The organism is Candidatus Palauibacter polyketidifaciens (assembly GCF_947581785.1).
In the GTDB taxonomy this organism is placed as follows: domain Bacteria; phylum Gemmatimonadota; class Gemmatimonadetes; order Palauibacterales; family Palauibacteraceae; genus Palauibacter; species Palauibacter polyketidifaciens.
This window is the reverse complement of the sequence record NZ_CANPVO010000040.1, coordinates 57672-114737: the sequence shown is the minus strand read 5'-3', so window position 1 is coordinate 114737 and position 57066 is coordinate 57672. Positions and strand designations below refer to the sequence as shown.

General features: G+C 68.8%; 48 protein-coding genes and 1 pseudogene (1 of these 49 cut by a window edge). 23 read left to right on the top strand and 26 right to left on the bottom strand.

Annotated elements, in window-relative coordinates:
* Both RN729_RS11525 and RN729_RS11520 read right to left on the bottom strand, forming a co-directional pair.
* Positions 1-645: pseudogene (locus RN729_RS11525) on the bottom strand (hypothetical protein); the annotation flags it as partial.
* Positions 642-1652 (bottom strand): MBL fold metallo-hydrolase, encoded by a 1011-nt coding sequence (locus RN729_RS11520; protein WP_310784921.1) that lies wholly within the window; start codon positions 1650-1652, stop codon positions 642-644. The pseudogene RN729_RS11525 and the gene RN729_RS11520, both read right to left, overlap by 4 nt.
* A gap of 173 nt (positions 1653-1825) precedes the next feature.
* Between RN729_RS11520 and RN729_RS11515 the strand changes: the two genes are divergently transcribed.
* From RN729_RS11515 to RN729_RS11500, 4 genes are read left to right on the top strand one after another with little or no spacing between them, the layout of a single operon-like run.
* Entirely contained in the window at positions 1826-2740 is a 915-nt protein-coding gene (locus tag RN729_RS11515; protein WP_310784919.1) for a creatininase family protein, read from the top strand.
* Positions 2737-3624 carry a hypothetical protein gene (locus tag RN729_RS11510; RefSeq protein ID WP_310784917.1) on the top strand — a complete coding sequence of 296 codons (888 nt, stop codon included), beginning with the start codon at positions 2737-2739 and terminating at the stop codon, positions 3622-3624. Before RN729_RS11515 ends, RN729_RS11510 begins: the two co-directional genes overlap by 4 nt.
* Before the next feature lie 35 nt (positions 3625-3659).
* A complete protein-coding gene (locus tag RN729_RS11505; protein WP_310784915.1) occupies positions 3660-5054 on the top strand; it encodes a cytochrome c in 1395 nt (464 codons plus the stop codon).
* Positions 5055-5097: 43 nt separating this feature from the next.
* A complete protein-coding gene (locus RN729_RS11500; protein WP_310784914.1) occupies positions 5098-5502 on the top strand; it encodes a VOC family protein in 405 nt (134 codons plus the stop codon).
* A gap of 16 nt (positions 5503-5518) precedes the next feature.
* Here the strand turns inward: RN729_RS11500 and RN729_RS11495 are convergent, their stop codons facing one another.
* The 5 genes from RN729_RS11495 to RN729_RS11475 form a co-directional block, all read right to left on the bottom strand.
* Positions 5519-7501: an ankyrin repeat domain-containing protein gene (locus tag RN729_RS11495; RefSeq protein ID WP_310784912.1), complete on the bottom strand. Its 1983-nt coding sequence runs from the start codon at positions 7499-7501 to the stop codon at positions 5519-5521.
* 35 nt (positions 7502-7536) lie between these two features.
* Positions 7537-8937: a DUF1552 domain-containing protein gene (locus RN729_RS11490; protein ID WP_310784910.1), complete on the bottom strand. Its 1401-nt coding sequence runs from the start codon at positions 8935-8937 to the stop codon at positions 7537-7539.
* A 36-nt stretch (positions 8938-8973) separates the two neighbouring features.
* Positions 8974-11406, bottom strand: a complete 2433-nt coding sequence (locus RN729_RS11485; protein WP_310784908.1) for a DUF1592 domain-containing protein — start codon at positions 11404-11406, stop codon at positions 8974-8976.
* 157 nt (positions 11407-11563) lie between these two features.
* Positions 11564-12649, bottom strand: coding sequence for a prephenate dehydrogenase/arogenate dehydrogenase family protein (locus RN729_RS11480; protein ID WP_310784906.1), 1086 nt, complete (start codon positions 12647-12649; stop codon positions 11564-11566).
* Between the two features lie 179 nt (positions 12650-12828).
* Positions 12829-14175 carry a sodium-dependent transporter gene (locus RN729_RS11475; RefSeq protein WP_310784904.1) on the bottom strand — a complete coding sequence of 449 codons (1347 nt, stop codon included), beginning with the start codon at positions 14173-14175 and terminating at the stop codon, positions 12829-12831.
* Positions 14176-14380: 205 nt separating this feature from the next.
* Between RN729_RS11475 and RN729_RS11470 the strand changes: the two genes are divergently transcribed.
* From RN729_RS11470 to RN729_RS11455, 4 genes are all read left to right on the top strand, one after another.
* On the top strand, positions 14381-15367 hold the full coding sequence (locus RN729_RS11470; RefSeq protein ID WP_310784902.1) for a threonine/serine dehydratase: 987 nt from the start codon (positions 14381-14383) through the stop codon (positions 15365-15367).
* Positions 15358-17613 (top strand): DUF5916 domain-containing protein, encoded by a 2256-nt coding sequence (locus RN729_RS11465; protein ID WP_310784900.1) that lies wholly within the window; start codon positions 15358-15360, stop codon positions 17611-17613. Before RN729_RS11470 ends, RN729_RS11465 begins: the two co-directional genes overlap by 10 nt.
* 77 nt (positions 17614-17690) lie before the next feature.
* The gene (locus RN729_RS11460; protein ID WP_310784898.1) at positions 17691-17933 is read left to right on the top strand and encodes a type II toxin-antitoxin system prevent-host-death family antitoxin; all 243 of its coding nucleotides are present in this window, start codon (positions 17691-17693) and stop codon (positions 17931-17933) included.
* Positions 17934-17938: 5 nt separating this feature from the next.
* On the top strand, positions 17939-18346 hold the full coding sequence (locus RN729_RS11455; RefSeq protein WP_310784927.1) for a type II toxin-antitoxin system VapC family toxin: 408 nt from the start codon (positions 17939-17941) through the stop codon (positions 18344-18346).
* A gap of 54 nt (positions 18347-18400) precedes the next feature.
* Here RN729_RS11455 and RN729_RS11450 read toward each other — a convergent pair whose 3' ends face one another.
* The 10 genes from RN729_RS11450 to RN729_RS11405 form a co-directional block, all read right to left on the bottom strand.
* The gene (locus RN729_RS11450) at positions 18401-19408 is read right to left on the bottom strand and encodes an SDR family oxidoreductase (protein ID WP_310784896.1); all 1008 of its coding nucleotides are present in this window, start codon (positions 19406-19408) and stop codon (positions 18401-18403) included.
* A gap of 10 nt (positions 19409-19418) precedes the next feature.
* Entirely contained in the window at positions 19419-20636 is a 1218-nt protein-coding gene (locus RN729_RS11445) for a hypothetical protein (protein ID WP_310784894.1), read from the bottom strand.
* A gap of 13 nt (positions 20637-20649) precedes the next feature.
* Positions 20650-22089, bottom strand: a complete 1440-nt coding sequence (locus RN729_RS11440; protein WP_310784892.1) for an amidohydrolase family protein — start codon at positions 22087-22089, stop codon at positions 20650-20652.
* A gap of 28 nt (positions 22090-22117) precedes the next feature.
* Positions 22118-22462 carry a type II toxin-antitoxin system PemK/MazF family toxin gene (locus RN729_RS11435; RefSeq protein WP_310784890.1) on the bottom strand — a complete coding sequence of 115 codons (345 nt, stop codon included), beginning with the start codon at positions 22460-22462 and terminating at the stop codon, positions 22118-22120.
* The gene (locus RN729_RS11430) at positions 22456-22689 is read right to left on the bottom strand and encodes a hypothetical protein (protein ID WP_310784888.1); all 234 of its coding nucleotides are present in this window, start codon (positions 22687-22689) and stop codon (positions 22456-22458) included. The genes RN729_RS11435 and RN729_RS11430 overlap by 7 nt, the downstream gene beginning before the upstream one ends.
* Before the next feature lie 64 nt (positions 22690-22753).
* The gene (locus RN729_RS11425) at positions 22754-25021 is read right to left on the bottom strand and encodes a multicopper oxidase domain-containing protein (protein ID WP_310784886.1); all 2268 of its coding nucleotides are present in this window, start codon (positions 25019-25021) and stop codon (positions 22754-22756) included.
* Between the two features lie 11 nt (positions 25022-25032).
* Entirely contained in the window at positions 25033-25452 is a 420-nt protein-coding gene (gene msrB / locus RN729_RS11420) for a peptide-methionine (R)-S-oxide reductase MsrB (RefSeq protein WP_343218926.1), read from the bottom strand.
* 18 nt (positions 25453-25470) lie between these two features.
* On the bottom strand, positions 25471-27006 hold the full coding sequence (locus RN729_RS11415; protein WP_310784881.1) for a VCBS repeat-containing protein: 1536 nt from the start codon (positions 27004-27006) through the stop codon (positions 25471-25473).
* Between the two features lie 60 nt (positions 27007-27066).
* A complete protein-coding gene (locus RN729_RS11410) occupies positions 27067-27981 on the bottom strand; it encodes a sulfurtransferase (RefSeq protein WP_310784880.1) in 915 nt (304 codons plus the stop codon).
* 137 nt (positions 27982-28118) lie between these two features.
* Positions 28119-28646 (bottom strand): hypothetical protein, encoded by a 528-nt coding sequence (locus RN729_RS11405; protein ID WP_310784878.1) that lies wholly within the window; start codon positions 28644-28646, stop codon positions 28119-28121.
* Positions 28647-28842: 196 nt separating this feature from the next.
* On the opposite strand from RN729_RS11405, the gene RN729_RS11400 reads away from it, so the two are divergent.
* Genes RN729_RS11400 through RN729_RS11390 form a run of 3 tightly spaced genes read left to right on the top strand, consistent with a single transcriptional unit; the run spans position 28843 to position 32311 of the window.
* Positions 28843-30564 (top strand): sulfotransferase domain-containing protein, encoded by a 1722-nt coding sequence (locus RN729_RS11400; RefSeq protein WP_310784876.1) that lies wholly within the window; start codon positions 28843-28845, stop codon positions 30562-30564.
* Complete coding sequence (locus RN729_RS11395; RefSeq protein WP_310784874.1) at positions 30552-31496, top strand: sulfotransferase domain-containing protein; 945 nt, start codon at positions 30552-30554, stop codon at positions 31494-31496. The genes RN729_RS11400 and RN729_RS11395 overlap by 13 nt, the downstream gene beginning before the upstream one ends.
* Positions 31493-32311: a glycosyltransferase gene (locus tag RN729_RS11390; protein WP_310784872.1), complete on the top strand. Its 819-nt coding sequence runs from the start codon at positions 31493-31495 to the stop codon at positions 32309-32311. The genes RN729_RS11395 and RN729_RS11390 overlap by 4 nt, the downstream gene beginning before the upstream one ends.
* Here RN729_RS11390 and RN729_RS11385 read toward each other — a convergent pair.
* From RN729_RS11385 to RN729_RS11370, 4 genes are all read right to left on the bottom strand, one after another.
* Positions 32308-33171 (bottom strand): glycosyltransferase, encoded by an 864-nt coding sequence (locus RN729_RS11385; protein ID WP_310784926.1) that lies wholly within the window; start codon positions 33169-33171, stop codon positions 32308-32310. The genes RN729_RS11390 and RN729_RS11385 overlap by 4 nt on opposite strands.
* A gap of 30 nt (positions 33172-33201) precedes the next feature.
* Positions 33202-33498 carry a hypothetical protein gene (locus tag RN729_RS11380; protein WP_310784871.1) on the bottom strand — a complete coding sequence of 99 codons (297 nt, stop codon included), beginning with the start codon at positions 33496-33498 and terminating at the stop codon, positions 33202-33204.
* Positions 33499-33630: 132 nt separating this feature from the next.
* The gene (locus RN729_RS11375; protein ID WP_310784869.1) at positions 33631-36432 is read right to left on the bottom strand and encodes a M14 family metallopeptidase; all 2802 of its coding nucleotides are present in this window, start codon (positions 36430-36432) and stop codon (positions 33631-33633) included.
* Between the two features lie 154 nt (positions 36433-36586).
* On the bottom strand, positions 36587-39835 hold the full coding sequence (locus RN729_RS11370) for a hypothetical protein (RefSeq protein ID WP_310784867.1): 3249 nt from the start codon (positions 39833-39835) through the stop codon (positions 36587-36589).
* Positions 39836-40148: 313 nt separating this feature from the next.
* On the opposite strand from RN729_RS11370, the gene RN729_RS11365 reads away from it, so the two are divergent.
* The 6 genes from RN729_RS11365 (at position 40149) to RN729_RS11340 (ending at position 46141) form a co-directional block, all read left to right on the top strand.
* On the top strand, positions 40149-41714 hold the full coding sequence (locus tag RN729_RS11365) for a M56 family metallopeptidase (protein ID WP_310784865.1): 1566 nt from the start codon (positions 40149-40151) through the stop codon (positions 41712-41714).
* A gap of 58 nt (positions 41715-41772) precedes the next feature.
* A complete protein-coding gene (locus RN729_RS11360; protein ID WP_310784864.1) occupies positions 41773-42141 on the top strand; it encodes a BlaI/MecI/CopY family transcriptional regulator in 369 nt (122 codons plus the stop codon).
* A complete protein-coding gene (locus RN729_RS11355) occupies positions 42138-43622 on the top strand; it encodes a M56 family metallopeptidase (protein ID WP_310784862.1) in 1485 nt (494 codons plus the stop codon). The genes RN729_RS11360 and RN729_RS11355 overlap by 4 nt, the downstream gene beginning before the upstream one ends.
* Positions 43623-43787: 165 nt before the next feature.
* Complete coding sequence (locus RN729_RS11350; RefSeq protein ID WP_310784860.1) at positions 43788-44519, top strand: creatininase family protein; 732 nt, start codon at positions 43788-43790, stop codon at positions 44517-44519.
* A 45-nt stretch (positions 44520-44564) separates the two neighbouring features.
* Positions 44565-45692, top strand: coding sequence for an amidohydrolase family protein (locus RN729_RS11345; protein WP_310784858.1), 1128 nt, complete (start codon positions 44565-44567; stop codon positions 45690-45692).
* A 92-nt stretch (positions 45693-45784) separates the two neighbouring features.
* Entirely contained in the window at positions 45785-46141 is a 357-nt protein-coding gene (locus RN729_RS11340) for a hypothetical protein (RefSeq protein ID WP_310784857.1), read from the top strand.
* A gap of 21 nt (positions 46142-46162) precedes the next feature.
* Here RN729_RS11340 and RN729_RS11335 read toward each other — a convergent pair whose 3' ends face one another.
* Positions 46163-46669 (bottom strand): DinB family protein, encoded by a 507-nt coding sequence (locus tag RN729_RS11335; protein WP_310784855.1) that lies wholly within the window; start codon positions 46667-46669, stop codon positions 46163-46165.
* Between the two features lie 208 nt (positions 46670-46877).
* On the opposite strand from RN729_RS11335, the gene RN729_RS11330 reads away from it, so the two are divergent.
* Together RN729_RS11330 and RN729_RS11325 are read left to right on the top strand one after the other, a co-directional pair.
* Positions 46878-47114, top strand: a complete 237-nt coding sequence (locus tag RN729_RS11330) for a type II toxin-antitoxin system prevent-host-death family antitoxin (protein ID WP_310784853.1) — start codon at positions 46878-46880, stop codon at positions 47112-47114.
* 2 nt (positions 47115-47116) lie between these two features.
* A complete protein-coding gene (locus tag RN729_RS11325; RefSeq protein WP_310784851.1) occupies positions 47117-47503 on the top strand; it encodes a type II toxin-antitoxin system VapC family toxin in 387 nt (128 codons plus the stop codon).
* On the opposite strand, the gene RN729_RS11320 is transcribed toward RN729_RS11325, so the two are convergent.
* Genes RN729_RS11320 through RN729_RS11305 form a run of 4 tightly spaced genes read right to left on the bottom strand, consistent with a single transcriptional unit; the run spans position 47504 to position 50218 of the window.
* On the bottom strand, positions 47504-49000 hold the full coding sequence (locus tag RN729_RS11320) for an SDR family oxidoreductase (protein ID WP_310784849.1): 1497 nt from the start codon (positions 48998-49000) through the stop codon (positions 47504-47506).
* 19 nt (positions 49001-49019) lie between these two features.
* The gene (locus RN729_RS11315; RefSeq protein ID WP_310784848.1) at positions 49020-49373 is read right to left on the bottom strand and encodes a hypothetical protein; all 354 of its coding nucleotides are present in this window, start codon (positions 49371-49373) and stop codon (positions 49020-49022) included.
* Positions 49370-49843: a hypothetical protein gene (locus RN729_RS11310; RefSeq protein ID WP_310784847.1), complete on the bottom strand. Its 474-nt coding sequence runs from the start codon at positions 49841-49843 to the stop codon at positions 49370-49372. The genes RN729_RS11315 and RN729_RS11310 overlap by 4 nt, the downstream gene beginning before the upstream one ends.
* A gap of 3 nt (positions 49844-49846) precedes the next feature.
* Entirely contained in the window at positions 49847-50218 is a 372-nt protein-coding gene (locus tag RN729_RS11305) for a hypothetical protein (RefSeq protein ID WP_310784845.1), read from the bottom strand.
* Between the two features lie 136 nt (positions 50219-50354).
* Here RN729_RS11305 and RN729_RS11300 point away from each other — a divergent pair, with 136 nt between their 5' ends.
* From RN729_RS11300 to RN729_RS11285, 4 genes are all read left to right on the top strand, one after another.
* A complete protein-coding gene (locus tag RN729_RS11300; protein WP_310784843.1) occupies positions 50355-54092 on the top strand; it encodes an FG-GAP-like repeat-containing protein in 3738 nt (1245 codons plus the stop codon).
* Between the two features lie 162 nt (positions 54093-54254).
* On the top strand, positions 54255-55400 hold the full coding sequence (locus RN729_RS11295; protein WP_310784841.1) for an ABC transporter substrate-binding protein: 1146 nt from the start codon (positions 54255-54257) through the stop codon (positions 55398-55400).
* Positions 55400-56425 (top strand): iron chelate uptake ABC transporter family permease subunit, encoded by a 1026-nt coding sequence (locus RN729_RS11290; RefSeq protein WP_310784839.1) that lies wholly within the window; start codon positions 55400-55402, stop codon positions 56423-56425. Before RN729_RS11295 ends, RN729_RS11290 begins: the two co-directional genes overlap by 1 nt.
* Positions 56425-57066 carry the 5' portion of an ABC transporter ATP-binding protein gene (locus tag RN729_RS11285; RefSeq protein WP_310784837.1) on the top strand. Its footprint extends 138 nt past the window's final position, so 642 of the gene's 780 nt are visible here — the first part of the coding sequence; its start codon is at positions 56425-56427; its stop codon lies off the right edge, out of view. The genes RN729_RS11290 and RN729_RS11285 overlap by 1 nt, the downstream gene beginning before the upstream one ends.

Sequence of the window (57066 nt, the reverse complement as noted above, 5' to 3'; positions counted from 1 at the left end):
CGACATCTCCTCCAGGTCGAGTTCGTACACGTCCGTGCCGTCGAAGCGCCCCGTCTCGAGGAGGATCCGGCTCCCGTCCGGCGAGAGGGCGAACGACCACTCGTGCCAGTTCCGGGTGTGCGTGATCTGTTCCGCCTCGCCGCCCGCGAGCGGGATCCGCCACACGTGCGCCTCGTACTGCGAGCGATCGTCGACGAAGAAGAGCTGGCTTCCGTCCGGATGGAACTGCATGTGCCCGACGGACCCCGGAACGTGGTGCAGGAAGCGGACGCCCCCCGTCGCCAGGTTTCGCACGAGGATGTCCGCTCCCTGACGGGTTCTCGCGGCGTAGGCGAGGAAGCGGCCATCGGGCGACCAGGCGGGGCGCGTGTCCCACGAGGCGCTGTCCGTGAGCTGGCGTGCTGCGCCGCCCTCGGCGGGAAGCGTCCAGATCTTCCCGAGGATGGAGACGGCGATCGTCGACCCGTCCGGCGAGAACGCGGGATCCCGGGCCCCGATGTCCACGGTCACGTGCGACTGCGCCTGAAGCGCTCCGACGCCGAACGCGAAGCCGGCCACGACCGCGGCGAGTCCGGCCACCCGACCCCGCCGTCCCCCGGCGCCCGGGACTGCCAGGCCCGTGCTATTGCTGTTCCGCGTGCTCATCCCCGCAACTCTCCGTTCCGTTCCATGTATCCGCTCAGTTCCAGGTAGACGCGCTGAATCGCACGCGGCTTCTGGCTGTCCCGAAGCGACCATTCCTCGATGGCGCCGAACGCTGCCGCCTCCGCCGCTTCCTCCGCGCTCAATCCATCGCCGTGGAATCGCGTCGCCTCCTCCACGACCCGTTGCACCGCTTCGCGGAACGACACGAGCCCCGCCTCGAGGACCTCCGGCGCCTCCATCACCCCGTGTCCGGGGATGTAGATATCCACGTCCATCTCGAGCGCGCGGTCCAGCATCGCCACCCACTCCGAGGGATACGCGGAACGCATCGCCGGGAAGATGTGCTTCAGGTACGTCTCGCTCATGAACAGCACCTTCCCCTCCGGCACGTATACGACGAGGTCCCCGCCCGTGTGCGCGCGGCCGAGGTGCAGGAGATGGATCTCGCGGCCGCCGAGTTCGAGCACCGTATTCTCGCCCACGATCTCCGTCGGGACGATCACCGGCGGCGCGCCCTCGGGCCGGTTCGGGTTGACCGCGCTCTCCTCCAGAATCGCCGCGGAGGTGGGGTGCGCGAGGAAGCGTGCCCCGGCCGGGAAGGCGGAGTTGCCGCCCGTGTGGTCCCCGTGGTCCGAGGCGACGACGACGTGCGTGATCGGTCGGTCCGTCATGCCCGCGATCGTGTCGACGAGCCGCTGCGTCTCCTCGGGATTTTCCTGCCCGTCCGCGACGAGGACGCCCTCCGACGTGATGACGATGAGGCTCACCGTCGTGATGATCTCGCCCCCCGTCGGGTGGATCTGCTCGTACGCGTAGACGTCCTCCGCCACCTCGATCACGCGCGGATAGTCCGCGTCCGTGAACCCGTGCTCGTAGGGATCGGACGTCTCCGGCCCCGCCGCTGCCGCGTCGGTCGCCGCGTCCTGCGAGGTATCGCCGGGCGCCCCGCAGGAGGCGAGGAACGGAATCGCCAGCCAGGAAACCCGAGGAGAAGTCCGCGGAACCATGCATGCCTCCCGGAAGGAGAGAAACCTGACCCGAATCTTCTCCCATCGGGGGTGCCACCCGCCAGACCCGGCCGGGCTGGTCCGAGTGGGAGCCGGGCTGGTCCGAGTGGGAAGGGATATGCTAGCGTTGGGAGTTGTCGTCGATCTTCCATGCTGCGTAAACGAGGTGTGCCATGAGACAGTCCCGATTGATCCTTCCCCTGATCGCGCTGTTCGCGGTCTCCGCTACGGCGCTGGCGGGGCAGCAGCGGAACATGACGCCCGAGGAGCGCGCCCGGATGGCTGCCGAGCGTGAGCGCCAGGTGCAGGAGGAACTCGTCTCCGAGCGGCCGATCGAGGCGTTCGACACGGTGTGGATCGAGGAGATGACGTGGATGGAGGTCCGGGACGCGATGGCGGCCGGGAAGACCACCGCGATCATCACGACGGGCGGGATCGAGCAGAACGGACCGTACCTCGCCACCGGCAAGCACAACTACGTCCTGCAGGGCGCCTGCGAGGGCGTGGCCCGCGAACTCGGCAACGCGCTCTGCGCCCCGATCATCAAGCTCGTCCCCGAAGGCGATATCGACGAACCCTCCGGGCACATGCGGTATCCGGGGACGATCAGCCTCCGCCAGGAAACCTTCGAGGCGGTGCTCGATGACGTCGCGTCGAGCCTCAAGGCGCACGGGTTCGAGCACGTCATCCTCTTCGGCGACAGCGGCGGGAACCAGTCGGGCATGGAGGCGGTGGCCGCCCGCCTGAACGAGCGCTGGTACGACGCTCAGGCGCACTTCATCCCCGAGTTCTATCGCTACCGCGACGTCCACGACTGGATGAACACCGAACTCGGCATCTTCGAAACGGACCCCGAGGGGATCCACGACGACTTCGTCATCACCGCGATCATGATGGTCGAGGACCCGACGATGGTGCGCTACGACGAGCGCGTGGCGGCGGGCCGGGCGAGCATCAACGGCGTCCCGATCGCCCCGAAGGAGGAGGCGATCGCCACCGGCAAGAAGCTGCTCGGCTTCCGGGTGAATGAGACGGTGAAGGCGATCCGGGCCTCGATCGAGGCGAGCATGGCGGAAGCGGGCCGGTGAGACCTGCCCGGATCCTGGCAACCCGTGGCAAGAGCGACGCGGGGGTTCGCCACGGGCTGCCGGCGCTCGCCGCGCTCGCGGCGGCGCTGTGCCTCGATACGGCACCGCTTGCCGGCCAGGTCCCGCTCGGCAATCCCAGCGGCCGGGGGCAGACGGTGACGCCCGCCTACGAGGGCTGGTATCCGAACGCGGACGGCACGCTGTCGCTCTCGTTCGGCTACTTCAACCGAAACTTCGATGAGACGATCGAGGTGCCCCTGGGGCCGGACAACGCGATCGAGCCGGCGGAGTTCCACGGGACGCAGCCCACCTCGTTCGCCCCGCGGCGCCACTATGGCGTGTTCGTCGTCCGGGTCCCGGCGGATCTCGGCGAGGGGAAGATCTACTGGACGCTGAAGATGCGCGGCCAGACGCTCCGCGTCCCGGGCCATGTGCACCGGGACTGGCAGATCGACGCGCTCAAGGGCGAAGCCGGAGACGGGAACACGCCCCCGGTCCTCCGCTTTGGAGCGGGAGATGAAGGCGCGGGACCGGCCGGCGCCTGGGGACCCCCCCTCACGGCCCGGGTCGGAGAACCGCTCGAGGTGAGCGTCCACGTTCGGGACGACGGCGTGGGACGCAGTCACTTTGTGGCGGGGAGCCGCGACGGCTCGCCGGTCAATCTCACGTGGTTCAAGCACCAGGGTCCGGGCGACGTGACGTTCGGCGAGCCCACCGCCCGTGTCCCGGCCAGCGGAGCCGAAGCCGCAACCCCGGTCACTTTCAGTGAGCCGGGCGACTACATCCTGCGCGTGCGCGCCAACGACGGTTCCGGTGTATCCGCCGCCGGCCACGCGCAATGCTGCTGGACGAACGGATTCCTCCGGGTCGTGGTCAACCCGTAACCGGGCGGATTCGACGAGGTGTGAGGAGAACGATGATGAGACAGTTCGATCCGACTTCCCTGAAGCGAGCCGCCGTCGCGTTCGGCGCGGCACTCGGCGCCCTGGGCGTCGCGGGGCCGGCGGGGGCGCAGGAGAACGGGTCCGGGGACGTGACCTTCAACCGGGACGTGGCGCCGATCCTCCAGGCGAACTGCCAGGAGTGTCACCAGGAGGGCTCCATCGCCCCGATGTCGCTCCTCACGTACCGGGACGCCTACCGCTGGGCATCGGGCATCCGCGAGAAGGTCTCGAACCGCGTCATGCCGCCTTGGCACCTCGACCCCACGGTCGGGATCCAGGAGTTCAGGAACGACCGCAGCCTGTCGAGCGCGGAGATCGAGACGATCGTCGCGTGGATCGATGGCGGCCGGGTAGAGGGCGACCCCGCGGACCTGCCGCCGCCCGCCGAGTTCCCCGATCCGAACGAATGGCGCCTCAGGGCCGACTTCGGGGAGCCGGATCTGATCATCGCCTCGGAGCCGTACACGCTGGAAGCCGAGACGATGGACAAGTGGTGGCGGCCGGTCACGCCGACCGGCATCACGGAGCCCCGCTGGGTGAAAGCCATCGAAATCAGGCCTGCGGGCAACGATGGGCGCACGATCACGCACCACGTCCTCGCCTTCCTCCAGCAGAACGAGGAGGAGAGCCCCATGAGCGCCCGCATCGTCGAGGCGAGCACGCGCGGGGGCGCGATGGGCGGCCCGGACCTCTTCATGGAGTGGGCCGTGGGCAAGGAGGGCGAGATCTTCCCCGAGGGCGCGGGCAAGATCATGCTCCCCGGCTCGCAGATCCGCTGGGAGGTCCACCTCCACGCGATGGGCGAGCGTGTCGAAGACAGCTACGTCGAACTCGGCGTCTGGTTCTATCCCAAGGGCGAGGAGCCCCGGAACCGCACGCGGCTCATGATCTACAACGCCACGGGCCGGACGGGCCTCGACATCCCGCCGGGCGAGATCGCGGTCACGCAGGACTTCCACACCCTGCGCTGGCCCGCTCGCCTGGAGAACTTCCAGCCGCACATGCACATGCGCGGCAAGGCCATGTCCCTCGAGGCGATCTACCCGGACGGCCGCAAGGAGTTGATCAACCAGGTCGACAACTTCCAGTGGAACTGGCACATCAACTACATCTACGAGGAAGACGCCGCCCCGCTCCTTCCGGCGGGGACGACACTCGTCATCACCGCCTGGCACGACAACACGGCCGAGAATCCGAACAACCCCGACCATGAGCAGTGGGTCGGCTACGGGGATCGGACGGTGGACGAGATGGCGCACCTGTGGGTCGATGTGACCTACCTCGATCCCCCGGAGTTCGAGGCGCTCGTCGCCGCCCGAGAGGAGGCGAGGCGCGCCGCGGCGGCTCAGACAAACAACTCGAACCGCTAAGCGTCAGACGGAAGCCGGAACCGGGCGCCGAGGGTCGAAGCCGATGGCCGCGACGGGTGGAGGCCTCACTCCCATGCTCGTCGTGCGGGACGTGGCGGCGAGTTCAGCCTGGTACGTCGAACTCTTCGGCTTCGTGAGCGGCCGGGGGGGACATCACTTCGAGCGGCTCCTGGCGCCGGATGGCAGCGTCGAACTGATGCTGCACCACCGCGAGTTCAAGGCTCACCCGGGCATGACGGACCCGCGCGAGGGGACGCCCGGCCGAGGCCTCCTGCTCTACTTCTACACGGAGGACGCGCAGGCCGTCTTCGAGCGCGCCCGCGCCATGGGGGCCGACTGCCTCGACGAACCGCACATGAACCCGAACGCCCGCTCCATCGAGTTCACACTCCGAGACCCCGACGGCTACCCCATCTCCGTCTCCCAGCGCCTCCCGCGAGACGACTAGTCCGAGAGTCGGTCGGTCAGCAGCTGAGGCAGTTGTGGTTGTTCTTCGCGCCCATGCCCTCGAGGAGGGCGATCGTCTCGAAGAACGGCTGCACGCGCTGGATCGGTCCGTTCGCCATGTCGACCGTCGTCTGGCCGCTGCGGGCCACGATCAGCGGGTCGGCGCCCTTGCCGACGAGGTACTCGATCAGCTCGTTGTCGCCGCGCGCGGCGGCGTAGTGGAGCGCGCCGAAGCCATCCGAGTCGCGGCCATTGACGTCCGCGCCCAGCTCGTCAACGAGGTATCGAGCCGTCGCCATCCATTCATCGGGCCGATGCCGGTGCTGGTTGCCCGTGCGTGAGCGCCCGTAGCCGTATCCCGCGGCAGCGACGAGCGGCGGGATGCCCGGACCCCCGACCTCGACCGGCGGCAGTCCACTCGGATCTTCTTCCTCGTCGTCATCATCGGAGGACCGGCGTCGGCGCTCGGGAGCCTTCTTCGTCGGCATGTGCGGATCGGCCCCGGCCGCCACGAGCATTCTCATCGCCGGGATGTCGAGCGCCTTCGCGGCGCGCCAGAAGGGCGACGCGCCGCTGAAGTTCACGCCCAGCAGGTCGAAGTTATACGCGGAGTACCAGATGTGCGTGTTCACACGCGCGTTCGGATCCGCCCCGGCGGCGAGGAGCATCTCCATCAGCTCCATGTAGTCGAGTTCCTGCTGCCGGAACGCGGTGGGCTGCGGGTACAGCGCCTTGGGCGCCCAGCGGTTGGCGATCGTCGCGTACAGCGGGGCCACGCCGTCCTCGCTGGCCAGGTTCGGGTCCGCGCCCTGCTCGAGCAGCCAGCCGGCGAGGTCGTAGTGTCCGTTCACGGTGGCGACGACGAGCGGCGTGCTCTCATCGCCCCCCGTCCGTCCGTCGATGTCCGCGCCCGCTGCGAGGAGAGCCTTGACGGTCTCGAAGTGGCCTTCGCGAACCGCGTAGTGAAGTGCGGTCATGCCGCCCTGCTTGCCGACGATGTCGGAGTAGCTCAGCGGCCGCGGCGCAGGCGTCGTCTCTTCGGGAGCCTCCTCTGCTTCGGGGGACTCTTCTTCGGCCGCGGCCTCCTCAGCTTCCTCAGCCTCCTCGGGTTCTTCCGCGGGCTCGGGGGGATCCTCGCCCTGCGCGGCCTCGGACTCCGGCGGCGGCGTCTCCTGGCCGGGATTGGCACCCGCACCCTGACCCGTCGCGGGGGCCGTGCCCGTCTGGTCCCGATCCGCTCGGTCGGCGGCTTCGCGCCGGGTCGGCTCCTGCCCGGACGGTGTGTCCGTACGGGTGATGCCGGCCACCACGGTCTCGCCGCGCGCCTCCGCTTCGGCCTTTCGAATCGCCGTGAGAACCTCCCGGCGACGGCCCCGGGCCTCGCTGTCGGTGCGCGCCTTCTCGACGAAGTCCAGGACGCGGGACGCAACCGACACGTCCGCGCCGTGCGCGATCAGGGTTTGCACAGCCTCGAGACGGCCGGCGGCAGCCGCGAAGATGAGTGGCGTCTGCCCGTTCGAGTTCTCTCGCGCGTCGACCTCGGCTCCGGCCCCGAGCAGGCTCGTGAGGGTCGGCACGTCCCCGCCGGCAGCCGCCAGGTGGAGCGGCGTAGCGCCCGTCGTCGTCAGCGCGTTGGCATCGCTTCCGGCTTCGAGCAGGAGGGTGACCGCGTCGGCCCGACCGTCCCGGCTCGCGAGGTGGAGCGGCGTGTAGGCGCCGAGGCGCGTGGTCGACGCGGCGTTGGCCCCCGCGTAGACGAGCACGGACACCATCTCCGCGTCGCCGTGCAGGGCCGCCCAGTGCAGCGCGGTCATTCCGTCGCCCTGGGCCGCGTTCACATCCGCTCCGTCGCGGAGGAGCGTCCGCACGGACTCGAGGTCTCCCCGCGCCGCCGCCTCCGCGACGGGGGCGTCCATCGCGGCGGCCGCCCACAAAGTGGTCGCGCAGAGCGCGACGAGGGCCCCGGCCCGAAGACCGGCCTTGCCGATTCTCTTCAACATCGATCTGCCTCCGACCCCCTGACCGACCCTGCGGCTCAGTCCTGCGCGACCGCCGAGAACGAGAAGTCGCCGGTGCTGTCGCCGAAACTCTCCATGTCCTCCAGGCCGAGCTTGTGCATCAGACTCAGCATCACGTTGGCCATCGGCGTCCCGTCCGGCGCCTTGATGTGCATGTTGCCTTCAAGTTCGCCGCCGGCCTTCCCGACCACGAACAGCGGGCAACGCTTGTGGTTGTGCAGGTTCGAGTCGCCCATCGGCGAGCCGTACAGGATCATGCTCTTGTCGAGCAGGTTCCCGTCGGGCTCCTCGATGCTGGCCAGCTTCTCGAGCAGGTACGGGACCATGCTCACGTGGTAGCGGTTGATCTTCTCGTAGTCGATCACCCGCTCCTCCCGGCCGCCGTGGTGCGAGGCCGGGTGGAAGCCGGCGTCCACGCCGCTGCCCGGATACACGCGGCCCGACCCGTCGCGGCCCAGCTTGAACGAGAACACCCGCGTGAGGTCCGACTGGAAAGCCAGTGCCTGCAGGTCGAACATGAGGCGAACGTGCTCGGCGAAGTCATCCGGCACGCCCGGCGGCGCCTCGGGAATCTCGCGCGTCTCGCCGCTCGTGTTGTGCGCCTCGATGCGCTCGATGCGCCGCTCGATCTCGCGGATGTTGTCGAGATACTGATCCAGCCGCCGCTGGTCCGTGGCCCCCACCGCGCGCTTGAGGCCGCTGACCTCTCCCATGATCCAGTCGAGGATGCTGCGGTCGGTGCGCCGGCGCTGAGCCCGGTCTTCCGCCGTGCCCCCGGCCCCGAACAACTGGTCGAACGCGGCCCGCGGGTCGCGGATCATGGGCAGCGGCTCCGTGGGCGACGCCCAGCTGATCGTGTCGGTGTAAACGCAGGCGTAGCCGTACGCGCACCCGCCGGCCTGGTCCACGTTCTCGATGCAGAGCTGCATGGAGGGGATCGGCGTGTCCTGTCCGAAACGCTGCGCGTAGTGCTGGTCCATCGAGGTGCCGACGAATACGTCGGAGCCCTCGGTCTGCTTCGCGTGCGCCTGCGTGAGGAAGGTGGCGCTGGAGCGGAAGTGGTCGCCGCCGATCTCCTTCGCCGTCTTCGCCTCCGCGTTCTCGATGTCCGTGTTCGAGATGATCGTCAGATAGTCTCGCCACGGTTCGAGCGGGCTCAGGCTGCTCGGCGTGAGGTCGAAGTCGCGCCCCACCTTCTCGGGCGACCACATGAACTGCGACGCACCCCATTCGTTGCAGCCGGCGGCGCCGTGCACCATCTCGATGGCCACGAACCGCTTCACGTCCGTGAGCGACTTCGTCGAGGCCCACAGCCGGCCGGCCGGCAGCATCGCATCGAGGAACGGCAGCGCCACCGTCGCCCCCACGCCCTTCAGGGCCATGCGGCGGGAGATGTGCTTACCTGTGATGAGTTCCATGCTCACTCCTCCTGATCTGTCCGCCGGGCGGCTCCCTCAGTGCCCGCCGCCTGCGTCGATATCTTCTTCGGCTACCATCTCGACGGCGCTCATCTGGAAGGGCGCGCTCTTCACGACCTCCATGATGAACGATGTCATCCGATAGTCATCGGCCTCCGCCACGCGCGCGATCTCCCGCACCGTGGGCATGTCGTAGTGTTCGATCCGGCGGCCCAGAGCGTAGGCCATGAGATTCTCGATGAACGTCCGGACGAGCGAGTCCTCGCGATCAAGAAGCGCGGCCCTCAGATCCATCGCGCTCAGGATCGGGGTCCCATCGTAGAGTTCGCCCGACGTGTCCACCGTCCGGCCCTGGTCCTTGATCCGCCACGCGCCGGTCACGTCGAAGTTCTCCAGCGCGAGGCCGATCGGGTCGATCACCCGGTGACACGACCGGCAGGCCGGATTCGAGCGGTGCATCTCGAGCCGTTCGCGCACGGTCAGGAAGCGCCCATCCTCCGCCTCGTCCGTCGCCTCGAGGTCGGGCACGTCCGGAGGAGGAGGCGGTGGCGGCGTCCCGAGCAGGACCTCCATCACCCACTTCCCGCGGAGGACCGGCGAGGTGCGGTCCGCGTGCGAGGTCAGCGTGAGGATGCTCCCGTGACCCAGCAGTCCGCGTCGCGCCTCGTCGGGGATCCCGACCCGGCGGAACTCCTCCCCGGTCACGTCCGGAATCCCGTAGTGTCGCGCGAGACGCTCGTTCACGAACGTGTAGTCCGCGGTGAGCAGTTCGAAGAATGAAGCGTCCGAACGCAGGAGATGCTCGAAGAAGAGTTGCGTCTCCTGCAGCATCGCCTCGACGAGCCGGTGGTCCCAGTACGGATAGAGCAGCGCGTCCGGGTGGATCTTCTCCAGGTCCTGCAGGCGGAACCACTGGTAGGCGAAGCGCGTCGCCATGGCCTCCGACCGCGGGTCGTCGAGCATGCGTCGCGCCTGGGCCTCCAGCACCGCCGGGTCCGACAGGCGGCCCGCGTCGGCCATCTCCACGAGTTCGTCGTCCGGGTGCGTGCCCCACAGGAAGTACGAGAGCCGCGTGGCGAGGTCGATGTCGCTCAGACGGTAGATGTCTCCGGGAGCCACGTCCGCCGGCATCTCCTCGAGACGGAAGACGAAGTGCGGGCTCGCGAGGACCGCCTGGAGCGCGGTGCGGATGCCGACTTCGAAGCCGCCCTCCTCGACGCCGAGATCGAAGAACACCATGAGGTCTTCGACATCGTCCGTCTCCAGCGGCCGGCGATAGGCCGTGGCCGCCAGCGTCCTGATGATGTGCCGCGCACAGGGCCGCTCCTCGTCGGGCGCCGTGGGCCGGCAGGAGAAGATCCGCTTGCGGCTCGGCGTCTCCGAGATGCCGGTGACCGCGAACGGACCCGTGACGAGGAAGTCGCGCAGGTGCGGGAGCGTCGTCACGCCGTAGGCGCTGCCGATGTTCGAGTCGGCCAGCTTGTAGTCGATCGGCTTGATGAGGTCGTTGTCCGGACCCTCCGCGTTGAGCAGGAAGGCCGCCGTCACCCGCTGCGGCCCCGCCCGCACGTGGATCGGCTCCGTCTCGATGACCATCCCCTGCGGATCGGACTCCGACATGAACGGATCGATCTCGAGCAGCGCCACGCGCGCGCCGTCGACCGAGACCTCGATCTTCTCATCCGGAGCGGTCATCCCGTACAGGAACCCCGTCGGGCCGGGGTGCATGTCCATCTTGAACACGTACTCCCCGTCGGCGGGGAAGACGTGGATGACGGAGATCCCGCCCCGCGTCCCGAAGGGCGCGCCCTCGGCGCGGACCGCCTGCGACGCCGTCTTCGGCACCTTGTAGGTGACCTGGCGCGGGCCCGCCTCCGGATCGCCGACCGCCATGCGGCTGATCTCGCTCGCCGCCCGCAGATAGCCTTCCATCAGCGTCGCGGACATCATCTGGACGTCGGCGATGTTGTCGAAGTTGTCGCTGATCGTCTCGGTCGGGAGGAACGCCTCCATGTCGACGTCGAGGTCGAGCAGATCCTGAACCGCGCGCCGGTATTCCGCGCGGTTGAGGCGCTGGAAGGTCCGCGTCCCCGGGTTCGGGTTCGCACGCGCGGCCCCGTCCATGCGCGTCTCGAGTTCCTCGACGACTGCCGTCAGCGTCGCCTCGTCCGGGCGCCGCACGCCGGGCGGCGGCATCATGCCTGCCCGGAGCTTCCGGATCATCTGCTCGGCGGTCTCGGGGTCGGCCTGCGGCTCGGCGGCGTCGAACTCGAGGAAGGAGCGATTGCCCGCCCTGCGCGAGTCGTTGTGGCAGCGGGTGCACACCGTCTGGATGACCGAGTGCGCGAGCGTGTCCGGGGCGGGCGCAACCGCAAGGGCGTGCGAGGGCGCACCCAGCGGTGCATCCTTGCCCGTGACGGCGAGATACAGCACCGCCGTTCCCAGAGCCGCGATCGCAAACTTCTTCATGTGGACCTCACCGGCTGTCGCCCGAATGCAACCGGGCAAACACCGCGACGCGGCGCGGCGTTTGGACGCACGATCCCCTCCCCGCATCCAGCCTGTGCAAGATAGGGATTATCAATGTCCGAACGCCAGTCGAACCGCGCCGGACCACCCGCCCGTCCTATTCGGGGGAGCCGCGGGACTCCAGGTAGTCGCGACCGGCGGACATCAGGGCGACGAAGGCGTCCTCATCCCCCGCTTCGACGGCGTCTCGCACCCGCTCCGCCGCCGCCACGAGTTCCTTCAGCGCGACGTCCCCGTACTCGTTCAGCGACTGAATCTCGAAGTACATGTGCGGGTTCTCGCCGGCCAGCGCGCGCGCCACGTCCAGCTGGGCTTCGAACGTCGTGCTCGACACGTCCGCCAGACGCGGCGTCGTTTCGCCGGAGCGAGCCAGCGCCGTGAAGAAGGTGATGTTGAGGGCGTGCGAGAGCCCCAGCACGAACCCCATGACGCGGTCGTGGCTCTCCAGGTCCATGCGCACCCGCGTCGCCATCGTCGAGGCGAAGAGCGCTTCCGCGCCTTCCGTCGCGTCGGCACGGCCCACGTCCACGAAGATCACGTGTTCCCCTGAAAGGAGTTCGGTGTCGGGACCGAACATGGGATGGACGGAGGTGACGCGGACCCCGGCCTCCGCCAGCGCCATCAGACCGGAGCGCACCGGACTCTTGAGCGAACCGATATCGAACACGAGGCCCGGCGGTCCAATCTCCGCCAGCCGTTCGAGGATCTCGTTGGCGATGACCATCGGCGTCGCCACGACGATCAGGTCGTGGTCCAGCGACGTCGTCGCCCAATCCGCGTGATCCCCCCCGTCAGGGTCGGCGTTCTCTACCTCGAACCCCTGGGAGGAGAGGAAGCGGACGAACCACTCGCCCATCTTCCCCGAGCCGCCGATGACGAGAGCGCGTTTCCCGCCTCCTCTGGCGGCCGCCGCCACGCTGCCCCGTTCCTGCACGGTGAGCGACGAACGGATCAGCGAAAGGACGAGGTCCTCGGCCAGGCGCGGCGGGAGGCCGAGGTCGCTCGCGGCGGCGCGGGCCCGCTCGATGACGACCTTTTCCTGCCGGTAGTCGCGCGGGGGCGTCTGCGAGGCGCGCTTTCGCTCCCCGACCTTCGCGGAGACCGCCTGCCGCCGCGCTACGAGTTCGAGCAACTCGCGATCGATGCGCGCGAGTTCGTCTCTGAGTCGATCCAGGTTCGGCACGTCTCGCTCCGGAGTTCTAGTGTATTGTCGCAGGAATCTGCGAGTCACCGAGAGCGCCGGGGCGCCGGGTCCCGCAAGACGCTCCGACGAGTAATAGCAGCGCTATTGCGAGGAGGAGCAACGCAGCGGGGACGGATGCAGCGGCGCTCGAATGGCCGCAGGATTCCTGCGACACTACACTAGCCCGCGATCACGCGGATCGTCTGCCGCAGCGCGATCCAGCTCACGTACGCCAGCAGAGGCGGCGCCACGTAGCGAATCAGGAAGCGCGCCGTCGGGATCAGCCGCGCGAACCGGGGCGAAGCCCCGATCCGGAGTTCCTCCTCCGGCTGCTTCATCACCCATCCGACGAGCACCGCGATGGCGAGTACGCCGAGCACCGTGAGGAGTTCCGCCGCCACCTGATCCATGATTCCCAGTGCACCGAGGGAGAGCGCCGGTGCGATCCCGATCGCCGCGATCAGGAAGCCCGACGTCAGCGTTGCCCGGCGGCGCGTCCAGCCCCGTTCGTCGATGAGGATCGAGGCCGCCACCTCCAGCAGGGAGACCGCCGAGGTGATCGCCGCCACGATCACGGCGACGAAGAACAGCGTACCCACGACCCGGCCCAGCGCCTCCATCTGCGCGAAGGCGCTCGGGAGCGAGATGAACAGGACGCCCAGCGTGCTCTCCCCCACGTCCTCCGAAAGCCCGAGTCCGAAGACGATCGGAAAGACGACGAGCCCCGCGACGAAGGCGACGGAGAAGTCCGAGAGCGCGATCACGGCGCTTTCGCGGCCGAGGTTGGTGCGCTTCGAGAGATAGGAGGAATAGGTGACCATGATCCCCATCCCCACGCTCAGCGAATAGAAGGCATGGGCGGCCGCGCCCTGCAGCACGACGGGATCCAGCAGTTCGCTCAGCGAGGGAGAGAGGTAGAAGCGGTATCCCTCCGCCGCGCCCGGCAGCGTCGTGGCCCAGACCGCGAGGCCGATGAGGAGGAGGAAGAGGAGCGGCATGAGGAGCACGCTCGCGCGCTCGATCCCCTTGCGGACGCCGAACACCACGATCCCCACCGTCGCGGCGATCGACACCAGGTGGAAGACGACCGCCGAAGGTCCGGACGCGACCGACGCGTAGCGCCCGGCGGCATCGGCGTGGAATCCGGTGGTGAGCCCGTCGAGGGCGTAGCGCAGGGCCCAGCCCGTGATGACGGAAAGGTAGGCCATGATGACGGTCGACGTCACGAGGAAGATGAGCCCCGCCGCGGCCCAGCGCCTGCCGCCGATCGAGCGCAGGGCGCCGATGGCCGACCGGCGCGCGCGCCGCCCCACCGCGAACTCCGCCAGCATCATCGGCACGCCGATGAGAAACGCCATGCAGACGTAGGCTACGAGGAAGGCCGCGCCGCCGCCCTCCGCCGTCTGATAGGGAAAGCGCCACATGTTGCCCAGCCCGACGGCGGACCCCACCGCCGCAAGCACGAAACCGGCGCGGGTGCCGAAGCGCTCGCGCGCGGGTGCCGGGGTGTCGGGTGACCGGTTCAAGTGGCGGATCCTCGGCTGGATATCCGTGCGGGGAGGAGGCTTGAGTGTCGCCGACAAACGCCTCACGCCGCAAGGTGACGGTACTTCCCGGTTGCGTGTTCGGCTTCGGGTGGGGGATTATCGACTACGCTCGGGCGGTCCCGGGCGCAGCCACGGGCAAGGTGCCGCCCGCCGGCCCACCACCCACCCGAGAGAGACGGCCCGAGTGACGCCACACGTCGAGATCCCCGGACTCACACTGACCCTCGAGGACTTCGAGCGCGCGCGGGAGCACGTCGCGCCGCACGTCTACCACACCCCCCTTCTCACGTCGCGCTCGCTGAGCGAGGCCTCCGGGTTCGACATCCGGCTCAAGGCCGAACTCTTCCAGCGCGGGGGTTCGTACAAGGTGCGGGGGCCGCTGAACGTGATGGCCCACATGGGCGAGGAGGAGAAGGCGCGGGGCATCATCTGCTCCTCCGCCGGGAACCACGCGCAGGGCGTCGCGCTGGCGGCCCGCCTGTACGGGATTCCCGCCGTCGTCGTGATGGCCGAGAACGCGACTCCGGCAAAGGTCGCGGCCACAGAGGGATACGGCGCGGAGGTCGTGCTTCACGGATCGATCTGGGACGAGGCGAACGAGCGGGCACTGGAACTCGTCGAGGAGCGCGGACTCACGTACGTGCACCCGTTCGACAACCCGCGGCTGATCGCGGGCCAGGGCACCCTCGGCCTCGAGATCCTCGAGGACTGGCCGGAGGTCGAGATCGTCGTCATCCCCATCGGGGGCGGCGGCCTCATCTCCGGCAATTCGATGGCGCTGAAGAGCGTGAACCCCGATATCCGCGTGTTCGGCGTGGAATCATCGGGGGCGCCCGCCATGAAGCGCACGGTCGAGTCGGGGGAGATGATCACCCTCGAGACCGTGGATTGCGCGATCGACGGGCTCAAGGTGATGCGGGTGGGAGACAACACGGCGTCCGTCGTGAGCCGTTTCGTGGAGCGCGTCGTGACGCTTCCCGACGAGGACATCTTCGACGCCATGCTGTGGCTGATGACGCGGGCGAAGCTCGTGACCGAGGGCGCGGCCGCGGCGCCGGTCGCCGCCGTCCTGCACGGCCTCATCGACGCGCCGCCGGGGACGAAGGTCGCCTGCGTCCTCAGCGGCGGGAACCTCGACGTCGAACAACTTCGGGGACGGAGTTGGAACTGAAGGAGCTGGAACTGAACGGCGGTCTCCGCCTCGCTCCGGCCGTCCTCCTGCTCGGATCGCTGGCACCGGCCGGCGCCACGGCACAGGAGCCGGGCCAGGAGGGACGGGCCCGGATCGCGGTCGAGTCCGCGCCGCGCCCGACGGCCGCGGCCCTGCGCACGGAGACGCCGCCCACCGTGGACGGCCGCCTCGACGACCCCGTCTGGCGGCAGGCTCAGCCCTTGACCGGATTCGTCCAGTCCCGTCCCGACACCGGAGCGCCCGCGACCGAGAACACCGTCGTCTACTTCGCTTACGACGACCGGGCCCTCTACATCGGAGCGATCTGCCTCGACTCCGAGCCCGACCGCTACTTCATCTCCAGCCTGAAGCAGGACTTCAACAGCGGGTCATCGGACGTCTTCGGCGTGGCGCTCGATACGTACCTCGACCGCCGCAACGGGTTCATGTTCCTCGTGAATCCCGGTGGGGCGCTCAAGGACGTCCAGCTCTTCGACGACAGCCGTTCCGAGAACCAGGCGTGGGAAGGCCCCATCCGCGTCGAGACGACCCGCGGCGACGAGGGCTGGACGGTGGAGATCGAGATCCCCTTCTCCACGCTCCGCTTCAATCCCTCGGAGGAGGACCAGACCTGGGGACTCCAGATCCTGCGGCGCATCCGGCGGAAGGCGGAGGATACGTTCTGGGCGCCGCTCGACCGGAGGGACCAGATCCACAAGATGTCGAAGGCGGGGACGCTGACCGGATTCCGGGGTGTGGGGCCGGGACTCAACCTGCGGGTGAAGCCCTACGCCCTCGCGCAGGACCAGACGGGGACGCTGATCGAGGAAGGGCGCGCCGGCACCCAGGCCGACATCGGGTTCGACGTGAAGTTCGGGGTGACGCCGGGGCTGACGCTGGACCTCACCTACAACACGGACTTCGCCCAGGTCGAGGTCGACCAGGAGCAGGTCAACCTGACCCGCTTCCCGCTCTTTTTCCCTGAGAAACGGGACTTCTTCGTCGAGAACTCCGGCACGTTCGCCTTCGGCGACCAGTCGGAGCGCAGCTACCGGACCGGCGTCTCGCTGCGCGACCTCACCCTCTTCCACTCGCGCCGCATCGGACTCACGGGGCGGGGGGAGCCGATCCCCATCCTTGGCGGCGCGCGGCTCACGGGCCGGACGGCCGGGTTCGAAGTCGGCCTCATGAACCTCCAGACCCGGTCCGGCCGCGGCCTCCCGGCCGAGAACTTCTCGGTCATGCGGGCGCGCCGGAGCGTGTTCGGGACGTCGGACGTGGGCGCGATCTTCATCAACCGGGAGGCGACGGGTTCGGATATCGAGGGCTACCCCGACTTCAACCGCAACGTGGGGTTCGATGCGAACCTGAGGCCGCTCCCGTCGCTGCTCCTCGCCCCGTTCCTCGCCTGGACCGACTCGCCGGATGCCGATGGCAACGCCCTTGCGGGCCGCATGTGGGCCGGCTGGCGCGACGAACTGTGGGACGTGTCCGCGCTGTGGCGCCACGTGGGAGAGGACTTCAACCCGACGGTGGGCTTCGTGCGCCGGCGCGACATCCGCCAGAGCTACGCGACGGTGGGGCTCCACCCGCGGCCGCCGGTGCCCGGCGTGCAGGAGGTCAATCCCTGGGTCGAGCTCGACGACATCCGGGATCTAGAGTCCGTCCTCGTGACGCGGAGGCGGACGGCGGGGTTCGGGATCTCGTTCCTGAACGGGAGCGGGCTCACGCTGAACTACACGGACCGGTTCGAACTCCTGCGGGAACCCTTCCGCGTCTCGAGGGACGCGACAATCCCGACCGGCCGCTACGACTTCGGCTCGGGCTCGGTGCAGTACCGGTCGGCGCCGGGGCGGGCGCTGACGGGGTTCGTTCGGGTCGAGCGCGGCGGGTTCTTCGACGGGACGCTGACGTCGCTGTCGGGCGGCCTCATGTGGCGGCCGAGCCATCACCTCTCCGTCGATCTCTCGGCGAACCACAACGACATCTCGCTCCCGGACGGGGCGTTCACGGCGGACGTCTTCGGGGGTCGGGTCGACTACGGCCTCTCGACGAAGGTCTTCGCCAGCGCCTTCGTCCAGTACAATGCGGCCGAGGACCAGTTCGTCACGAACGTGCGCTTCAACTACCTGTATTCGCCGCTCAGCGACATCTTCCTCGTCTACACCGAGCGCCGGGACCTGGACGCCGGCATGACGGTCGAGCGCGTCCTCGCCGCGAAAGTGTCGAAGTCCATCGGCTTCTGACGTTGCGTGGCCCTCGCAGATTAGACTAGTATCAGTCTGGTCTGACTATTTCTTTTCGAATTCGATTCAGGAGGAACATGCCGGACATCGGCGCCTTTGAAGCGAAGACACACCTGCCCCGCCTCCTGCGCCGCGTGCAGACGGGGGAGCGTTTCGTCATCACGAGGCACGGCCGTCCCGTCGCGGAGTTGATCCCCTTCCGCACGACCGACCCCGACAAGGTTCAGGCCGCGATCGACGACCTGAAGGCGTTCCAGGCGACACACAGTCTCGGCGGGCTCTCAGTTCGGGACATGATTGAGGAAGGTCGCAGGCATTGACGTTCGTGCTCGACTGTTCCGTCACGATGGCCTGGGTGTTCCCGGACGAGGCAACCGAGGAGACGGCTCGGCTCCGGGATGCCCTGACGGAAGGACGAGCGTTCGTTCCGTCCCTGTGGCCGATCGAGGTCGCGAACGTGCTGCTCGTCGCTACGCGCCGAGGGCGGATCGCGGAGAGCGACTGGCCGCGGATCTGGCGAAACCTGGAAGCTCTGCCGCTCACGATCGATCCCGTTTCCACGTCCCGCATCCGGGGACCGGTGCTCGGAGTCGCCCACGCGCACGGGCTCTCCGTCTACGACTCCATGTATCTGGAACTGGCCATCCGGATGCGGTTACCGCTTGCCACGCTGGATCGGGCGCTCGGGGAAGCGGCACGAACGGCGGGACTGGAGGTGCCGACCGCAACGTAGCCGGATTCGGAGAGGCTCCGGCGCGTTCCCGCGGGACGTGGCTAGGGGGATCCGCTACTCGTGGCGCTCCAGCCAGGCGCGGAGGTGGTCGGCCTCCTCGCTGGCGGACGGGTCGAGTTCCGCCTGGTGGAGCCGGCTGCGAACGACGAAGACATCCATCTCGTCCGGCGGTGTGTCCCGTTCGAGGATGCCTCTCACCTTTCCCAGGAAGAACGTGCCCCAGTCGGGCTGGCGGCCGTCGATATCGGTGAAGCCGTACTCCTTCGCGAGGCCCCAACTCGAGAACAGTCCGCCGCTCTTTGCCGCGACGTCCGGGTCGGCGGCGAGCGCGGCGATCGCGCGGCCGACGTAGCACGGCGTCTCGGACTCGGCGAAGTACTCGTCCTTCTCGATCGCCTCGCGCCAATCCGCCTCGGTGACTCCGAAGTGGTCGAGCACCGCCTCTGAGCGCAGGAATCCGGGAGTGATCGCGAGCGCCGTGACGCCGTGCGGGTGGAGGTCGGCAGCCATGGCGTAGGCGAGCCGGACGACCGCGTTCTTCGCCAGGTCGTAGAACAGGTTGCCGCGGTAGCCGAACGTGTCGCCGTCGGTCACCTCGACGATGAGGCCGGCGTTGCGCTCGACCATCAGCGGAGCGCCGTGCCGGCTCGTGATGATGTGCGTGTGGACGGCGCGTTCCAGCATCTGCTCACCCTGCGCGATGGCGAGTTCCCAGAAGGGCTTCCCCCACTCCGTCAGCGCGTCGCCGCCCCAGATGTCGTTCACGAGGACATCGAGCCGGCCCGCCTCGGCGCGCACGCGGGCGAAGAGTTGCTCGACTTCGGACTCGACCGTGTGGTCGGCGCGGACGGCGATGCCCCGGCCGCCTTCCGCCGTGACCATCGCCGCCGTTTCCTCCACCGTCTCCGGCCGTCCGGGCGTGGCGGGCCGGCCCCGTACGCTGCGGCCGGTGCAGTAGACGGTGGCGCCCGCCTCGCCGAGCATGCGGGCGATGCCGCGCCCGGCGCCGCGCGTCGCGCCGACGACGACGGCCACACGGTCCTTCAGCGGACGATCCGGCATCCCGCCTGTCTCAGAAGCGGAAGCGGACGAGCGGGACGTTCCAAGCGGTGTGCCGTCGTCCGGTCCGTCCCGGATCGAAGACCGTTGTCGGGAACGGCAGCGGCAGGCCCACCGCCAACGGTTCTCCCTCGGACCAGTTCAGGAGAGCCGGAGACGACAAACCGGACGCTGCTCGGGCGGCGCTCGACTCTCCCGCGGGCGCGTCCTCCGACTCGCCGGTCAACAGGGCCCCGAAACCCAGACCCACGAGACTCGTCGCGAGCGGAATCGCGAACTCGCCGCTGGTGCTTCCGGGCTTCGTGATGAGCACGATGCCGACCCCGCCAAAGCCGCCGATCAGACCGCCCAGGCTGATCATGTGCGCGCGGCGGGACGAGAGGTCGAACCGGCTCCCCGCCAGTGTTCCGGCGATCAGGCCCGCATTGCCCACGAGCAGCGTGCTCGCCCACATCGCCTCGTCGCCCAGATCCAGCGCGGTCGCTCCCCCGAGTCCGAACCACGTCCCCCAAAGGCTGCCGAGGTACGTCGCCGCGGCCGTACCTTCCGAAGTCTCGCGGGCGAGGAGGCCGGCCGTGACGATGCCGGCCAATCCGCCAGCCAGTGCCGCGGCCACGGCCTCCGTCTCGCCCGGCTCGCAGTACTCGCAGCCGGGATCGGCGCCCAGATTCAGCGCGTTCGCCCAGCCCACGCCCTGCCATGTGCCCCACGTGCCGGCCCAACTGATCGTGCGCGAACGTCCCACCGAGAGGGAACGCGAGAACACGCGGCCGACGAGGTAGCCCGTCGGTCCGCCGAGCAGAAGACCCGCGCCGTAGGGTTCGGAGCCGCGCGCCTCCGCAAGCATCGGCACCGCGACGCCGAGCCACAGCCCATACATCGTGGACCACACGCGGAACTCCGTGTCGCCACGCCGATCCTGCGGGCCGCCGCCCGGAGGCGGCCCCGCCGGCGTCGCGCCCGCCGGAGCCCCCAACCCTTCCAGCCGAGCCCGGGCCAGCGCCGCACCCGGAGTGCCGGGGTAGCGGCGGACGACCTCCTCATACAGGGCCCGGGCGACCTCGAGTTCGCCGCGCTCCTCGAAATCGGCCGCCGTCGCGACGAGCACGGCTGCGGAGTCCGCCGCGGTCAGCTGGGCGGCGGCGGGCCGCGGGCCGCCGAGCGCCGCCGCCAGGAGCGCGATGATCGTCAGGCCCGAGAGCCGGACCCGCACCTCTCCTCGCGAGTTCACCGGGGACGGCCCGTCAGCGGATGCCGACGATGCCGCGAACCGAGTCGATGAGCTTCGGCGCATCCCAGCCCACGCCGGCCTTGAACACGATGCGCGTCTCGCGGATGTGGCCGTCCGCCTCCGGGTCTCCCTCCAGCACGACGAGATCCGCGACCTTTCCGACCTCGATCGTCCCCGTCTCGTCGTCGATTCCCAGCACGCTGGCGCCGTTCGCGCTCATGATCTGCACGACCTCGGCAGGCGTGAACCCGGCCTCGAGCAGCAGTTCATAGTTCTTCTGGTCCCCGTAGCCCGGGGGCGCCGCGCCGTACCCGGTGGGGTCGACGCCGGCCGCGAGCGTCCCTCCGGCCTGTACGAACGCGTACTCGTACTCGAGCGCCTTCTGATAGACGTCGGGATGGATCCCGATCCCGGAATCGAGCGTCGCGTTCCGCCGCAGATTCGCGATCTCCCGCACCTCCGCCGCGATCTCCGGGGCGAGGATGTCGTAGATCCGCTCGTCGATCGGACCCCGGCCGGGCACGGAGATCTCGTACACCGCGAGCGTCGAGGTCATCGCGACGTCGTTCTCGATCATCATGCGGAACGTCTCCTGCACTTCCTCGGAGTTCACGTCGAGATCGGCGTAGCCGTTCCGGAACCCCGACGGGCAGTCGTCCGGCTCCTTCCCCTGGAAGTACTCGCTGTTCGCGAGCAGGCCGTGCTCCAGGTTGTCGATCCCGAGCGCCACCGCCTCCCTGTATCCGACCGAGCAGAGGTGGGCCGTCACCTTCACGCCGTGCCGGTGCGCCTCGTCGATCGCCGCGCCGAGTTCCTCGCGGCTGATCCAGGTGTACGCCTTGAACCAGGGCACGCCCTCCTCCGCCCAGTAGCGGACGAGGCGACGCGCCTGCTCCGGCCCCTCGAGCTGGGCCATCGACTGCGAACCCTCCTGCCCCGTGAGGTAGGGGCCGGTCGTGAACATGTTCGGGCCGATGGTGCGCCCCTCGTCGATCGCGCGCTTGAGGTTGATCTCCTCGTACGGCGCGCGGGCGCCGGTCGTCCGGATCGTCGTCACCCCGGACGCGAGGTAGAGCCGCGACCCCGAGAAGGAGAGCTGCGCGGCCCGTCCGTTCCCGCCGGTGTAGTAGCTGTGGTTGTGGAGTCCGATGAGACCCGGGATGACGGTGTGGCCCTCGAGGTCGAGCACCTGCGCGTTGCGAATCCGCCCCGCAACCTCATCGACGGGGCCGACATCGGCGATGCGGCCATCCTGGATGACGATGGTCTGCCCCTCGCGAGCGGGGCCGCCGGTCCCGTCGATCACCTTGACATTCGTGAGCGCGACGGTCGGCGCCTGCACCGCGATGAAGTCCTCCATCGCCTCCTGTGCCTGCGCATCGGAGTACAGCAGTGCGCCGGCGACCGGCGCCAGGACGAGGGCAAAGAGGGCACGGCGTTGGGTGGTCATCATGACAACCTCCTTTCTCACTGCCGGGCGTCTACAGATCCAGGATGAGCCGCAGTCCGGCTTCGACCCGACTCATGAGCTTGCGTGATATCTGGCCGCACCGGTCCCCGAGATAATCTTCGTCGATGGTCACGAGTTGGGTCACATTTGCCACGGAGTCCTTTGGCAAACCTGTTGCCGATGCCGGCAGAAGAACGTTGCCCGGGGCGTCCAGATAGCGCGTATTCGAGGTGAGGGCTACGCCGATCACGGTCCTCAGTCTGCTTCGATTGAACGAGTCTGCCTGCACTACGAGAATCGGGCGACGAAATCCCGGTTCCGATGCTCTTGGTTCGTCCAGATCCGCCCACCTTATCTCTCGCCGCGCAACTACCATTCTTCGGCGATGGATCGAGCCTGAGCCCGCCTAAGAGCATGATCCATTTCACCGGAAAGGTCGGCGTAGACGGCGTTCAGCTTCGCAGTGATGTCCTCGCTGCGGTGTTTCGCCACGTATTCGGCCACTGCGGTCGCGTAGAGTTCGCTTCGCGAGACTCTCATCCGCTTCGCGAGCGAATCGGCGGAGGCGAACAGTTCATCGGGCACGGAGATCGCTGTCTTCATACCGTAGTAATACTGTGGTATAACCCACAGGTCAACCTCGGACGATCGCTGGCCCGGCGTCCGGTCACGGCGGGGCGTCGGCGACGTTCATCGTCATCTTCATGCCGGCTTCCAGGTGTTCGGCGATGTGGCAGTGAATCATCCAGCGGCCCGGGTTCGACAGTTCCAGCAGGATGTCCGTCGTGGATGCGGCGGGCAACAGGACCGTGTCCTTCCACACCAGGTTGTCGTTCGGCACCCCGTTCTGCGACAGGACGAGGAAGCGCTGGCCGTGGATGTGTAGCGGGTGCTGCATGGCGTGGAAGGCGCCCCGGTCGTTCACGACGCGGATCTTCACCACATCTCCGACGGCGAAGTTCCACTCGATCTCCTCGTTCTCCCGCCCCGTGGCCGTCTCCCGCAGGACCCAGCGGATCTCGCGGCCGGTCGTGGCCCAGTTCATGCGCGGCATCGTCCCGGTCCATTCCACCGGGTTGAAGTAGACCCAGTCGTAGGCCATCGAGCGCTCGATGGGGAGCGGGAGATCGTCGGTCTCGAGCGTCATCACGAGTTCACGGTCGGGCTCGTCGTCGAAGCGGGGCCGGTAGCGGTCGATGTCCGCGATGACGTCCGCGTGTTCGCGCAGGGTCCCGAACGCGCCCCCGTGGTCGTCGGCCGCAGCCCGTGGCGCGACCGTCACGTTGCCCAGCGTCCGGAGTTCGGCCCGGAAGACGCCCAGCCGGTGGTTGATCCCCTGTACGTGGTTGACGAGCGCGTGCGTGCCGGACCGGTCGAAACGGACGTCGATCACGTAGCGCTCCGCGGGAGCCAGGACCACGCTTCGGACCCATTCCTCGCGCTCGAAGCGGCCCACATCCGACGCGACGACCTTGAGCGGAAGACGATTCGGGTCCGCCGCATCGGGATCGGCCACGCGCTGGTCGGGATCGGGAAGCCCGCCGCGTTCCGTGTCCACGAACGAGAGATTGAACGTGCGCGTGTTGGAGGCGTTCGTGAGGTGGAAGCGGACGACCCCGCCCCGGTCGATCTCCAGTTCGTAGCCCGGCTCGCCGTTGACGAGGGCCCGGTTCCCGAACCGGCCCATGAGCATGTAGTTCGCCGATTCCTCGCCGAAGTCCACGAGTCCGTCGTCGTCGAGGAGGATGTCGTCGAGGATGAGGACTTCCTCGCGGTTCGCGGGCCCGTAGTAGTCCGGGTCGGCGGGATCGACGAGGAGGTTCCCGTACAGGCCGAGTTCCTGCTGGACGTCCTCGCGGTGGTGCGGGTGGTACCAGTAGATTCCGGCGTCCCGGAAGTAGATCCGGTACCGGAACGATTCGCCGGGGGCGACGGGATCCTGGGTGAGGCCCGGGACGCCGTCGAACGCGTTGTCGAGCCGGATGCCGTGCCAGTGCACCGCCGTCGGGTACGGGGTCCGGTTCGTGAAATTCACGAAGATGGTGGACTTCTCCGGGACCCGGATGAGGGGACCGGGGTGCTGGCCGTTGAAGGCGAGCATGGCGAGTCGGCGGCCGTCGATTTCCCGCCGGACGATGGTCGCCTCGAGGTCGAGCGTGCCCCCGTCGGGGAGATCGACGAGTTGGCGCCGAGCAGGCTCGGGGAGCGTCTCCCACGGGGGCAGGTCGGCCGCGCTTCGGAGGCTTGCGGGGCGAGCGCGCGGTTCGAGGTCCATCACGCCGGGCAGCATGGCGATGCCGGGGTACGCGGGCGGCGCGTCCCAGCGCGTCGGGCCCCGGTCGGCCGCCCGCCGCGTCGCCGACGGCGCGAGGGCCAGGAGGTCGTGCGCCTCCATGAGCGCGGACGGCGAGCGGCCCCGCAGCACGAGCGGCCCCTCGCGCGTCGTGACGCTGGCCGACGCCTCCGCGCTGACCATCACGAGGAACTTGTTGAACGCGACGCGCCCCAGCGCGTGCTCGCCGTTCCCGACCGGGCCCAGCGGCACCACGGGAGCCAGTTCGAGCGGCGTCGCCCACGCCATGTAGACTGCGTACGGCCCGAGGCTGGAGGGTGGCGGGAGGCCCTCGATGTGCGCGGTCAACGCGCGGACATGGTGGCCGGACGGCGTCACCGTCACGCCGAACGGCGACGGCACCCGTCCGAGTTCGACGAACCCCTGCGCGTCCCCGCTCCGCGCCGTGGAGTAGAGGCTGATGCAATGGAGGTCGGCCGCGACCCGGCCCGTAGGCGTGTCCGTGAGCGCCCCGGCGGCCCCGGCCGCGCGAGTCTCCGCGCTGCGGGCTTCGCAGGCTCCGCTGGAGCCCGGAAGCTGGCCCGCCGTACCGGACGCCCCGGCGAGCAGGCCCAGCACCCCCGCCGCCAGCGCCGGCTTCACCGGAGTCGGGCTCAGTCGTCCCGCTGGTCGTCGTCCGGGATGAACCGGAGCGCGACGCCGTTGTTGCAGAAGCGCTTGCCCGTGGGCTCGGGGCCGTCGTTGAAGACGTGTCCCTGGTGTCCGCCGCAGCGGGCGCAGTGGTATTCGGTCCGCGGCAGGATGAGCTTGAAGTCGCGTTTCGTCTCGAGGACGTCGGGCAGCGTCTCGAAGAAACTCGGCCACCCCGTGCCGCTGTCGTACTTCATGTCGGTCGTGAACAGCGCCTCTCCGCAGGCCGCGCACGCGAAGGTGCCGGGGCGTTTCTCATCGTTGAGCGGACTCGTCCCCGCGCGTTCGGTCGCCTCCTCGAACAGCACCTTGTAGGCCTGCTCGGGGAGTTTCTGCCGCCACTCCTCCTTCGCCTTCCTGTCTATCTTCCCCATCTTTCCCATCTACACGGTTCTACCGGGTTATCCCCCGGGGTTCTCCAGGATGAAGATCTTGTCGTCCGTCTCGTCCACGCCGGTGAGATCGAGATCCCCGTCCAGATCCCGGTCGTGGATGACGACGCACGAGCCGTTGGTGCTCGCGGCGTAAGAGCGGGGGTTCACGAGCGTTCCGTCGCCCGCGTTCTCGTGTACGGTGAAGCTGTTGCCCTCGAAGTCGCTCGTGACGACATCGAGGTCGCCGTCGCCGTCGATATCGCCCACGTCGACCGCCAGCGGCGAGTCGCCCGTCTCGTACTCGACGGGATCGGCGAAGCCGCCGGCGCCGTCGCCGATGAGGACCGCGACGTTGTTCCCTTCACGATTCGCGGACATCACGTCGACGTTCCCGTCGCCGTTCGCGTCGCCCGCCACGATCATCCACGGCTTGCCGCCGGCGCGCACGCGCGTGCCCAGCTCGAGGTTGCCGCGCCCGTCCCCCAGGTAGGTGAGGACTTCGTCGGTGAAGTAGGCTCCGACGAGCAGGTCGGGCAGGCCGTCGTTGTTCACGTCGGCCGTCGCGCACGTCTTCTCGCCCTGGCCCGGCGAAGCGATCTCGGAGGCGCGGCGCAGATCGCCCGTACCATCCGCGTTGTTGAGCAGCATGGCCACGTTGCCGCGCGATTCCTCCGGACCGACGGACATGTTCACCGCCGCCACATCCGGCCAGCCGTCCTGGTCGAAGTCGCCGATGCACACGCCGCGCACGTTCCTGCCCGACTCGATGTTGCTCCCCAGTTCGAACCAGCCCTCGCCATCCGCGAGGAAGACGGACACGAGATCGTTCCCCGCGTTGCCGACCACGAAATCCGTGAGGCCGTCGCCGTTGAAATCCGCCCCTTCGTTCGGGCTCGGCCAGCTCCCGCCCGGGATGTCGAGGACGCGGAACTCGCTGTAGTCCCCCTTCCCGTCGTTGAACATCACGCGGACGTCCGCGGAGACCTCGTTGGGAATCGCGATGTCGGGGTAGCCGTCGCCGTTGAAGTCGCCGGCGTAGGCCCCGTACGGCTGGACGTGCTTCTCGCCATCGTCGAGCACGGTTCGCGCGCCACGGTCGATCATGTCCAGCGAGCCCGCCTGCGGCCGGATCCAGAAGTTCCACGCGAACCCCGTCTCCATGGCGCCGCCGTCCGCGAGCATCTCCCCGGCGCGCAGCGAAGCCGTGACCGATTCGCCGGCGTGGAAGGATTCGCCGGGCTCGAAGCGGATGCGCCGGCCATCGTCCGAGAGTTGCACGGAGCCGGTCATCACGCCGCTCCAGCGGCCGAACACGGACAGCGCCGACGGATCGAACCCGCCGGGGTCGAGCGGCTGCGCGAGCACGAGTTCGACCGGCGACTCCGGACCGGCTTCGATCGAGTGCGGGGCCGGCGAGACGAGAGACACGGCGACCGACGAAGATGCAGCGGCCGACGGCGGCACTTCCGTCGCAGCGGCCTCGCCGCGGTTCGTGCCCACGAGGACGAGCACGGCGGCGGCGGAGATGACGAGCGCGGCGAGTACTCCGGAGACGGTCTTCATTTCACAACCTCCTGCAGCTTCCTGCGCCTTCGATCCGAAGGCAGACCCGAGACCCGCAAGCTATCTGCGGGCCTTGCCGGTGACGAGCGGGAGATCGTCCCGCCGGCCCCAATCGTTCCACGAGGCATCGTAGAACTTCGTGTCGTAGCCGAGATACCTGGAAATCATGTAGGTGTAGCTCGCGCGCATGCCGATGAGGCAGTAGCTGACGACGACGCCGTCCTTCGCCGCCCCCGCTTCCTCGAAGCGCGCCTCGACCTCGGCGAGGTCGATCAGCGTGGGAATGTCCTCGCCCGTGAGGTCCTGCCAGTAGAGGTTGTAGGCGCCGGGGATGTGCCCGCCGCGCAGGAAGTCCCGCCCGGGCCGCTCGCCCGTGTACTCGTCCTCGGGCCGGGCATCGATCAGCGTGACGTTCGGGTCGTCGAGCCGCTGGTGGATCCATTCCGCAGTCACGAGCATGTCTTCCCGGACCTCCGCCTCGAAGTCGCCGCGGGTGGGCTCCGTCGGCTCTGCGGCAACTTCGCCCCCTGCCGCCTTCCACGCCGCCAACCCTCCATCGAGCACCGAGGTGCGGTCGCCGTGACCCAGATAATCCAGCGTCATGAAGACGCGGGCCGCGTGAAGACCGGGGTCCCCCACCACGACCACGTGGCTGTCATTGGAGACGCCCGCGGCGCGGAAGACCTCGACGAGATCCTCGACCGGCGCGAGTTCGGTGATGAGATCGTTTCGCTCGACGGCGATGTCGTGGTACTCGAGAAAGCGCGCTCCCCGCACGTATTCCTCGAGAGGCGCCATGCGGCCCATCCCGACGTGCAGCACGACGACATCCGGATCGTCCCGGTGTTCGACGAGCCAGTCGCCACTCACGAGGATGCCCGGATTGGCCTGCGCGGCGCCGGCCTGAGCCGAAACCGCCAGCGCTGCCAGCCAAATCGTGAGGCCTGCCGCCGGTCGCATGGGGACGCGTCGCATGGGGATATCTCCGGAACTCTGCATTGGTGGTCTCTTCCGTCGCATTCGACTCGCTTTCCGCTCCGGATGAGCATATTCCCGCGGGCGGGAGGGCAGCAAACGCATGCCGAGCGGGGGACGTAGACTCGGTGAGGGACTTACAGCGTTAGCCGATACCCGAGCGCGACAGGCAGCGTCACCAATACGCGGTGCGTGCCTGGCAGGGGCCCGTTCGTTTTCCGGTTGGGTAGTAGAGTGGCCCGAAAACCGACGTCCAGCAGGAAGGTCCCGTTGGGACTCGCAGGAAAACCCACTCGCATGCCCCCGCCTGCCGTGACTCCGACGCCCGGGAGGTCGATCACCCGGTTGGGCGTTCGGTCCACGAATGGCACGACAGGGATTTCGACGTAATCGTTCGGGTCGAAGGCGTAGGCGAAGCCGGCGTTTCCGGCGAGTTCGAACCAGGGGATACGGGGATCCGAACCGTCGCGGAACATCCGACTGAGTCTCCCGGTCAGACTGAACAGGTAGATGTCGCCGGATCCATAGGTGCGCTGCGCGTCCGCGTCGAACCCGTAACGGCGAGTGTCCGATCCGCACGTGTGCCCCAGCCGACCGAGCCAGCCCAGCTTGAGGTTCGTGCGGTGCCCCTCCACGCGCAGGTCCCTCGTCGCGGGGATCGTCAACCCGGCACTCGCGGACCACGCACACTCCTGACCCGCAGCGGTACCTGGCACGACCAGCCGGATGAGCCCGATCAAGAGAACGATAACCGGCGCCGATCGTGACATTCGTTGCATTCCATGATCCGTTTTCGGGTTGACAGGAATTCCTGGAGTGGGTCGGATGGTTGGCAGCTACCCCTCGTCCGGATCGGAGTTCATGCCGCTCCCGTTTCGCCCCCGCCATACGGAGTTCCGGAACCGCGAAGGGAACTCGGAGTTCTCGTTTGTCCTCCCGCGCCGGAATCGGGCCCAGGGGACGAGCGCTTTCGTGCGGGCGAAGGATGAGGCGTCGAAGATCGAGTACTGCCTGCGCTCGATCCTCCCGGTGTTCGACGAGATCCACGTGATCGACAACGGGAGCCGGGACGACACGGCCGAGATCGTGCGGCACCTGCAGCGATCCGGCGACGCGGGAGAGAAGATCTGCCTTCATTCGTATCCCTTCCGGGTGGGGCGGTTCGGTCCCGAGCACGACGGGACGCCCGCCGATTCGCTGCACTCCCTCGTCTACTTCACGAACTGGGCGCTGTCCCGCTGCACGCGGCGCTACGCCTGCAAGTGGGACGCGGACATGGTGCTCACCCGCGAGCGGCGGGGCGCCTTCGCCGGCATGCTGTCCCGGCTCGGACGCGGTTGGCCGGCCGCCTGGTCGTTCGTCGGGCAGACCGTGTATCGGACGCCGGATGGCTCCTTCCTGGCGCCACGCGGAGAGGTGAACCGCGAGGTGCGGCTCGCCCCCTGCGACTATCGCGTGCGGTTCCACAAGCGCGAGCACTGGGAACAACTGATTCGCCCCCGCTGGCTTCGGACGCATCACTTCGCGCCTGTCTGCTTCTACGAACTGAAGTTTCTGGACGAGGAGGAGTTCGATCACTGGTCGACGATGGACTTTCCTTCGGCCCGCAAACGGCGCGAATGGGCCACGTTCCAGCGGCTGCGCGGTGGGGGAGCGGGCGGCGCCGACATGCGCGCGGTTCGTCGCCTGCCCGCGACGTTCCTCGATGAACAGGTCGGTCTGGCGCGGCCGCCCGGATCGGGCGGGGGACGGCCAGACAGATCCCCGCGCGGCGAGCGTCCGGCCGACGAGCGTCCGGCGCGCAAGCGCGCATTGAAGCGCTGGATGCCCGGCTTCCTGGGGATCGGCGCCACGCGTGCGGGCACGAGTTGGGTGGCGGCGCAGCTCTCGCGCCACCCGCAGATTCGGATGGACCGTAAGGAAATCCATTTCTTCGACCGCAAGCTCGGAGCGCTGGCCCCGAGCGGCTCAGCGCGAGATCGGTTCAACCAGATCCGCTATCTCGCCCGCTTCGTCCGCGCCCGGCGGGGCGGCGGGAGGGGTACCCGGCGGGGCGGCCGGATCCGGGGCGAGATCACGCCCGCCTACGCGATCCTCGAGCCGGCCGTCATCCGCCGCGTCGCCGAGTGGATGCCCGACTCCAGACTCATCTTCATGATGCGCGACCCGATCGACCGCGCCTGGTCGCAAGCGAGAAACGGGTTTCCGCGGTGGCGGGGCAAGCCGTTGGAGTCCGTGAGCCGCGACGAACTCGTCTCGTTCTTCAACAGCGACCCGGTCCGGCGGCGCAGCGACTATGCGACCTGCCTGCGGGCGTGGTTCGAGCACTTTCCGCGTGAGCAGTTTTTCTTCGGCTTCCTGGACGAGATCCGGGAGCGTCCCGAAGACGTGATGCGCGATCTCCTGGGATTCCTCGAGGCGAAGGTCGTGGTAGCGGACGCCGAGTCGCTGGAGAAGCCGGTGAACGCGTCGGCTCCCGTCCCCATGCCCGGTTGGGTGCGCGAACATCTCGAACGGGAGTACGCCTTCGACGCGGACGAAGTCTCGGAACTCGTCGGGCGGCAGGTGCCGTGGTCCCGGTGAACCGGCCGCCGAGACTCGACCCGCCCCGGGTCCGGCGCCGCCCGGTTCCGGCCTTCAAGCGCTGGTTCGGCCGCGGCAAGCGTCGAGTCGGCTATTACCGGCTGCGCGACGGGGTCCGGAACCGGCTGCGAGAGCCTCGATTCCTGCAGGCCCTGAGGCCGACGGATGTCTTTCTGATCGGCCATCCGAAGTCGGGGAACACCTGGCTCGCCTACATGCTGTCCGTGTTGCTGTCAGACGATCGCCACGGGGACGTGAGCCTGTACAACGTCGGCGACCACGTGCCGTTCGTACACGGCCGCGACCACGCGATCTCCGCCTGGGATCACCTCCCGGATCCGAGGGTGTTCCGCAACGAGTACCCCCGCTATCCCCACCGCTATCCCGGAACCCTCTATCTTCTGCGCGACCCGCGTGCGGTCCTGGTCTCCTTCTGGCACATGTTCGCGACGATGTTCGACGACCGTGAGATGACGCTCTCGAGATTCGTGGACGGATACCTGTCCGGCGGCCCTCCGTTCGACGGCTGGCACCAGCACCTGAGGCGCTGGGACCGGCAGGTCGCGACCGCGCTCCAACGCGAGGAGGACGGCGAGAGGGTCTGCGTCGTGCGCTACGAGGACCTGATCTCCGACCGTGAGGCTGCGTTACGCGGCGTGGCGCATTTCATCGGAGCGTTTCCTGCGGGAGACGTTCCGGCGGAGACATCCGAGCGGCTTTCCCGGGCGGTGGCGCGCGGGTCGTTCGAGGCCATGCGCGACCTGGAGGGGCGCCACGGCGCGGAGGCCTACACTGGGCGCGCCCGCGGCGAGGGGCGGTTCATTCGGCGGGGACAGGCGGAGGGATGGAGGGATGAGATGGATCCCGGGGATGCGGCCCGCATCGAAGCCGCATTCGGCCCCGTCATGGAGCGCGCGGGATACCTGGCGTGAAGGCGCACGGCGGCCCCGGCATCGCGGTCATCGTCTCGACCTACGAGCGGCCCGACGCCCTCGACGCGGTGCTGCGGATTCTCGCCGAACAGACGTGCCGCCGGTTCGAGATCGTCGTGGCCGACGACGGTTCCGGCCCGGACACGCGCGAAGTCGTCGCGCGGCACGCGGAGGAATCCGACCTCGATCTGCGGCACGTCCGGCAGGAGGACCGCGGGTATCGGCTGGCCGCGATCCGGAACCGGGCCGCCGCCGCGACCGAGCGGCCGTACCTCATCTTTCTCGACGGCGACTGTCTCGTGCGGCCGGACTATGTGGAGAGACACGCGCGGCTCGCCGAGCCGGGGCATTTCGTCCACGGCAGCCGGGTGCGGCTCGACCCCGGACTCTCTCGGTTCGCGGTCGCGCGCGAGTCGGCGGCCATCGAGCGCTGGAGCGCCCCCCGCTGGCTTGGCGAGTGGCTCCGGGGACGCGTGGATCGCTTCACGCCGCTGCTGCGCTTGCCGCTGGGGCCTCTGCGACGCGCGTCACCTCGGCGGTGGCAGGGGGTCAAGGGCTGCAACCTCGCCCTCTGGCGCTCGGACTTCCTGGCGGTGAACGGATTCGACGAGGGCTTCGAGGGGTGGGGGTTCGAGGACAACGATCTCGTCGTCCGCCTCATCCGGAACGGAGCGCGACGCAAGGAGGGCCGCTACGCCGTCCCGGTTCTGCACCTCTGGCACGAGTCGCGCCCCCCCGACCCCACCAGCCGGGAGCGCTTCGAGCGCCGCCTCCGCTCCGACACGGTCCGCGCCGAACGGGGAATCGACGGCTAGAAGTCCGTGGCAAGACTCCGCGGTCTCGGGCCCTTCCGGATCCCGTGCTCCGTCCAGTCGCGGCCGCGCGCGAACCCCGGGAAGATGCGGAGCGGCCGGGGCACGCCACGGGTTTCGGCGCGCAGCCGTTCGTTCGTCGCTTGCGCATCGGGATCGAGCCAGGGCCGGTCGTGCTCCACGTGAGCGCACACCGCCCGATGCCGGGCCTGGAGGGGGCGAACCCCGGCGTTGCGGAGTCGCTCGCCGAGTTCGCGGTCCTCGACCGGATACGTCATGCGCTCGTCGAAGCCGTTCACGCGCAGAAGGTCGGTCTTCCAGGCCGATGCGTTGTGCCCGTTCCACGTCGCCCGCGTAGTTGTGAGGCGATCGAACCAGACGGCGCGGCGCGGTGAGCGAGTGAGTTTGCTTCGGTCCCGCCCCCGGATGAGCGCCCTCCGCTCACGGAGCCAGGTCTCGTCGAACAGCTTGCCGTCCATCACATCGTCTCTTGCGATCCCTCGCCCGATCTCGCTGGCGAGACGAACTCTCCCTCCCGAAACGAAGCACCCCCGCCTGGCGAGCCGGGCGTGGGCTTCCACGAAGCCGTCGCGCGGAATGCAGTCGCCGTCGCTGAGAATGAGATAGTCTCCGCGAGCCTCGACGATCGCGCGGTTCAGGATGCGGCACTTCCTGAACCCGTCGTCCTCCTGCCAGACGTGGGAGATCGCGAGACCGGTGGACGCCCGCAGGCGCTCGATCCGATCGCGCGTCTCCGCCCCGGAGCCGTCGTCCGCCACGACCACCTCGAACTCAGGGCACGTCTGTACCGAGTACCCCCACAGCGTGCGTTCGAGTTCGTCCGGCGCGTTGTACGTACTCAGGACGACGGAGACTGAAGCCAGGGTGGAGAACTAGTTTCGCGTCTTGCGCGGCTTCCGGGAGCGCATGGAGCCCTCGAACAATCCTTCGAGGCGTGCGACGCGTTCGGTGAGCGTCGTCTCCAGCCGCGTCATCCGCTCGGTGAGTTTGGTCTCCAGAGTCGCCATCCGCTCGGTGAGCCGGGTCTCCTGCGCCGACATCCGTTCGGTGATTTCCGAGAGCCGGAGTTCCATCTGCTGCATGTCGCGCCGCATCCCGCGCATGCCCGGAACCAGCACGCTGGCCAGCGCAATGGCGGCTGCAATGATCGCGATCATCTCGCCGCTCATGCGGCGCTCCTTCTTCGCAACGATACCTCCCGGGTCGACACGTACAACGTACGCCGCAGAGATGCGGCGAGCGAGCAAGCTGTATTCTCCCAGCCTGCGTCAACTCGCTGTCAACACGAGGGATCCAGCCCCTTACGGTCGTTCGGGCTCCGCCGCCGAGAGGGCGATCGCGTTGAACAGGAACTTGAAGGTGCCGTGCGGTTGCGCGCGCCGCGTGACGAGCGGGCCGAACAGGTACAGATGCCCGTTCCCCACCTTCGCTTCCGCCATCGTCACGCCGCCCTGCAGGTACCCCTGGCCCCACGCCCAGCCGCTGATGAGAGGGGCGTCGGCGTCGAACCAGGCGAGCGGCGTCACTCCGGTCGCCCCGTCGTTCCTCGCCGCCAGCGCCGAGGCGCCGAACACGGGGCTGTTGTTGAACGATACCGCGAGCTCCGACGGAACCCCCGTGGCGACGAGCCGCGAGTTGTCCACCGTGACCTTCAGAATCGACCCGGGCACGTAGTAGTCCTCCCGGCCCAGCGGTTCTCCGTCCTTCACGAGATGGTCCTCAAGCGGAAGCCCGAGCTCGTTCCCGAGTGCCGTCGAGCCGCCGATGGTGACGATCGAGCCGCCGTCCTCGAGGAACTCGATTAGCGCCGGCGTCGTCGCATCCGAGGTGACCCGGCCGAGCCGGTCCCGGTACTCCTCGGGAATCGTCTCCGGCTCCGGCCCGCCGAAGCTCCCGAACTGGAACCGCGTACCGATGGCGCCCTGCGGGAAGATGATGACGTCGTAGTCCTCGCTCAGACCTCCCGCGTCGAGCCGCTGCGGGAAGACGAGTTCGAAGTCCGCGTACTCGAACTGCTCGAGGATCCAGCGGATCCAGCCGGACGGCATGGAACCGCCGTAAGTGTCCCAGAGGGCGATGCGCGGCGCCCGCAGCCGCAGAGCGTCGGCGTCCGGATCGTCGTCCAGACCCTGGAAGTCGATGCCCAGCTCGGCGGCCAGTGACGCGACCGCGTCGTCCGTCCCGCGCCGGCTCTTCGCGTAGAAGGTGCCTGCCGGGTGCATCCGGCCGCCCTCGCGCAGCGGCGAAGTGAGCCAATAAACCTCGTGCCCCGAGGCGTGCAGCCGGTTGATCGCCGTGAACGAGTTGTTCGCCTCATGGCTGAACAGGAAGCCGTCCGCCCCGCCCGCGTCCGCGACCACACCCGCCATGGGGCTCGCGTTCCACTCCGTGATCTCCTCGAACGGTCCGTCGAAGCCCTCCAGGATGCGGTCGAACTCGACCCCCATCTGGATCGCCAGCGTCCAGCCCGCGTTGTCGTACGGCGGGGTCGGCGACGCCCCCGGGTAGAGGAAGTCGTCCGGGTGGTCCTGCGGCTCGAACATGTCGAGGACGTGCGGCCGGAAGGCCTGCGCGGCCCGCACCACGTAGGAGCCGGAGGGATACTGCGTGCCGCCCACGCTGAAGTCGGATGTCGCCCGCTCCACGATCACGCCGTTCTCGAGCAGCGTGTTGACGAACTTCGTCGCGGTCGGGAAGTCGGCCTGGTCTGACGGGAGGATATACCCGCGGGGATCGCGCAGGTCGGGTTCGAACAGCTTGTCGTAGTCCGCGCGCGTGCCGCGGCTGCCGCCGAAACCGCCCACGTTGCGGGCGAAGTCCGCCTCCGCCGCCCCGGCCCGCATCTCGTCGCGCAGCCAGTCCACCCGCCTGGGGTGGATCGTCCAGCTGTCCCTGCTGCCGCGCTCGATCGAGTTCATCCCCATGCGCCATATGCGGTACAGGAAGGTCTCGCGGTAGCGCGAGGCGACGTCGAGCACCGCCTTGTTCGCGGTCACCGAGTAGTCGACCGACTGTCGGAAGTGCCACGGCTGCGGCTCGATCGGGGCGGGCAGGTTGTCGTTGGGCAGGACCCGCTCGAGGATGAGCGGGATCTCCATCGGCGTCGGGTTCCCGATCGTTTCCGTGAGGAGCCCGATCATGTTCTTGAAGTAGGGCGTCGTCCGCAGACCGCCGTTCCACCACGTGGAGTAGTTCGCGCCGCGCCGCCGCGTCGCCCCCGGCTTCCCCTCTTCCGTGAAGCGCGAGTGCATCGCGGACCCCACGAGATCGATCCCGGTGATGACCATCGGGTCGATGTTGTAGTTGAAGGGATCGCGGAACGGGGGTGCGAAGAGCACGGTCCCGGTGGGTCCCGTCTGGTGGTGGTTGTAGACGATCTGCGGATACCACGTCCGGTACATCTGCCGGTTCATGTTCTCGGATTCCGGCTGGAAGGACGTGTAGAAGTCCCGGTTGTTGTCGTGCCCCACGTACTTCTGGTAGAGGACGGGGATCCCGCGCGTGGAGCGCTCCGTCTTCTCCTCGACCCGCGTGTACCAGTTCGAGACGAGATCCATCCCGTCGGGGTTAGCGTGGACGAAGAGGATGATGACGTCGTCGAGGATTCGCATCGTCTCGTCGTCGGTCCCGCTCACGAACTGCCACACCGTCTCCATCAACTGCTGCGCGCCGAGTACCTCCGTCGCGTGAAGGCCGCCGTCGATCCACACGATGGCCTTGCCGCGCCTGGCGAGTTCTCGCGCCTCCTCCTCCGTCACACCCCGGGCAAGCGCGAGGCGGGCGGAAATCTCCCGGTACTCGTCGAGGCGCGCATGGTTTTCAGGCGAGGTAACGATCGCCATCAGCTGGTCGCGGCCCTCGGCCGTCGTCCCGATCGACTGCAGCGCCATGCGCGGGGACTCGGCGGCCAGCGTCTCCCAGTAGCGGGAGAGGTCGCCGTAGTCCGGCAGTTCGTAGTCGGCGCCGATCTCGTGGCCGAAGAAGGCCTGCGGGGTCGTCAGCTCCTGGGCGAGGCCGGGCCGGGCGGCCACGACTCCGAGGACGATCGCGACGGACGGCAGGGCTCCGCGGACCGCGGTCCGGTGGGGGGCGAAGAACGACATGTGCGGACTCTCCTTGCGCGAATCGTGTGCAGAGGTTCGGCGCCCATTATGGAAGCGCCGCCGCCCGCCGGCGACCCCGGAGACCCGGGTTCGCGGCGGGCGGTTTCGGCTTGAGCCGGGTCGACGCCTGGCGTCGGCGGTCGGACGACCGCGTTCAGCGCATCGGCGGCATCGGGACCTGCACCGGATCGCCGAGGTCCGGACGGACCCCCGCGGCCTGCAGCGCCGCGTAGAGCGCCGGCATGCGGTCCTCGATCACGGCGTTGAGGCGGTCGATCGCGCCGGGAAGCGCACCCCACCCGCGCTCGAGCTGGTAGAGCATGTCCGCCGTCGGCGCCGTGTGGTAACCGGACAGGCCACCGGACACGCCCGCACCGCCCCGGGCCGTGTCGAGCACGTCGCCGATCTCGTCCAGCTCCTCGCCCACGGCTTCGACCTCTCCGGTGAGGGACTCGGACACGTCGTGGCCCTCGATCTGCCCCTCGATGGCGGAAAGGTGCTCGCGCATCCGGGCCAGCGCCTGCAGCCCTTCGTTCACCGGCTTCGCCAGCGCGTAGGCGCTCATGAGCGCTTCCTGCCTCGCCATGAGGTCGCCCTGGCTGATGTTCACGCGCGGATCGAGCCGCACCGTGACCGACGTCTGAAGCGTGTGCCCCGCCGCCTCCAGCTGCGCCGTGTACGTCCCCGGGAGGACCTTCGGCGCCACGCTGCCGGAGCGGAAGAAGTTGCCACCGCCCGGCGCGGCCGGTGGCGGCTCGTAGCGGAGATCCCAGATGACCTCGTTCAGGCCGCGGTCGCCGCCGCCCTCGAGTTCGCGGATGACGGAGCCATCGGAGTCGAGGATCGTGATCGTCGCCTTGCCCGCCATCTCGGACATCGGCGCCGGGTCATCGCCGTTCGCGGACGGACCGGAGGTCACGATCCGCTCGCCGGTTTCGCCGCCTTCCTCGCCGGCCATCGGGGCCTCCGGCAGGTCGCTCCCCAGCCAGTAGCGGATTCGGGAGCCCTGCGGCGGGTTCTCCGCCTCCCACACGCCCGGCGTCCAGCCCTGCGGCGTGTACGGGTTGTACGCGACCGCCGACTGGGTCGAGAAGAGGTGCGCCTCGGAGGCGAGGATTTCCTGGCTCAACTCCTCGAGCGGGGTGATGTCCTCCATGATCCAGATCCCGCGCCCGTGCGTGCCGATCACGAGATCGTTCTCGCGCTCCTGGATCTTGATGTCGTCCACCGGCGCCGGCGGCATGTTCCGCAGCAGCGGCTGCCACGAGTTCCCGGCGTCGATCGTGAAGTAGGTGCCGATCTCGTTGCCGGCGAAGAGGAGGTTCGCCGCGCGCGGGTGCTGCGCCAGCGCGTTCAGCGACCAGCCGTCCGGGATCCCGTCCCTGACCGCCCGCCACGACTCGCCGAAGTCGTTCGAGACGTACAGGTAGGGGGCCATGTCGTCGTTGCGGTGGTTGTCCCCCGCGACCCACACCGTGCCCGCGTCGGCGTGCGAGGCGACGATGCGCGTCATGTACAACTGGTCGGGCACGCCCGGCATGTTCGGCGCCGCGTTTGTCCACGTCGCGCCGCCGTCCCGCGTGACCTGCAGGTTCCCGTCGTCGGTGCCCGCGTACACGACCATCGGATCGAGCGGCGACTCCTCAATCGAGATCATGTTGCCGAAGCTCGATGTCCCGTCATTGGCCGACATCATCGGCTCGGAGCCGAGGACGCCCATGATCTCCAGCGTCGTCCGGTCGATGGCCTTCGTCAGGTCGGGGGAGATCTGCTCCCACGTCTGGCCGTAGTCGGGCGTCTTGAACACGACGTTGGACCCGTAGTAGACCGTGTTCGGATCGCTCGGCGACACCTCGACCGGCGTGTCCCAGTTCCAGCGGAAGTCGGGCAGATCCTCGTCATCTCCCTCCGGGCGCCCCAGCGGACGCATCCGCAGCCGCTCGCCCGTCTTGAGGTTCACCCGCATCGGGTTCCCGTTCTGGGACTCCGCGATCATCTCCTCGCCGTTGGGATGGAGGACGGTGAAGTAGCCGTCGCCGCTCCCCACGTTGTACCAGTCGCGCGGTCGGATCCCCTGGTTGGACCAGGTGTCCGAGGGGCCGCACCACGAGCCGTTGTCCTGCAGGCCGCCGCACACGTGGTACGGTTCGCGATTGTCGACACCGATCTCGTAGAACTGCGCGAGCGGCAGGTTCGTCAGCTGGCGCCAGTTGTCGGAGCGGTCCCAGCTGATCGAGACGCCGCCGTCGCCGCCCAGAATCAGGTGGTCGGAGTTCGCCGGGTTGATCCAGAGCGCGTGGTGGTCGGAGTGGACCTCGGAGGCCGCGTCCGGCGTGAAGTTGTACCCCCCGTCCGAGGTGCGGTACAGACTCGAACCGCCCAGGTAGAGCCGCTCGGGATCGTTCGGGTCGATGCGGATCTGGCTGTAGTACATGGGACGGTTGTTCGTGGTGCTCGTCTGCTCCCACGTCTCGCCGCGGTCGGTCGACTTCCAGGTGCCCGTCTTGCGGTCGGCGTCTTCCTGGGCACCGAAGCCCTGTCCCGGGGCGCGCGCGTCGGCTTCGACGATCGCCCAGACGAGGTTCCCGTCCCGGCGGTAGATGTCGAGCCCGATGCGGCCCACGTCACCCTCCGGCAGGCCGCCGGCGAGCTTCGTCCAGTTGTCGCCGCCGTCCATGGTCCGGTAGATGCCGCCACCCGGCCCACCGCCGTTGAAACCCCACAGCGTCCGCTGCCGCTGGTACATGGCCGCGAACAGCGTCATCGGATCGCCCGGATCCATGGCGAGGTCGATCGCGCCCGTGTGCTCGTCGACGTAGAGGACAAGTTCCCACGTCTCGCCCCCGTCCATCGTCCGGTACACGCCGCGCTCCGGGTTCGCGCCCCACAGGCGACCCATGGCCGCCACGTAGGCCACGTCCGGATTCCGGGGATGGACCTGGATGCGGGAGATGTGGTGCGTCGCCTCAAGCCCGAGGTGCGTCCAGGTCCGGCCGGCGTCCGTCGACCGGAACACGCCCATCCCCCACGGAGAGGACTGGCGGTTCTGCGGTTCGCCCGAGCCGACCCACACGACGTTGGGGTTCGACGGGGCGAGGGTGATGTCCCCGACGGAGAGCATCGTCTGGTCGTCGAAGAGCGATTCGAACGTGCTTCCACCGTTGATCGTCTTCCACACGCCACCCGTCGCCACGCCAACGTAGAAGGTGGACGGATCGGCCTCGTCGACCGCGATGTCGGCGACGCGGCCGCCCATGATCGTGGGGCCGATTTCGCGCCATTCGAGCGCCTGGACGGCCGCCTGCAGATCGGCGTCCTGGGCCAGCGCGGGAAGGGGGACTGCGGTGAGGGCGAGCACCGCGAGGAGAGAAAGAGACACCGGGAGCCCTGAGCGCGTACGCATCTCGCTTACCTCGTTTCGGGAGGAGTTCCGCGGGGAGGGAGCGGTCCGGGCAAGGAAACCGGCACCGGCCACCCCACCCGACCCAACAACAGCCCAAATACAATAGATGAACCCACCGGAATCTGAAACGGGGGGCCACGAATCCGGCTTCCCGACCGCGCCTCTGCCTTTCATCCGCCCTGTCTCCGCCTCCCGCCCCGTGTCTCCGCTTGACGGTTACGACATCGCGTCGTAAACTTACGACATGTCGTCGTGAAAATGGCGTTGACGAATCCGGAGCGAGAGCCGGGGAGCGAGAGGCGGATAGACACGCATGACGGACATGATTCTCCAGATCGGGGCCAGCAAGCTGGCGATCTCGATGGGTCTTGCCGGACTGGCGTGGGTCGCGGCGCGGCGCTGCGGGAAGCCGTCGCTGGCCCACGGGCTGTGGCTGCTGCCGCTAGCCGTCCTGCTCGTGCCGCCGTTCGTCTCGATTCCGGTCTGGTCGGGGGGCGTCGATCCGGTGGGCCCCGTGGCCGCGATCGGTTCGCTCAGGGCGCAGCCCACGCCATCGGCCGCGGCCACCCTGCTCGGCTGGGTGAGGGAGGGCGGCGAGGAGGCGCTCGTCTGGCTGTGGCTGGCGGGCACCGCCGCCGTACTCGGCTGGACGCTCGTGCGCACGCTCCGCTTCCATCGCTCGCTCCTGAGCGCTTCGGAACCCGCGCCGCTCGAGGTGCGACGGCTCGCGCGAGAGATCGCCCGCAGGCTCGGTCTCACCGCGACCCCCGCCGTCTACGCGACGCGCGCGCAGTTGTCGCCCATGGTGTGGTGGGCCGGCGGGCAGGTGCGGGTCCTCATCCCCTCGAAACTGCTGGCCGAGATGGAGGAGTCCGAACTGCGCTGCGTCCTGGCGCACGAACTTGCCCATGTCCGGCGCCGCGACCACGTCGTGCGCTGGCTCGAGTGGCTCGCGTGCGCGGCCTTCTGGTGGAACCCCGTCGCCTGGTGGGCCCGGCGGCGGCTGCGGGCGTCCGAGGAGTTGTGCTGCGACGCGCTCGCCGTCGCCGCGACCGAGGCCGAACCCCGCACTTACGCCGGGGCGCTGCTCCGGGTGATCGACTTCATTTCGAAGACCCCGGCGCCGGGCCCCCTGACCTTCGCGAGTACGATCGATCGCTGCGGCCGACCGTCGCGGCTGGAAAGGAGATTTTGCGTGATCATGACGAACCGGATCTCGACCCCCACCGCGCGCTGGCTTCGCGTCCCCCTCCGTTGCGGCGCCGTCTGCCTGCTGGCCGGCGGCCTCGTCTACTGCACCGACCAGTCGAACCTCACCTCCGTCGACCCGGCCCTCGTCCCGGTCGAAAAGGAGGCGGTCCTGCACCTCGACGGCGGGCAAGACGATCCGGCCGCCGACGCACCCCTGCGCCTGCGGCCGCACGTGATGCGCAAGCTGATCGAGGCAATCGCTACGGAGCACGCCCTCCCGGCAAACCTCGCCGAGGCGCTTGGGGACGCCGGGGAAGCTGCTCTCTCCAATCGCACCCCAGCCGACCTGTTCCTGGCCGTGACGCCGGACGACGGGGCGGGAAACTCCAAGGTCGTCGAGTTGGATCTTGCGGGCCTTCGATCCGCGACGCTTGAGGCCGGACTCTCGCCGCGGCAGGCCGCTGCGGTGAGGGACGACCTGGCGCGCCACCTGCGCGTACGCTCCGCGCGGAACGGGTTCTTTGGTGGGATGCACATCAAATGCACCGGTGTGGAAGGCTCGAGCGTGAGTTCTTCGGAGGGCAGAGTCGTCGCCGGCAGGATGTGGTGTGAAGAGGCGGAGACCAGCCAGGGGAAGCTCCGTATTCGCACCAGCCAGGGGGACATCCTCGTTCGCACCAGGAGATAGTGCGGGGGGTCGCGCGCTCGAGGCTCCGGTGCCAAGAACCATCGAGAAAGGGGTTCGCATGACGACGCCGCGCTTGGCCAACGCCGAACTCGCGGTCATGGAACGACTATGGAAGGAGGGGCGCCTCACGGCCCGCCGGCTCCGCGACCTGCTCTACCCGGACACGACGAGGTCGGCGCACGGCACGATCCAGCGCCTGCTGCAGCGGCTCGAGGACAAGGGGTTCGTCCACCGCGACGCCAGCCTCGGCACGCAGATCTTCTCCGCCCGCATCAGCCGCGAGGCCTACGCGTCCGCGCGGCTGGAGGCGCTGGCCGACCGCATCACCGGCGGCTCTCTGGTCCCGATGATCACGCAGTTGATGGAGGAGCGGAAACTCGAGCCCGAGGAAATCGAGCGCCTGCGGAAGATCCTGGACGAAGGATGACGGATCTCGTCCTCCAGATCGGAGCCACCAAGCTGGCCCTCTCCGTCGCCCTGGCGGCACTGGCCTGGGCGGTGACGCGGCGATTCGGCAGACCCGCCCTGTCGCATGCGCTCTGGCTCCTGCTGCTCGCCGCTCTCCTCGCTCCTCCGCTGGTCTCGATTCCGGTATTCGCCCCGCGAACCGAGCTGACCTTGCCGCTCGTGGCCGGTCTTCCCCCGGGATCTCCAACCCCACAGTCTCTCACCTTCTCGCTTGCCGGATGGCTCGCCGGCCACTGGAAGGCTGGGCTCCTAGTGCTCTGGTTGTTCGGCGCGGCGGCCGTGGCCGTCTGGAGCCTCTTCCACACTCTTTGTCTCCACCGCCACCTGGTGCGGGCGTCCGAGGTTGCTGCCCCGGAAGTTCAGCGGATGGCGGGGGAGATTGCGGGACATCTCGGGCTCCGCGCCGCACCACCGATCTTCACGACCCGGGCGCATGTATCCCCGATGGTGTGGTGGGGCGGGAACCGGCTGCGCGTCCTGATCCCCGCAGGGCTCGCCTCCAACCTTGGATCAGAGGAACTTCGCTGCATTCTCGCGCACGAACTCGCCCACGTCCGTCGGCGAGATCATCTGGTCCGGTGGCTCGAGTGGCTGGCCTGCGCCGTCTTCTGGTGGAACCCCGTGGCGTGGCGGGCCCGACGCGAGTTGCGAACGGCTCAGGAATACTGCTCCGATGCGCTGGCCTCATCTTCCATCTCGGCTCAGCCGCGTGTCTACGCCGGCGCCCTGCTGCGCACCGTCGAGTTCATGTCCACGGCCTCCGCGCTGCGTTGCCCCGCCTTCGTCGGCGCGGCCGCGGACGGCCAGAGCGCCGACTCTCTGGAAGGGAGAATCCGAATGATCTTCAGGGACAAGCCGACACCTCTACCCCGCTGGTTGCGCGGGACCTTCCAGTTGGCTGCGGTATGCATGCTCGCGGCGGGCCTGGTGTACTGCACGGACGACGCGGAACGGACGTCCGCCGATGCGCCGCCGACTCTTGCCGCTGGCGAAGTCCGAGGGAATCGCGCCGCGGTCGGCGAGATCCTCTCCACATGGCTGGACAGCCTGCGGAACCTGGAAGTGACGGGTCCGGAACTGGATACCCCGTGGAGTCGACACGTTTCGGCGGGGATCCATGTCCATTTGGACTCTCTGGTCGCCGAGGGACCGGCGGGTCCCAACGCGACCGCCCTGCAAGCCGGGCTCATGCAAGCCTCGATAGAGAGGCCGCAACTCCCCGCCGGATCACCGCAGCGCTTTCTGATGCTCAACCGAACGGGAGAGAACGAACCGAGCGAGACGGTCATCGTGGACCTCACCCGCCTCAGCGAGGCCTCCGGCGATAACAGTTTACCACTCTCGCCGACAGATCTTGAGGCGGTGATTCGTCGCTCCGCCTCCTTGAGAGAGGCAGGGTGGCGCTTCAGCGCCGTGTTCGGCTTCTCCGGGAACGACTAGGAGTCGGCGGGCCGCCGCGCGGAACGCTTCCTCGGGGTAGCGCCCCCGGCCGGGTCGGGGGATCTTCGGCTTGCGACAGGCTGCGGGGTCCAGTGTCCCCACGGTCTTCCAGCGCCAGCGAGCCGGAGCGTCACCCGAATGACTGCCGAAATACGGATGGAACGGATGACGTCGCCCGAGATCGGGGCGGCGATCGGGGCGGGAGTCACGACGGTCGTCGTCGCGGCGGGAGCGGTGGAGCAGCACGGGCCGCACCTGCCGCTGTTCGTGGACGCCGAGCACGGGGACCGGCTCGCGGTCGAGATCGCCCGGCGTCTGGGCGGGGCGCTTGTGGCGCCGACGATCCGGGTCGGCTGGTCCGCGCACCACATGGCGTTCCCCGGCACCGTCTCCCTCGAAAAGGAGACCTTCCTCGCGGTGTGCAGGGACTACGCCGTCAGCCTCGCGCACCACGGCTTCCGGCGCGTCTGCTTCGTCCCATCCCACGGAGGGAACTTCGCTCCGCTCGCCGAGGCGCGTGACGCGTTCAACGAAGCGGCGGGGCCCGACTGTTCCGTGGACGTATACGCGGACCTGGCCGAGGTCATCGGCGTCTGGCGCGACGTCGCGGAGGCGGAGGCGGGGCTAGGGGGCCGCGTAGGCGGCCACGCGGACATCGCCGAGACGTCGATCATGATGGCCATGCACGACGGGATCGTCCGCGAGGAACTGGCCGAGGGCGGACGCCTTACGACGCCCGAAGAGGAACCGGAACTCATCCGGCGCGTGCTCAGCGAGGGGTTCGCGAGCGTGACGCCGAACGGGATCCTCGGCGACGCGCGCGGGGCGAGCGCCGAACTCGGCGAGAAGATGATCGCGGCGCTGGCGGATCGCATGGCCGCGCACTTTGGGGCATAGGTTCGGCTCGGAGGCTGGTACGGACCTGAAGATGGAGACGACGGGATGAGGGACGCGCGGACGGGGATGGCGATCGCGATCGTGCTGGCGGCGGCGACGCCGGCCGCGGCTCAGGTGCGGCGCGGCCCGCCGCCCGCGCCGCCGGCCACCTCGCCGCCGATGACGGTCGAGGCGTACGACCCCCGCTCGACGCTTGTCGTGCCGGAGAACCCGGTCTCGCGCGCAGCCTTCCCCTTCGTGGACGTCCACCTGCACCTCAACGGGATGATGCCGCGGGCGCAGCTCGACCAGCTCGTGCGCGACATGGACGCGCTCAACCTCGCCGTCGGCATCAACCTGAGCGGCGGCACGGGCCCCCGGCTCGCGCAGCAGATCCAGTCCTTCGAGGCCGCATATCCCGGCCGTTTCGTCGTGTTCGCGAACGTCGACTTCAGCGACATCGGGGACCCCGAGTTCGGGGCGCTCGCCGCGGCCCGGCTGGAGGCCGACGTCGAAGCCGGCGCCCGCGGGCTCAAGATCTTCAAGAACCTCGGACTGTGGCTCACCGATGCCGCCGACCGGCGCGTCCCGGTGGACGACCCCCGCCTCGACCCGATCTGGGCGAAGGCGGGAGAACTCGGCATCCCCGTCCTCATCCACTCGGGGGACCCGGCGTCCTTCTGGGAGCCAATGGACGAGCGCAACGAGCGCTGGCTCGAGCTTCGCGTGCGGCCCGGCCGCCAGCAGATCGGCCCGCCCTCATTCGAAGTGGTGCTGGGCGAGCAACTGAACATGTTTCGTCGACACCCGGAGACCACGTTCATCGCCGCGCACCTCGCGTGGCTCGGCCACGACCTCGGCCGCCTCGGGCAACTCCTGGACGAGATGCCCAACATGAACGTCGGACTCGGCGCAGTGATCTACGAGCCGGGGCGACAGCCCCGCTTCGCCCGCGAGTTTTTCGTCGAATACCAGGACCGGATCCTGATGGGGAAGGACTCGTGGGCGCCGGACGAGTATCCCACGTACTTCCGGGTGCTTGAGACCGCCGACGAGTACTTCCCCTACTATCGCCGGTACCACGCTTTCTGGCGCATGTACGGCCTCGACCTGCCGGACGAGGTCCTGCGGAAGGTCTACTTCGAGAACGCGCTCCGGATCATCCCCGACATCGACCGAAGCCGGTTTCCGTAGACTTGTCCGACGGTCGAGCCCGCGCGCTATCTTCCCGGCGGCGGTCCGGTGGCAAACGGCACCGATTAGCGGCACCGATAAGGGGACGCGAGATGAAGGATCCGGCGAAGAGAGCCCTCGACGCCTACAGGCAGGCGATGTCGAGGGAAGAGGTGTACGACGCGGCGTACCGGGCGCTGGCCAACGCCACTCTCGCGGTGAAGCGGGCGGAGGAACGACTGGAAACGGCCCGGGAGTCGAAGGCGGACGCCGCGGCCCTGGTGCACCGGGCAGCCGGGGCGTTCGTGGATGCCCTCAGAAAGGCCGAGGATGCCTACGCCTTGGCGGAGGAGGCGGGGGCCGTTCCCGACCGGGGTCCCACCGAGTTGAACGACGTGAACCGCGAGTCGATCAGCCGCCAGGCCGACAAGGCGAGCGAACTGCGGAGCTGGCTGAAGCTGCTGGACTGACCGCCGCCCCGCCCCCTCCCGTCACATGTCGGGATAGTCCGCCGTGGGCCCGAACGTCTGGGGCACCGGCACGTCGAGGAGCCGCAGGTAGACGCCCAGTTGCGCGCGGTGGTGGATCAGGTGGTCGAGGACGAAGCTCCGCATCACGACCGCCTTGGGCATCGAGAAGCGATCCTCGCCCGCCACCTTCAGCGTCCACGAACCGGCGAAGGTCTCATCCGAGGTCGCCTCGATCGTCTCCCGGGCCGCGGCCGCGCTCTGTTCGAGCGCCGCGACGAGTTCGGCCGAAGACTCGAGTTCGGGATTCTGCGGCGGGCCGTCGCCGTCGGGGGCGACGTCGAACTCGGACATCGTCAGCGTCGCCACGGTCCAGTTGGGGAGCATCGCGACGTGGGTCGCCAGTTCGCCGAGCGTCCACGACCTCTCGTGCGGACGCCAGTCCAGGCGGTCGTCCGGGACGGCTTCCAGCGTGGCGCGGCAGCCCGCCACGATATGGTCGAACTGCATGAGGGTCTGTTGAGCGATCATGGGAGACTCCGTTGTGGGTTCGCGGTCGCCGCCTTCCGTGCGGTGGCGGTCCAGTGGGCGCGGTAACCTGCAACGTCCGCCCGGCCGATGGAACCATGCGCCCAACGCGGCGCCGACGCTTCGCCCGGTCCTTCCGGAACACCGGGCGTCTTGATCCGCATCACAACTTAGCTAGATTATTAGCTAGATACTGAGTTCCGGAGGGAAGATGTCGCACGTCGTGAACGTTCATGAAGCCAAGACACAGCTCTCGCGCCTGCTGGCAGGGGTGGAAGCTGGAGAGGATATCGTCATCGCCCGCCGCGGCGAGCCGGTGGCACGGCTGGTAGCCTGCAAGCCGGCCGGCAAGCGCCAGCCGGATGTCCTGAAGGACCGGATCGTGATCCCCGACAGCTTCTTCGACCCGCTGCCGGAGGAGGAACTGGCCGCCTGGGAAGGCAGATAGCAGTGCGCTTATTGCTGGACACGCATGCGTTTCTCTGGTGGATCGCGGACAGCGGGCGGCTGTCCCGGAAGGCTCGCCGCCTTATTGCGGATGATACGAACAACATCGCCGTCAGCGCGGCTTCCGCCTGGAAAATCGCGACGAAGCACCGGATCGGCAGACTGCCGGGTGGCGAGGCAGTGGCCCTGGATGTGGCCGGCCGCATCTCCGACCAGGGGTTCAGCGAACTTCCGATCAGCGTCAACGACGGGGAGCGCGCCGGACGCCTGCCAGGCCCCCATCGGGATCCTTTCGACCGAATGCTCGTAGCACAGGCTCTCGCGCGCGGCCTTCCGATCATCTCGATCGACGGAGTATTCGATCGCTACGGTCTGGATCGTCTCTGGTAGCTACTCGCGCTTTACTCGAGGCCTCGGAGCCCCCGCGGGTGCCGAATCGATGCGCCGCGCGATGCCGCGGAGCATTCCGCGGAAGATCAGCCGGTGGATGGGGTAGAGGAGGTACCAGTACAGCAGGCCGCCGAGGCCCAGGGGGTCAAAAACCGCCGTCTGAGTGATCCGGCTGCCTGCCGTCCGAGGTTCGACCTCGAACTGCAGCCAAGCACGGCCCGGGACTTTCATCTCGGCCCGCAGGCGGAGCAGGCGGCCGGCTTCGATGGCCTCTACGCGCCAGAAGTCGAGCGGGTCGCCGGGGCGTAGCTCAGTCGGATGCGGGCGCCCGCGCCGCATGCCGACCCCACCCAGGAGTAGGTCTGCGGATCCGCGCAGCACCCACAGCCAGTTGGCGTAGTACCAGCCCGTCGCGCCGCCGATGCGCTCGATCGGCGCGAAGGCGCGCTCGGCACCGACTCTTACCACCGTCTGCTGGCGGTCGACGATCCGCGACCCGAAGCGTTTCCCGCCCCAGAGCGGCTGCCCTCCGCTGGACGAGACGGCGTCGCTCCACCGGGTCCGGGCCATCGCGCCGTCTTCCTCGCTCAACGCCCGCTCGATCGCATCGCGCACATCGAGGGGACGGACGGGGAAGCGATCAAGGGCCGCGGCATCGCGCACGACCGTCTCGGTCCGCAGGCTGGTCACGAGCTTCCGGCCGACGCGCGCATAAACGGGCGTGACGAGACCGAGCCACAGGCTCGAGAGTCGCGGACTGAGGAAGGGGACGGGGACCATTGCGCGTCGCACGCCGACCTGGCGGGCGTACTCATGCATCAGTTCGCCGTAAGTGACGCGCCTCGGCCCGCCGATCTCGAACACCGCGTTGCGCTCCAGGTCGAGGTCGAGCCCGTGGATCAGGTAGGCGATGACGTCGTCGATCGCGATGGGCTGGGCCGTCGTCCGGACCCAGCGCGGCGTCACCATGCACGGCAGCTTGTTGACCAGGCTCCGCAACAGTTCGAAGGAGAGCGACCCCGATCCGATGATGATCGAGGCGCGGAACTCCAGCGTGGGCGGCCCTTCGGAGGCGAGGATACGGCCGACTTCCTGCCGGCTCGCGAGGTGCGGCGATAACTCGCCGTCGCCGATGAGGCCGCCGAGATAGATCAGCCGGCGCACGCTCCGAACTCGCGCGGCACGGGCGAAATTGCCGGCACCGAGGCGATCCTGTTCCTCGAAGTCGGCTTTCGATCCCATCGAATGGACGAGGTAGTAGGCGGCGTCCACGCCGAGGAGCGCTTCAGAGAGCGAGTCTGGATCCAGCACGTCGCCCGCCAGGACCTCGGTCCGGCTCGAGAACCGGTTGGCGAGATACCGGGGGTTACGAGCGAGACAGCGGACCCGTTCTCCGCGCGCCTCGAGGGCCGGGATGAGCCGTCCACCGACGTATCCGCTCGCTCCGGTGACGAGAACGCGACGCGGCCGCCGATCCGGACTCCGTGTTGGGGGCATTGGTGGCGCCAGCCGCGGGTCAGTCGTCGCGCTTACCGGTGTCGCCGCGGCGGATCTCGAAGTCGCGGCGATCCCGGTACAGGAGCGCGCGGTTGAGGACGTAGTCGCCGCCCTCCACGTCCATGTCCGGACACTCCGTCATCGTCCAGTACTTGTAGTCGCCGAGGAACAGGTACTCGCGCGTCTGGCGAAAGAAGCGGCAGGTGACGCCCTCTCCGCGCCGGATGCGTTCGCAGAAGGCGGCGAGGAGTTCCTGTTGCCCGTCCTTCCCGCTCACGACGTACTCGTGGGGCCACGTCTCGCGGTACGTCACGGCCTCACGCCACGGGGCGCTTGCGATCAACTCCATGATGTCGAGGCCCGGTGAGGTCATGAATCCCCGTTGGCGGGTATCGTGGCGGCGGCGGGATCGTCGGAACTCCGGGCGATCCGCCTGAGTTCCAGCGTAGCGATGGACTGCACGGTCGTCCCTCGTACAAGGAAGCCCTCGATGCGGTCGTCGGCTCTGAAGCGCCCTTCATAGGCCTCGGAATACGAGCCGTAGTCGAGAATCAGCCTGACTTCCGAGGAGGCGTGGACACCCTCCACGGTCCCAGGGGATATGGTTTCGCTCGGCCCCGGGATCCGGGAGAAATCCGTCCGGCTGACGGTGCCGGAGACGTTGCCCATCCCGTCTTCCTGCAGCCGGAACTGCCAGGCCAGCCCGCCATCGATGCGAAGAACGCGGCCGAGCCAGTCCCCCGTGAGGGGCATCTCCGCCGGATCCGTCGTGTAGCGGCAGGCGGCGAGCGTCCCCAGGAGAACGATCAGGAGGGCGGCCCGCGCGCCGCCGCGTGCCCTCATTCGTCAGCGGGACCAGGGGGGGACGATGCCGTTCATGCGGGCGTAGGAGACGGCGATCCCCAGGTTCTGGTCGAGGTACATGAAGTTGTAGCGGGCGATGTGCATGTAGACCTCGCCGACCTGCATCACGCCTTCCCCCGGCGCCCACGAGAACTTCTCCGCGGGCATCACGCGCGCGAGTTCCAAGATCTTGTAGCTCGAGCGCTGGAAGTGGTCGAGGATCTCGTCCCGGATCGTGATCGGATCCGTCCCTGCGCGGACCGGCGATGCTTCGGGAAGCCCGCCGGGGCCGGGAACGACGCCATCCTGGGCGAAGAGGCTCGCAGGCGCCAGCACCCCGACGATGACGAGAGCGGCGATGAATCTCGGCTTCATGTGACTTCCTCCTCTCCCGTGCAGGGGAACGTGGGTCTGCATTCCCGTGCCCTAGCCGAGTGATATGATATAGCGCGCTCGCTCGTTGTGTCTCGTGTACGACGGAGCGAGTCGATCCCGAACCCCCGCGAGGCGCATGCCCCACACTCATCAGGACGCCCGGCCCCTCGTCCGCGTCACGCTGCTGGCGATGGCCGCGCTCTGCGTCGGGTGCGGACCGGGCGCGCCGGACTGGGTCGAGGAGGACGGGTACCGCTGGGCCGAGCTTCGGGTGTCGGGCGAGGACGAGCCGGGGTTCGAGCGACTCGACCCCTCGGAGACCGGGATCTCGTTCGAGAACGTGGTGACGGAAACGCAGTACATAGAGAACAGCCACTATCTGAACGGGTCCGGCGTCGCGGCGGGGGACGTGGACGGCGACGGCCGCGTCGATCTCTATTTCGCGGGGATGGACGGGCCGAACCGGCTCTACCGGAACCTGGGCGGCTGGCGCTTCGAGGAGATCGCCGAGGAGGCCGGGGTCGCGGCGGCGGACCGCTTTTCGACGGGGGCGGCGTTCGCGGATGTGGACGGCGATGGCGACCTCGACCTGCTCGTCCACGCGCTCGGGGGCCCGAACGCGCTCTACCTGAACGACGGGACGGGGCGTTTTGCGGACGGGACGGAAGCGGCGGGGCTCTCCTCGACACTCGGGAGCATGTCGATGACGCTCGCCGACATCGACGGAGATGGGGATCTCGACCTGTACGTGGTGAACAACAAGGTCGCGACAGTGCAGGACCTCTTCCCGCCCGTAGACATGCAGCCGAGCAACATCTACCGGCAGTCGGAAGGGGGGTTCGAGATCCTCCCCGAATGGCGGGAACACTTCACGCTCGGCGAGGTCCGGGAAGGGATGGTCCCCCGGCTCGAACTCGCGGAGCCCGACCGGCTCTACCTGAACGACGGAACGGGACGGTTCACGCCGGTCCCGTGGACGGAGGGCGCGTTCCTCGACGAGGAGGGGCGCCCCCTTCAGGCCGAGCCGCTGGAGTGGGGGCTCGCGGCGCGTTTCCAGGACGTGGACGGGGACGGAGATCCCGATCTTTACGTCTGCAACGACTTCCACAGCCCGGACCACATCTGGATCAACGATGGGACGGGGCGTTTCCGGATGCTCGATCCGCTCGCGATGCGGAGTACGAGCTTCGCCTCCATGGCGGTGGATTTTTCGGACGTCGACCGGGACGGGTTCACGGACTTCTTCGTGGCGGAGATGCTGAGCCGGGAGCAACGGCTGCGCATGAAGCAGATCGTCGGCGGGGTCGCCGATCCTCAGTTCGCGGGACGAATCCGGAACCGGCCGCAGAAGCCGCGCAACACGCTCTACCTGAGCCGGGGGGATGGGACCTTCGCGGAAGCCGCGCAGTTCGCGGGACTGGACGCGTCCGGCTGGTCGTGGGGGAGCACGTTCATGGATGTCGATCTCGACGGGTTCGAGGATCTTCTCGTGGGGACCGGCCACTTCTACGACGCGATGGACAAGGACGCGGCGCAGCGCGTGGGGTCGATGGACTGGCGGCAGCGGATCCTCGGCTTCCCGCCGCTGCGCCTCTCCAACGTCGCCTTCCGCAATCGCGGAGACCTGACCTTCGAGGAGGTGGGGGAGGCGTGGAGTTTCGCAGGGGACGAGGACATCACGCACGGGATGGCGACGGCGGATCTCGACGGGGACGGGGACCTGGACGTCGTCACGAACCGGCTGCTCGCGCCCGCGGGCGTGTACCGGAACGTAGGGCGGGCGCCGCGGGTGGCCGTGCGACTCGTCGGCCGGGGGCTCAACACCGACGGCGTCGGCGCGCAGATCCGTCTGTCGGGGAGCGGGTTGCCGGTGCAGACGAAGGAGATCGTCGCGGGAGGCCTGTACCTCTCCGGTTCGGAGGCGATGGCCAGCTTCGCCGCAGCCGGCGGAGAAATGACGATCGAGGTCGTGTGGCGGGGCGGGATGGTGAGCCGGGTGGAGGGGGTCAGCGCGAACCGCATCTACGAGATCCGGGAGCCCGCGGCCGGCGGCGCGGCTTCGGCTGCGGGCGCCGGTTCGGCGGGGGCGACGGAATCGGAGGCGCCCCTGTTCGACGATGTGTCCGAGCTGCTCGGGCACCGTCACCGGGAGAACTCGTTCGACGATTTCGCGCAGCAGCCGCTCATCACGTGGCGCCTGGGACAGGGCGGCCCGGGCGTGGCGTGGACCGATATCGACGGTGACGGAGACTCTGACGCGCTGGTCGGCGGAGGGGGTGGCGCGGGCCTTTCCGTCTTCCGCAACGACGGCGCGGGCGGGTTCTCGCCGGACCGGGGAGCGCGGGGCGACGGGGCAGCCGGGCCCGCGCCATCCCCGGGCGACCAGACGGGCCTTGTCATCGTCCCCGGCCGGGCCGGCGCCACGGTGGTCGTCGGAACCGCTACGTACGACGGCACCGACCGGGCGGCCGCCTCGGCCACGCTGCTGCGGGCCTCCGGCTCGGTGCTCCGGGAGGCGCAGACGCTCCCGGCCGCCGAGTCGAGCACCGGCCCGCTCGCGGCGGCCGACGTCGACGGGGACGGCGACGTCGATCTCTTCGCGGGCGGCCGCGTGGTCCCCGGCCAGTATCCGGCGGCGGCGACCTCTCGCCTCTTCCTCAACGAGGGCGGCCGCTACGTCCTCGACGAGTCGAACGCGGCCGTCCTGGCCGGCCTGGGCCTCGTGTCCGGCGCCGTCTTCAGCGACTTGGACGCGGATGGCGACCCGGACCTCCTGCTCGCCGTCGAGTGGGGACCGGTTCGGCTGCTCGTCAACCGCGATGGACGATTCGAGGACGCGACGGCCGCCTTCGGACTCGAGTCCCGGACCGGGTGGTGGAACGGGGTGACGACGGGAGACCTCAACGAAGACGGGCTGCCCGACGTCATCGCCTCCAATCGCGGACTCAACTCGCAGTTCACGGCGAGTTCCGAGCATCCGGCCACCGCCTATCACGCCGACCTGGACAACGATGGTTTCCGGGATGTGATCGAGGCGCGCTACGACGAGTTCACGCGCGCGATGGTGCCGGTGCGAGGACTCCTCACGCTGGCCGGCGGCCTCCCCTTCCTGCGCGGCCGCATCCAGGGGTTCGAGCACTACGGGCAGTTGGGCGTGAACGAGATCCTGGAACAGCCCGCGGACCTGCTGCCCACGGTCGAGGCGACGACGTTGGCGCACACCGTGTTCATCAACCGGGGGGGGTCGTTCGAGGCGTTCGACCTGCCGCGCGAATCGCAGTTGGCGCCCGCCTTTCACGCGGGTGTGGCCGACATGGACGGGGACGGGCACGAGGATGTCTTCCTGAGCCAGAACCTGTTCGCGCTGCGCGGCGAAGCGGACCGGAACGACGGGGGCCGCGGCCTGTGGCTACGGGGCGACGGGACGGGAGCGCTGACGCCGGTCCCGGGACAGCGGTCGGGCATCGCGGTGTATGGCGAGCAGCGCGGGGCGGCCTTCGCCGACTACGACGGGGATGGGCGCGTGGACGTGCTCGTCAGCCAGAACGCGGCCGGGACGAAACTGTACCGGAACACGGGCGCGAAGCCCGGGCTGCGTGTGCGGCTGCGCGGCGGTCCCGGCAACCCCGCCGCCATCGGCGCCGCCATTCGTCTCGAGTACGCCGGTGGAGCGCTCGGTCCGCTACGAGCGGTGCGGGCTGGCGGCGGCTACTGGTCGCAGGACGATCCGGTTCAGGTGATGGGACTCGCGGCGGAACCGACCGCCGTCCGCGTGCGCTGGCCAGACGGCTCCGAGACCGTCACGCCGCTGGACGCACCGACCCCGCTTGAGGTCACGATCGAAGCGACGGGCGCGCTCGCCGCTCGCCGCTGAAGGCCCACCGCCGCGCCTGCCGTCGCCGCCGCCGAAGATGTTGACGCTGTGTGCCGGGTTCGCGACGTTCTCGCTCCGATGCGAGGCCCTCCGAGGATTCCCGCCACCTTTCGCCTGACGGCCCTCCTTCTGTCCGTCGGCTTCGCCGCGTGCGCGTCCGGCGTGTCTTACGATCCGGGAACCGTCGACGGAGATCCGCTGGAAACGCCGTTTGCGGAGACCTTCAGCGTCGTCGAACGGGACGGTTATCGGATCGTCGACATCGAAGCGTCCGTCGTCACCTGGGGCGGCTCGGCTGGCGGGCCGCCGCAGCGCGCCCGGCTCGTGCTCGTCCCGAGGGGCCTGGAGCCGCCCGCCCTGACGGGGGATCTGACGGGCGCGTCGCTGATCCGAACGCCCGTCCGGCGGATCGCCGTCAACGAGCAACCCCAAGAGGCCATGCTGCGCGTACTCGGGGTCGAGGACCGGATCGTCGCCGTCGGCGGGCACAACAGCTACCACGATGACCTGCGCCGCAAAGCACGCGCGGGTGAGATCCAGCAGATCGGCTACGGCTGGCACATGCCGCCGACGCTCGACGCGCTGGTGGCGGCCCAGCCCGACGTGCTGATCGCGCGCATGGCCGACCTCACGCACACCCAACACATGGAACGCGTCGAGTCGCTCGGCATTCCGGTCGTGCCGACCTTCATCGATGCCGAGCCGCACTACATGGGCCGCGTCGAGTGGGTTCGCTTGATGGGCCTGCTGACCGGGAAGGAGGCGGAAGCCGATGCGTTCGTTCAGTTGGTCTCGGAGGAGATCGACCGTCTGACATCACTCGCTCGAACGCAGCCGCGCCGGTCGGTGCTCTGGGCCTGGTACAGGAGCGCCGGCAATCGCTGGGCCGTCACGCAGCGCAACGCCGACGCGGCCCTCATTCGCGACGCGAACGCGGAACTTGTGCTCGGCGCCGAGGACGATCCCCAGCTCGACACCTTTTCAGACCTCTCGACGGAACGGCTCCTGCGGGATGCAACGGGCGCCGATTGCTGGATGATCCGCGACCCGCTGTCCGGAGTTTTCGACGATCAGGACGTGCTGGCGCGTTTCAAAGCGTACCGGGAGGGCTGCGTGTTCTGGGAGCCGGGCAAACCCCATCCCACCGCCGATTCGTGGGAGCTGTGGGAGATGGGGACCATCCGGCCGGACTGGCACCTGGCCGACATCGTGAAGATGCTGCACCCGGCCCTGCGCGACGGGGAGTGGCGCTACCTCGCACCGGAAACGTGGCAGGCAGACCATGCCGGCGCGGGTCAGCACGAGTGATGCGACGCCACACCAGTTCCGCCGCTCTCCTCGCCGCGCTCGCCGCACTCTCCCTGCTGACGCTGACCTATGGGCAGATCGCGCTTCCCCTGGCTGACACGCTCGGCGCGCTGACGGGGACGCAGTCGACCGACCTCGCTCGGCAGATCGTCCTCGATATTCGCCTCCCGAGGGTCGTCGCCGCGATCATCGCCGGCGGCGCGCTCGGCATGGCGGGCGTGCTGATGCAGGCCCTCTTCCGGAATCCGGTCGCCGACGCGTGGTCCCTCGGCCTCCTCGCGGGCGGCCAGCTCGGGGTCGCCCTCACCGTGACCGCGGCGGCGTTCGCGGGTCCCGCAGCCGTGTCGTTCCTCACCTTCTTCGAGGGCCCCAGCATCACGCTCGCGGCCGCCACGGGGGTCGCGATCGCGGCGTTCGTCATGCTTGCCATCGGCCGCCGCGTCGGCGCCATCACGCTGCTCGTCATTGGCCTCATGCTCGGTTTCACGTCCCAGGGCCTCACGAGCGTTCTGCTTCACTTCGCGGCCCGCGCCGGCGGTCGCGTTTATGGCGGGTGGCAGGATGCGAGCTTTGCCGGCGTCGCGCCCGAAGCGCTGCCGTGGCTCGCGCTGCCGATCGTCATCGGTATCAGTGCCGCCGTCGCGACGGCCAAGCCGCTCAGCTCGCTGCTTCTCGGCGAGACCTACGCCCGCAGCCTCGGCGTCAAGGTGACGTCGTTACGACATGCCGTTCTCGCGGCAACCGTTCTCCTCGTGGCGCCCGTGGTGGCCTTCTGCGGGCCGGTGAGCTTCGTCGGCCTCATCGCGCCCCACTTCGCCCGGGCACTGGCCGGAACGGCGCGGATCCTCCCGCTCCTTCCACTCGCCGGACTCGGCGGCGCGCTGCTTGCCCTCGCCGGCGACGCCATCATCCATGCGCCGTGGGAACAGCACTTCCTGCACCTGAACGCGATCCTCGCCATCGTCGGCGCTCCGGTCGTGATTCTCATCCTGATTTTCTCGCCGGCCGTGAGGCAGTGGCGCTGATGCTGGATCTGCGGTCGCTCGCCGTGGGCTACCGCAACGCGGGGGCCTTCGTCCTCTCCGGGATCGATCTCTCGGCCGCTCCCGGTGACTTCGTCTGCATCCTCGGCCGCAACGGTTCCGGGAAATCGACGCTCATGCGCACGATCGCGGGGCTGCAAGCGTCGCTCGACGGAACCGCACAGCTCGACGGCGAAGACATTGCGGCCATGCGGCCGGCGACGCGCGCGCGCCGCATCGCCGTGGTGCTGACCGAGCGACGGTTCAATCCGGGTCTCCGCGTGGACGACGTCATCGCGCTCGCCCGGCAGCCTTTCACGCGCTGGCAGGGCGGACTGGCGGACGACGACAGGAACGCGATCGCCGCCGCCGTCGCAGTCACGGACGTCGAGCCGTTCCTGCGGCGCTTCTTCAGCGATCTGAGCGACGGCGAGCGACAGCGCGTGATGATTGCGCGGGCGCTCGCACAGACCCCGCGGCTCATGGTGCTCGACGAGATCACGGCCTTCCTCGATCTGCCGAGCCGCGTCGAGATCATGGCCCTCCTGCGTTCCCAGGCCAGAGAGAAGGGGCAGATCGTCCTGCTGTCGAGCCACGACCTCGACCTGTCGCTTCAGCTCGCCGACAGCGTTTGGCTGCTCGAC

Excerpts from the sequence above, each read along its gene's own strand:
- RN729_RS11520 (WP_310784921.1), bottom strand. The coding sequence starts at position 1,652 with ATGGTTCCGCGGACTTCTCCTCGGGTTTCCTGGCTGGCGATTCCGTTC.
- RN729_RS11515 (WP_310784919.1), top strand. The coding sequence starts at position 1,826 with ATGAGACAGTCCCGATTGATCCTTCCCCTGATCGCGCTGTTCGCGGTC.
- RN729_RS11505 (WP_310784915.1), top strand. The coding sequence starts at position 3,660 with ATGAGACAGTTCGATCCGACTTCCCTGAAGCGAGCCGCCGTCGCGTTC.
- RN729_RS11500 (WP_310784914.1), top strand. The coding sequence starts at position 5,098 with ATGGCCGCGACGGGTGGAGGCCTCACTCCCATGCTCGTCGTGCGGGAC.
- RN729_RS11495 (WP_310784912.1), bottom strand. The coding sequence starts at position 7,501 with ATGTTGAAGAGAATCGGCAAGGCCGGTCTTCGGGCCGGGGCCCTCGTC.
- RN729_RS11490 (WP_310784910.1), bottom strand. The coding sequence starts at position 8,937 with ATGGAACTCATCACAGGTAAGCACATCTCCCGCCGCATGGCCCTGAAG.
- RN729_RS11485 (WP_310784908.1), bottom strand. The coding sequence starts at position 11,406 with ATGAAGAAGTTTGCGATCGCGGCTCTGGGAACGGCGGTGCTGTATCTC.
- RN729_RS11460 (WP_310784898.1), top strand. The coding sequence starts at position 17,691 with ATGCCGGACATCGGCGCCTTTGAAGCGAAGACACACCTGCCCCGCCTC.
- RN729_RS11450 (WP_310784896.1), bottom strand. The coding sequence starts at position 19,408 with ATGCCGGATCGTCCGCTGAAGGACCGTGTGGCCGTCGTCGTCGGCGCG.
- RN729_RS11440 (WP_310784892.1), bottom strand. The coding sequence starts at position 22,089 with ATGATGACCACCCAACGCCGTGCCCTCTTTGCCCTCGTCCTGGCGCCG.
- RN729_RS11435 (WP_310784890.1), bottom strand. The coding sequence starts at position 22,462 with ATGGTAGTTGCGCGGCGAGAGATAAGGTGGGCGGATCTGGACGAACCA.
- RN729_RS11430 (WP_310784888.1), bottom strand. The coding sequence starts at position 22,689 with ATGAAGACAGCGATCTCCGTGCCCGATGAACTGTTCGCCTCCGCCGAT.
- msrB (WP_343218926.1), bottom strand. The coding sequence starts at position 25,452 with ATGGGAAAGATGGGGAAGATAGACAGGAAGGCGAAGGAGGAGTGGCGG.
- RN729_RS11415 (WP_310784881.1), bottom strand. The coding sequence starts at position 27,006 with ATGAAGACCGTCTCCGGAGTACTCGCCGCGCTCGTCATCTCCGCCGCC.
- RN729_RS11410 (WP_310784880.1), bottom strand. The coding sequence starts at position 27,981 with ATGCGACGCGTCCCCATGCGACCGGCGGCAGGCCTCACGATTTGGCTG.
- RN729_RS11400 (WP_310784876.1), top strand. The coding sequence starts at position 28,843 with ATGCCGCTCCCGTTTCGCCCCCGCCATACGGAGTTCCGGAACCGCGAA.
- RN729_RS11380 (WP_310784871.1), bottom strand. The coding sequence starts at position 33,498 with ATGAGCGGCGAGATGATCGCGATCATTGCAGCCGCCATTGCGCTGGCC.
- RN729_RS11375 (WP_310784869.1), bottom strand. The coding sequence starts at position 36,432 with ATGTCGTTCTTCGCCCCCCACCGGACCGCGGTCCGCGGAGCCCTGCCG.
- RN729_RS11370 (WP_310784867.1), bottom strand. The coding sequence starts at position 39,835 with ATGCGTACGCGCTCAGGGCTCCCGGTGTCTCTTTCTCTCCTCGCGGTG.
- RN729_RS11365 (WP_310784865.1), top strand. The coding sequence starts at position 40,149 with ATGACGGACATGATTCTCCAGATCGGGGCCAGCAAGCTGGCGATCTCG.
- RN729_RS11360 (WP_310784864.1), top strand. The coding sequence starts at position 41,773 with ATGACGACGCCGCGCTTGGCCAACGCCGAACTCGCGGTCATGGAACGA.
- RN729_RS11355 (WP_310784862.1), top strand. The coding sequence starts at position 42,138 with ATGACGGATCTCGTCCTCCAGATCGGAGCCACCAAGCTGGCCCTCTCC.
- RN729_RS11350 (WP_310784860.1), top strand. The coding sequence starts at position 43,788 with ATGACGTCGCCCGAGATCGGGGCGGCGATCGGGGCGGGAGTCACGACG.
- RN729_RS11345 (WP_310784858.1), top strand. The coding sequence starts at position 44,565 with ATGAGGGACGCGCGGACGGGGATGGCGATCGCGATCGTGCTGGCGGCG.
- RN729_RS11340 (WP_310784857.1), top strand. The coding sequence starts at position 45,785 with ATGAAGGATCCGGCGAAGAGAGCCCTCGACGCCTACAGGCAGGCGATG.
- RN729_RS11335 (WP_310784855.1), bottom strand. The coding sequence starts at position 46,669 with ATGATCGCTCAACAGACCCTCATGCAGTTCGACCATATCGTGGCGGGC.
- RN729_RS11330 (WP_310784853.1), top strand. The coding sequence starts at position 46,878 with ATGTCGCACGTCGTGAACGTTCATGAAGCCAAGACACAGCTCTCGCGC.
- RN729_RS11320 (WP_310784849.1), bottom strand. The coding sequence starts at position 49,000 with ATGCCCCCAACACGGAGTCCGGATCGGCGGCCGCGTCGCGTTCTCGTC.
- RN729_RS11315 (WP_310784848.1), bottom strand. The coding sequence starts at position 49,373 with ATGACCTCACCGGGCCTCGACATCATGGAGTTGATCGCAAGCGCCCCG.
- RN729_RS11310 (WP_310784847.1), bottom strand. The coding sequence starts at position 49,843 with ATGAGGGCACGCGGCGGCGCGCGGGCCGCCCTCCTGATCGTTCTCCTG.
- RN729_RS11305 (WP_310784845.1), bottom strand. The coding sequence starts at position 50,218 with ATGAAGCCGAGATTCATCGCCGCTCTCGTCATCGTCGGGGTGCTGGCG.
- RN729_RS11300 (WP_310784843.1), top strand. The coding sequence starts at position 50,355 with ATGCCCCACACTCATCAGGACGCCCGGCCCCTCGTCCGCGTCACGCTG.
- RN729_RS11290 (WP_310784839.1), top strand. The coding sequence starts at position 55,400 with ATGCGACGCCACACCAGTTCCGCCGCTCTCCTCGCCGCGCTCGCCGCA.